General features: G+C 64.0%; 51 protein-coding genes, 1 tRNA gene and 1 pseudogene (1 of these 53 cut by a window edge). 29 read left to right on the top strand and 24 right to left on the bottom strand.

What is annotated here, in order from left to right; genetic code table 11:
- Both IVB29_RS30190 and IVB29_RS30185 read left to right on the top strand, forming a co-directional pair.
- Positions 1-295 carry the 3' portion of a hypothetical protein gene (locus IVB29_RS30190; protein ID WP_247507062.1) on the top strand. Its footprint begins 62 nt before the window's first position, so only the last 295 of its 357 coding nucleotides appear in the window; its start codon lies beyond the left edge, outside the window; it ends in the stop codon at positions 293-295.
- A 323-nt stretch (positions 296-618) separates the two neighbouring features.
- Positions 619-695 (top strand) — tRNA-Met (locus tag IVB29_RS30185).
- Positions 696-811: 116 nt separating this feature from the next.
- Here the strand turns inward: IVB29_RS30185 and IVB29_RS30180 are convergent.
- The gene (locus IVB29_RS30180; protein ID WP_247507061.1) at positions 812-1,186 is read right to left on the bottom strand and encodes a helix-turn-helix transcriptional regulator; all 375 of its coding nucleotides are present in this window, start codon (positions 1,184-1,186) and stop codon (positions 812-814) included.
- Positions 1,187-1,500: 314 nt separating this feature from the next.
- Entirely contained in the window at positions 1,501-2,502 is a 1,002-nt protein-coding gene (locus IVB29_RS30175; RefSeq protein ID WP_247507060.1) for a hypothetical protein, read from the bottom strand.
- 172 nt (positions 2,503-2,674) lie between these two features.
- On the opposite strand from IVB29_RS30175, the gene IVB29_RS30170 reads away from it, so the two are divergent.
- Positions 2,675-2,890: a hypothetical protein gene (locus IVB29_RS30170; protein ID WP_247507059.1), complete on the top strand. Its 216-nt coding sequence runs from the start codon at positions 2,675-2,677 to the stop codon at positions 2,888-2,890.
- Positions 2,891-3,003: 113 nt separating this feature from the next.
- Here IVB29_RS30170 and IVB29_RS30165 read toward each other — a convergent pair whose 3' ends face one another.
- From IVB29_RS30165 to IVB29_RS30145, 5 genes are all read right to left on the bottom strand, one after another.
- A complete protein-coding gene (locus tag IVB29_RS30165) occupies positions 3,004-3,237 on the bottom strand; it encodes a hypothetical protein (protein ID WP_247507058.1) in 234 nt (77 codons plus the stop codon).
- Positions 3,238-3,269: 32 nt separating this feature from the next.
- Positions 3,270-3,455 (bottom strand): hypothetical protein, encoded by a 186-nt coding sequence (locus IVB29_RS30160; protein WP_247507057.1) that lies wholly within the window; start codon positions 3,453-3,455, stop codon positions 3,270-3,272.
- A gap of 337 nt (positions 3,456-3,792) precedes the next feature.
- Positions 3,793-4,182 carry a hypothetical protein gene (locus tag IVB29_RS30155; protein WP_247507056.1) on the bottom strand — a complete coding sequence of 130 codons (390 nt, stop codon included), beginning with the start codon at positions 4,180-4,182 and terminating at the stop codon, positions 3,793-3,795.
- Between the two features lie 906 nt (positions 4,183-5,088).
- Positions 5,089-5,469, bottom strand: coding sequence for a hypothetical protein (locus tag IVB29_RS30150; RefSeq protein WP_247507055.1), 381 nt, complete (start codon positions 5,467-5,469; stop codon positions 5,089-5,091).
- Positions 5,470-5,720: 251 nt separating this feature from the next.
- Entirely contained in the window at positions 5,721-5,969 is a 249-nt protein-coding gene (locus tag IVB29_RS30145) for a hypothetical protein (RefSeq protein WP_247507054.1), read from the bottom strand.
- 196 nt (positions 5,970-6,165) lie between these two features.
- Between IVB29_RS30145 and IVB29_RS30140 the strand changes: the two genes are divergently transcribed.
- The 6 genes from IVB29_RS30140 to IVB29_RS30115 all read left to right on the top strand — a co-directional run bounded on the left by IVB29_RS30140 (position 6,166) and on the right by IVB29_RS30115 (position 14,085).
- Complete coding sequence (locus tag IVB29_RS30140) at positions 6,166-6,384, top strand: hypothetical protein (protein ID WP_247507053.1); 219 nt, start codon at positions 6,166-6,168, stop codon at positions 6,382-6,384.
- Positions 6,385-6,455: 71 nt separating this feature from the next.
- Complete coding sequence (locus tag IVB29_RS30135) at positions 6,456-7,136, top strand: response regulator transcription factor (RefSeq protein ID WP_247507052.1); 681 nt, start codon at positions 6,456-6,458, stop codon at positions 7,134-7,136.
- 9 nt (positions 7,137-7,145) lie between these two features.
- Complete coding sequence (locus IVB29_RS30130; protein ID WP_247507051.1) at positions 7,146-8,570, top strand: HAMP domain-containing histidine kinase; 1,425 nt, start codon at positions 7,146-7,148, stop codon at positions 8,568-8,570.
- Between the two features lie 61 nt (positions 8,571-8,631).
- The gene (gene rpoH / locus IVB29_RS30125) at positions 8,632-9,555 is read left to right on the top strand and encodes an RNA polymerase sigma factor RpoH (protein ID WP_247507050.1); all 924 of its coding nucleotides are present in this window, start codon (positions 8,632-8,634) and stop codon (positions 9,553-9,555) included.
- A 79-nt stretch (positions 9,556-9,634) separates the two neighbouring features.
- Positions 9,635-12,817, top strand: a complete 3,183-nt coding sequence (locus IVB29_RS30120) for an efflux RND transporter permease subunit (protein WP_247507049.1) — start codon at positions 9,635-9,637, stop codon at positions 12,815-12,817.
- Positions 12,814-14,085 carry an efflux RND transporter periplasmic adaptor subunit gene (locus IVB29_RS30115; RefSeq protein ID WP_247507048.1) on the top strand — a complete coding sequence of 424 codons (1,272 nt, stop codon included), beginning with the start codon at positions 12,814-12,816 and terminating at the stop codon, positions 14,083-14,085. The genes IVB29_RS30120 and IVB29_RS30115 overlap by 4 nt, the downstream gene beginning before the upstream one ends.
- 67 nt (positions 14,086-14,152) lie before the next feature.
- Here IVB29_RS30115 and IVB29_RS30110 read toward each other — a convergent pair whose 3' ends face one another.
- The 5 genes from IVB29_RS30110 to IVB29_RS30090 form a co-directional block, all read right to left on the bottom strand.
- Positions 14,153-14,641, bottom strand: coding sequence for a hypothetical protein (locus tag IVB29_RS30110; protein WP_247507047.1), 489 nt, complete (start codon positions 14,639-14,641; stop codon positions 14,153-14,155).
- Positions 14,642-14,815: 174 nt separating this feature from the next.
- Positions 14,816-17,713, bottom strand: coding sequence for a winged helix-turn-helix domain-containing protein (locus tag IVB29_RS30105; protein WP_247507046.1), 2,898 nt, complete (start codon positions 17,711-17,713; stop codon positions 14,816-14,818).
- A 402-nt stretch (positions 17,714-18,115) separates the two neighbouring features.
- Positions 18,116-18,349 carry a hypothetical protein gene (locus IVB29_RS30100; RefSeq protein WP_247507045.1) on the bottom strand — a complete coding sequence of 78 codons (234 nt, stop codon included), beginning with the start codon at positions 18,347-18,349 and terminating at the stop codon, positions 18,116-18,118.
- A 173-nt stretch (positions 18,350-18,522) separates the two neighbouring features.
- Positions 18,523-19,740 carry an ABC transporter substrate-binding protein gene (locus tag IVB29_RS30095; RefSeq protein ID WP_247507044.1) on the bottom strand — a complete coding sequence of 406 codons (1,218 nt, stop codon included), beginning with the start codon at positions 19,738-19,740 and terminating at the stop codon, positions 18,523-18,525.
- Between the two features lie 364 nt (positions 19,741-20,104).
- Positions 20,105-20,347: a hypothetical protein gene (locus IVB29_RS30090; protein WP_247507043.1), complete on the bottom strand. Its 243-nt coding sequence runs from the start codon at positions 20,345-20,347 to the stop codon at positions 20,105-20,107.
- Positions 20,348-20,600: 253 nt separating this feature from the next.
- Between IVB29_RS30090 and IVB29_RS30085 the strand changes: the two genes are divergently transcribed.
- Both IVB29_RS30085 and IVB29_RS30080 read left to right on the top strand, forming a co-directional pair.
- Positions 20,601-20,882, top strand: coding sequence for a hypothetical protein (locus IVB29_RS30085; RefSeq protein ID WP_247507042.1), 282 nt, complete (start codon positions 20,601-20,603; stop codon positions 20,880-20,882).
- Positions 20,883-20,996: 114 nt separating this feature from the next.
- Positions 20,997-23,849 (top strand): winged helix-turn-helix domain-containing protein, encoded by a 2,853-nt coding sequence (locus tag IVB29_RS30080; RefSeq protein ID WP_247507041.1) that lies wholly within the window; start codon positions 20,997-20,999, stop codon positions 23,847-23,849.
- Positions 23,850-23,868: 19 nt separating this feature from the next.
- On the opposite strand, the gene IVB29_RS30075 is transcribed toward IVB29_RS30080, so the two are convergent.
- Both IVB29_RS30075 and IVB29_RS30070 read right to left on the bottom strand, forming a co-directional pair.
- On the bottom strand, positions 23,869-26,742 hold the full coding sequence (locus IVB29_RS30075; RefSeq protein WP_247507040.1) for a winged helix-turn-helix domain-containing protein: 2,874 nt from the start codon (positions 26,740-26,742) through the stop codon (positions 23,869-23,871).
- 182 nt (positions 26,743-26,924) lie between these two features.
- On the bottom strand, positions 26,925-27,806 hold the full coding sequence (locus IVB29_RS30070; protein WP_247507039.1) for an SDR family NAD(P)-dependent oxidoreductase: 882 nt from the start codon (positions 27,804-27,806) through the stop codon (positions 26,925-26,927).
- A gap of 359 nt (positions 27,807-28,165) precedes the next feature.
- Between IVB29_RS30070 and IVB29_RS30065 the strand changes: the two genes are divergently transcribed.
- The 5 genes from IVB29_RS30065 to IVB29_RS30045 all read left to right on the top strand — a co-directional run bounded on the left by IVB29_RS30065 (position 28,166) and on the right by IVB29_RS30045 (position 31,885).
- Positions 28,166-29,221 carry a catalase family peroxidase gene (locus tag IVB29_RS30065; protein ID WP_247507676.1) on the top strand — a complete coding sequence of 352 codons (1,056 nt, stop codon included), beginning with the start codon at positions 28,166-28,168 and terminating at the stop codon, positions 29,219-29,221.
- The gene (locus IVB29_RS30060) at positions 29,218-29,778 is read left to right on the top strand and encodes a cytochrome b (RefSeq protein WP_247507038.1); all 561 of its coding nucleotides are present in this window, start codon (positions 29,218-29,220) and stop codon (positions 29,776-29,778) included. Before IVB29_RS30065 ends, IVB29_RS30060 begins: the two co-directional genes overlap by 4 nt.
- Before the next feature lie 65 nt (positions 29,779-29,843).
- Positions 29,844-30,344, top strand: a complete 501-nt coding sequence (locus IVB29_RS30055) for a DNA starvation/stationary phase protection protein (protein ID WP_247507037.1) — start codon at positions 29,844-29,846, stop codon at positions 30,342-30,344.
- A gap of 18 nt (positions 30,345-30,362) precedes the next feature.
- Positions 30,363-31,199: a formate dehydrogenase accessory sulfurtransferase FdhD gene (gene fdhD / locus IVB29_RS30050; RefSeq protein ID WP_247507675.1), complete on the top strand. Its 837-nt coding sequence runs from the start codon at positions 30,363-30,365 to the stop codon at positions 31,197-31,199.
- A gap of 17 nt (positions 31,200-31,216) precedes the next feature.
- Positions 31,217-31,885: a YoaK family protein gene (locus tag IVB29_RS30045; protein ID WP_247507036.1), complete on the top strand. Its 669-nt coding sequence runs from the start codon at positions 31,217-31,219 to the stop codon at positions 31,883-31,885.
- Between the two features lie 206 nt (positions 31,886-32,091).
- Here the strand turns inward: IVB29_RS30045 and IVB29_RS30040 are convergent, their stop codons facing one another.
- A complete protein-coding gene (locus tag IVB29_RS30040) occupies positions 32,092-33,339 on the bottom strand; it encodes an oxalate decarboxylase family bicupin (RefSeq protein ID WP_247507035.1) in 1,248 nt (415 codons plus the stop codon).
- 139 nt (positions 33,340-33,478) lie between these two features.
- Between IVB29_RS30040 and IVB29_RS30035 the strand changes: the two are divergent.
- Positions 33,479-34,168 (top strand): annotated as a pseudogene (locus IVB29_RS30035) (molybdopterin dinucleotide binding domain-containing protein); the annotation flags it as partial.
- A gap of 23 nt (positions 34,169-34,191) precedes the next feature.
- Here the strand turns inward: IVB29_RS30035 and IVB29_RS30030 are convergent.
- The 5 genes from IVB29_RS30030 to IVB29_RS30010 all read right to left on the bottom strand — a co-directional run bounded on the left by IVB29_RS30030 (position 34,192) and on the right by IVB29_RS30010 (position 41,176).
- On the bottom strand, positions 34,192-35,568 hold the full coding sequence (locus IVB29_RS30030; protein ID WP_247507034.1) for an ATP-binding protein: 1,377 nt from the start codon (positions 35,566-35,568) through the stop codon (positions 34,192-34,194).
- 304 nt (positions 35,569-35,872) lie between these two features.
- A complete protein-coding gene (locus IVB29_RS30025; RefSeq protein WP_247507033.1) occupies positions 35,873-39,016 on the bottom strand; it encodes an efflux RND transporter permease subunit in 3,144 nt (1,047 codons plus the stop codon).
- The gene (locus IVB29_RS30020; RefSeq protein ID WP_247507032.1) at positions 39,013-40,185 is read right to left on the bottom strand and encodes an efflux RND transporter periplasmic adaptor subunit; all 1,173 of its coding nucleotides are present in this window, start codon (positions 40,183-40,185) and stop codon (positions 39,013-39,015) included. Before IVB29_RS30020 ends, IVB29_RS30025 begins: the two co-directional genes overlap by 4 nt.
- Positions 40,186-40,205: 20 nt before the next feature.
- On the bottom strand, positions 40,206-40,697 hold the full coding sequence (locus IVB29_RS30015; RefSeq protein ID WP_247507031.1) for a hypothetical protein: 492 nt from the start codon (positions 40,695-40,697) through the stop codon (positions 40,206-40,208).
- 137 nt (positions 40,698-40,834) lie between these two features.
- Positions 40,835-41,176: a hypothetical protein gene (locus IVB29_RS30010; protein WP_247507030.1), complete on the bottom strand. Its 342-nt coding sequence runs from the start codon at positions 41,174-41,176 to the stop codon at positions 40,835-40,837.
- A 319-nt stretch (positions 41,177-41,495) separates the two neighbouring features.
- Here IVB29_RS30010 and IVB29_RS30005 point away from each other — a divergent pair, with 319 nt between their 5' ends.
- The 9 genes from IVB29_RS30005 (at position 41,496) to IVB29_RS29965 (ending at position 49,482) form a co-directional block, all read left to right on the top strand.
- Positions 41,496-42,281, top strand: a complete 786-nt coding sequence (locus tag IVB29_RS30005; RefSeq protein WP_247507029.1) for an alpha/beta hydrolase — start codon at positions 41,496-41,498, stop codon at positions 42,279-42,281.
- 155 nt (positions 42,282-42,436) lie between these two features.
- Positions 42,437-44,083: a malonate decarboxylase subunit alpha gene (gene mdcA, locus IVB29_RS30000; protein ID WP_247507028.1), complete on the top strand. Its 1,647-nt coding sequence runs from the start codon at positions 42,437-42,439 to the stop codon at positions 44,081-44,083.
- A gap of 9 nt (positions 44,084-44,092) precedes the next feature.
- A complete protein-coding gene (mdcC, locus tag IVB29_RS29995) occupies positions 44,093-44,410 on the top strand; it encodes a malonate decarboxylase acyl carrier protein (RefSeq protein ID WP_247507027.1) in 318 nt (105 codons plus the stop codon).
- Positions 44,407-45,345 (top strand): biotin-independent malonate decarboxylase subunit beta, encoded by a 939-nt coding sequence (locus IVB29_RS29990; protein WP_247507026.1) that lies wholly within the window; start codon positions 44,407-44,409, stop codon positions 45,343-45,345. Before mdcC ends, IVB29_RS29990 begins: the two co-directional genes overlap by 4 nt.
- The gene (gene mdcE, locus IVB29_RS29985; protein ID WP_247507025.1) at positions 45,332-46,054 is read left to right on the top strand and encodes a biotin-independent malonate decarboxylase subunit gamma; all 723 of its coding nucleotides are present in this window, start codon (positions 45,332-45,334) and stop codon (positions 46,052-46,054) included. The genes IVB29_RS29990 and mdcE overlap by 14 nt, the downstream gene beginning before the upstream one ends.
- Positions 46,029-46,709, top strand: coding sequence for a malonate decarboxylase holo-[acyl-carrier-protein] synthase (mdcG, locus tag IVB29_RS29980; protein ID WP_247507024.1), 681 nt, complete (start codon positions 46,029-46,031; stop codon positions 46,707-46,709). Before mdcE ends, mdcG begins: the two co-directional genes overlap by 26 nt.
- Positions 46,706-47,587, top strand: a complete 882-nt coding sequence (mdcB, locus tag IVB29_RS29975; protein ID WP_247507023.1) for a triphosphoribosyl-dephospho-CoA synthase MdcB — start codon at positions 46,706-46,708, stop codon at positions 47,585-47,587. Before mdcG ends, mdcB begins: the two co-directional genes overlap by 4 nt.
- Positions 47,584-48,534 (top strand): AEC family transporter, encoded by a 951-nt coding sequence (locus IVB29_RS29970; protein WP_247507022.1) that lies wholly within the window; start codon positions 47,584-47,586, stop codon positions 48,532-48,534. Before mdcB ends, IVB29_RS29970 begins: the two co-directional genes overlap by 4 nt.
- 9 nt (positions 48,535-48,543) lie before the next feature.
- Positions 48,544-49,482, top strand: coding sequence for an acyltransferase domain-containing protein (locus IVB29_RS29965; protein WP_247507021.1), 939 nt, complete (start codon positions 48,544-48,546; stop codon positions 49,480-49,482).
- Between the two features lie 221 nt (positions 49,483-49,703).
- Here the strand turns inward: IVB29_RS29965 and IVB29_RS29960 are convergent, their stop codons facing one another.
- The 4 genes from IVB29_RS29960 to IVB29_RS29945 all read right to left on the bottom strand — a co-directional run bounded on the left by IVB29_RS29960 (position 49,704) and on the right by IVB29_RS29945 (position 53,895).
- A complete protein-coding gene (locus tag IVB29_RS29960) occupies positions 49,704-50,720 on the bottom strand; it encodes an AraC family transcriptional regulator (RefSeq protein WP_247507674.1) in 1,017 nt (338 codons plus the stop codon).
- Positions 50,721-51,145: 425 nt separating this feature from the next.
- The gene (locus IVB29_RS29955; RefSeq protein WP_247507020.1) at positions 51,146-51,523 is read right to left on the bottom strand and encodes a response regulator; all 378 of its coding nucleotides are present in this window, start codon (positions 51,521-51,523) and stop codon (positions 51,146-51,148) included.
- A gap of 102 nt (positions 51,524-51,625) precedes the next feature.
- Positions 51,626-52,297, bottom strand: coding sequence for a response regulator transcription factor (locus IVB29_RS29950; RefSeq protein WP_247507019.1), 672 nt, complete (start codon positions 52,295-52,297; stop codon positions 51,626-51,628).
- Complete coding sequence (locus tag IVB29_RS29945; protein WP_247507018.1) at positions 52,294-53,895, bottom strand: ATP-binding protein; 1,602 nt, start codon at positions 53,893-53,895, stop codon at positions 52,294-52,296. Before IVB29_RS29945 ends, IVB29_RS29950 begins: the two co-directional genes overlap by 4 nt.
- Positions 53,896-54,630: 735 nt before the next feature.
- Here IVB29_RS29945 and IVB29_RS29940 point away from each other — a divergent pair.
- From IVB29_RS29940 to IVB29_RS29930, 3 genes are all read left to right on the top strand, one after another.
- Positions 54,631-55,485, top strand: a complete 855-nt coding sequence (locus IVB29_RS29940) for an AraC family transcriptional regulator (RefSeq protein WP_247507017.1) — start codon at positions 54,631-54,633, stop codon at positions 55,483-55,485.
- Positions 55,482-55,691: a hypothetical protein gene (locus tag IVB29_RS29935; RefSeq protein ID WP_247507016.1), complete on the top strand. Its 210-nt coding sequence runs from the start codon at positions 55,482-55,484 to the stop codon at positions 55,689-55,691. The genes IVB29_RS29940 and IVB29_RS29935 overlap by 4 nt, the downstream gene beginning before the upstream one ends.
- Before the next feature lie 243 nt (positions 55,692-55,934).
- Entirely contained in the window at positions 55,935-56,687 is a 753-nt protein-coding gene (locus tag IVB29_RS29930; RefSeq protein ID WP_247507015.1) for an outer membrane beta-barrel protein, read from the top strand.
- Positions 56,688-56,911 lie beyond the last annotated feature (224 nt).

Raw genomic sequence — 56,911 nt, 5'->3', positions numbered from 1 at the left:
CGCGCAGGCCCCGCCCGCCCCCGCGACGCCGCCGCAAGCGACCGCGCCGCCTCAGACTCAGCGTGCCACCGGCTGCGCGCCCTCGGACCGGCTGACAACCACCCCCGGCGGCACCACCACCGGCCAGTCCCGGGAACCGCTCGGCGACAAGCTCGCCAAAACGGACGGCGTGCTCTGCCCGCCCTCCGGCGTCGACCCCGACATGCACGCCCCGGCCCCCGAATCCGGCGCCAATACCCCGGTCATCCCGCCCCCCGGCAGCCCCGGCGGCGACCCGACCGTCCGGCCGAAATAGCCTGTCGCGCCGACTTGTCCGCCGAAGCTTTAGCGAAGGCGGAAGCCTTGCGTAGACGGAGCCCGGTTCTTCCTTCGCCTCTCCCGCCTGCGGGGAGAGGCCGGAGCGCATCGAAGATGCGATCCGGGTGAGGGGGACTCGCCACGAGTCTGGTGCCGAAAATCCCAGGAATCCGGCCAAAATCATCGTTTCAAGCCGACTTGTCCCGCCGAAGCCTTGGCACAGGCGGAAGCTTTTCGCGAAGGCGGATTGACAGCCCGCCGCCCCCTTCCTTATATGCCGCGCGTTCGCGAGATCGGCCCTTCCGCCGTTCGCGACCCTGTGGCGGGGTAGCTCAGCTGGTTAGAGCACGGGAATCATAATCCTGGGGTCGGGGGTTCGAGTCCCTCTCCCGCTACCAAACATTCTCCCGCGCCGTCCCTGAAATCATGGCAGATTCATCGATTCCGGTCCGCAAGGCTGGGCGAGGCATTGTCCGGTTGAGAGCCTGGAAATTCGCCTCAATAGTTCATGACGTCAGATCAGGTCGTCGACCGTGAGCTTCAGCACCGCGGCGAGCTTTTTGAGCGTGGCTGCTGTGCCCGGCTTGTTCCCGGCCTCGATCTCGGAAATGAAGCCCTGCGCGACGCCGCTCGCCTTGGACAAGGCGCCCTGCGTCAAGCCGCGCTTCTTCCTCCAGAAAGCAAGCGGGCTTCTGGCGGCCAACAACTGCTTCGCCTCGGCGGAGGTCAAGGTCTCGATCTCGCCGCGCTCGATGGCCTTCCGGGAGCGCTCGGCAATTTCGCTGTCCCTTTGATCCTCGGCCGCCTCCACCAAGCGCTCATAATCTGCGGCCGACAGCACAACCATGTCCTCGCCGCTGGGACTCTTGATGCGCTGTACCTTGTTCATGGTGCCTTCCTTCAATCGTAAATCCCGCCGCGTGGTCCGACATCGTGAATGGTGATGGTACTTTTCGTTTCCGAAGATCACCCGGAAGTCGCCGACCCGCAACCGGTAGTCCGGACGGCCCTCTGAAGTTGCGCGGTCAACAAGCTGAGGCCGGGCGCCAACGCGAGACCTCGTAGGATCGGTAGAGCACTTGCGAAACCCATCATGCTCGCCATCGGACAGAATCTAGATGGGTTTCGCTGCGCTCTACCCATCCTTACGTACTTGGGCGGTCCTGGCTGCAAATGCTTTGCAGCATTAAAGTTTTCCAGCGGTTAGAAGCCAGGCGGCATTTTCCGGTCGCCGGACTCCTGCCACTCTTCGGGCGCCCAGCCGCACTTCATGCAAAGGCCCTTAAATCCTTCGAGCGCGCTTTGCCATTCGCACTTGCAATCCTTCACGGGGCATGGGCCCGCACGTTGCATCGGATATTCCTTATCGCAAATGACGCATCGCACTCTGTCATCTGCGACCGCGTACGCGGTCGGCACGTCGCTCGCGTAAGGATCGGTATCGCCCAACCCCGCATCGTGGCCGCATTCGTGGCAAATGAAGCGCTCTTCATGGCGGTCATGGCCCATCAGCCACTTGAATTGGCTTTCCGTCAACTGAGGGATCAGGTGCCAGAGTTCGGTGTAAAGACCAGTCCGCTCGTTGAAGTCGCTGTCGAATGAAAAGCCCGCCCATTTTCCTAGAGCAGCGAAGTGAAGGCGATCCTCCATCCAGCGGCGCCCCGGGTAGAGCTCGCTGTAATTCAGTTGAAGGATATCGATGATCGCAAGCGGCTCGATGTTCTGCCGATAGATGCCAAGATGAGATATCTTGTTGCGGCCACGACGGATCTCCTCGTACTTGGTTTGGAAATCCTTCGACAATGTCGTCGAACAGAACATGTTGTGCACCCGGACGAGTTCTGACGCATCGAGCGTCGGAAAGTCCGTGAAATCCCAAACGCCATTTTCGCCGTCGCTCGGTTTGATATCCGTCCGTTTCAAGAGAAGATAAGGGCTGATATCGCAGATGCGGGCCTTCAGTCCGATTTCCTGGCTCTGTTGGATGAGCGCAAATATACTTTGCAGATCGCTCTGCGCGGCGGCGATGTATTTCTGCCATCCCGCCTGAACGTCGACAGCTTCGTCTTCTTCCTGCGCTTCCGAAGCCCACTGGCCGTACTCAGCCCATTCGGTGATGATGCCTGCCAGGTCACCCCATGCTTTGAAATAGAGGCGGAGGCTTACCAGAAGAAGTTCGTCGGCCGTTGGAATGTTTTTGATCACAGGGGGACCATCGTCTGAAGGAACGCGTCGAAAGTGCGTAGGATGGGTAGAGTAGTTGCGAAACCCATCGTTCTGATCATCGGGCGAAGCTTGATAGGTTTCGCTGCGCTCTACCCAACCGTACTACCTGACTTGCAACGTCAGGTGGTCAAGCTAGGATGGAGAGGCTGAATTGGATAATCTCATTCACAATGAAAAGCAGAAGCTTCATGCCACTTATCTTAACAACTTAGGAGTGGCTGCCTTAGTAGGTGGAGTTATTGCTCCCGTGTTCGGCGCCCACCAGTCGAGCGTTTTGACTGTGGCTGGTTCGTTCTTGTTCGGTGGCATCATGAGCGCGATATTTCATGCTGGGGCTATCTGGTGCCTCTCTGCCTTAAAACAGTAAGGTAAAATTCCTATAGGGATTGGTAGGCGCCTCGTGGGGTATTACGGTGACAGTGCACTTAACTCAGAGTCCCCTGCTGCAAGCTCAAGACGAACAGCAGCTGTTCGTGCGGGTCACTTGCTCTTGCTCTTCGCCTTGGATTGCTTCTTTGGCACCGGGTCCGCGGCGGCTTCCCGCGCCAGGCGCTCTGCCTTCAGCCGCTCTCGATTCTGAGCGAAGGCCTTCTCGGCGACCGCGTGTTCGGACATTGCCTTCACAGCATCGACTTCGCGGAAGGCCTTGCGTGCTTCGCGCTCCGCTTTGCTGATCTGCTTCGGCGGCTGGTAGTCACCACTTGGTTTCGTCATTGTTCTCGATCCAAACGCTTCTCGAAAGTCGGTCAATTTTTGCTGGTAGGTCCGGCATCCCGCGCCAGGCGCTCCGCCCTGAGACGCTGATGGTTTTCCTGAAACTCCGGATCGGCGTGGCTGTCCGCTATCGTTTGCCGCGCCCCGATTGAATTTTTTGCCTTTCGCTCCGCTTCATCCGCGACCTGTTGCTCGGCGGAGCGTTTCTGTTTGATCATTGCTCGATCCCTGCACCTGCGGGTTGTTCCGGAACCATCCAAATGAGTCCCGGGAACCACAATAGCCGCTTGTCGCGCCGGCGGCGACCCTCAAAAGTATGGGGCGTCCAGCCCAACGGTCGCAGCGCTCCGGCGAAGCTGCCACCCGAACGCTTGCCGTAGGGAGATTGCAAACGACGATAGAGTCGTCCCGAACCCGAGGACGTGGACACGGCGCGGACCGCGCAGCGCTGTTTCTGCCGTCATGAGTCCGGGCCGGAGGGGCAATGGTTACATTGCGTCACGGCATGCTCTACGCTAGAGAGCAGCCGGAGATGACTTGAGAGGTAAGCCCATGTCATATGCCTACAAGCTGCATGAAGACGTTCGCCACCAGCCCCAAGGCCCACAAGGACGTGAGGCAATTGATCCAGCCATGATTTACACCATCGTTCAATGTATGCCCATCGAGGCGGATGGACGTCTTCGATATCGCATCAAGAGCAAGTCGGGGAACGTCGAGCGAGTCGTGACGGAAGAGCAACTGTCGTACCTTCAGTGAAGTCGCGCTTGTTGGCCGGGGAGTTTCGTCGTGCCGAACGATCGGGAAAAAACTCCTGATTGCGCTTCGAGAGAAGCCGCTCAAAGTCCAGAGATCATGAAACGCGCCAATGTCGCGAACGAGGAAGCTTGCCAGTCCCTCCTGTTGAAAATGCGAGACGAGGGCTCGGTGAAGTTCGATATCCATAAAGGGCGATGGCTCATCGGATGAGCCGTGAAATGCGGCGACGGTCCATGCATGTCTTCCGTATGGGCTGCCTCATGGCTTCGCCAAGCGGCCAAGCCATGAGAAGCGCGTCAGCCGCTCGCCCGTCGGGCAAAACACCGCCCTGTGTCGCCCCCGTCAACCCCTCCCCACAAAAATATTCCACTTTACCGAAATTCGGAAATGGCGTATGTGTCGGTGATCCCGGCTCATCCTTGAGGGGCGATCTCGTTGTCGTCTTGATTGCGAGCCGGGCTTGCGGTGGACGCGGCAGCGTCGGCACGAAACGGTGCGGGTAGGGCGGGTAGTCCCTGTGAGCTCGAAACCACGTGCGGACGAGCGGCGCTGTTAGGCTTCGTCTCGTCTGTAGTTTCCGGCTTTGTCGACAGGGCTGGGAAAACTGCGGCGACATGGCGGGCCGTGCGTACGGCAAAACCGTGTGGTCCTGGCCGTCGTTGCTACGGTCAAGCTTTCGCGGAGGTGTGTGCGAGCCCAACCGGGCGGACAGCATCGTCAATTCGCGGGGCGAGGGAGGCCAGAAGGAAAGTTCGGCTCCCGGGAGAGCACGGCATAAGCCGTCCAACCATCGCGCAGGGAAGGCCGAGTGATTGGCGCCACCTGTATGCTGCTGTGCGGTTCTTTTGCGCTACATCTTCGCGCAGCGGACCGCGGGTGCGAGGTCAGCACCCGGCCTTCCCTGCGCCCTCTTGGATTTGAGGGGGCAAAGACCAGGCAAAGCTCGGGCGAATGCGCCGCGAGAACGCGAAGGCGTGGTCGTTCGATCGTAGGATGGGTAGAGCACTCGCGAGACCCATCGTGCTTCCGCGTTGGTGAGCGATGATGGGTTTCGCTTCGCTCTCCCCATCCTACGAGTGCTTGCGTGCGGAGCTAGCTGCAGCTCAGCGGCAATTGCCGGCCGGGATGCAGCTCGTACCAATCATAGCAATCCGGATAGGCGCCGTAGAATCCATAGCCGGGCCGGAAGCGGCCATAGCTGTGAAACGCGTGCTGGCGAAAACCGCCGGCATGACCACTGAGGCCGACGTGCTCGCCGCCGAACCGGGCGCCGCCGCCAAAACCGCCCTCATGGCCCATGCCGCCGAAATGCGCGCCGCCGCCAAAGCCCGCATGTCCACCGCCGAAGCCGCCACCGCCAAAGCCGCCGCCGTGACCGCCGCCACCACCACCGCCGCCGTGCGCGTTGGCCGCGCCGACGGCGAGCGTCGAGGCGAGTGCTGCTGTCGCCAGAATCATGATTGCTCGCTTCATGGAAAACTCCTCTCGTGTCGAGCTGCCCGGCCATCCCTGATGACCGGGCCTGTGATGAAGGAGAGGTAGGCGCGGTGCGCGGCAATCCAACTGAATTCGGCGTCAGATATCAGGCGTGCCGCTCGCGAAGGTGATCGCGCCGCGCGTGGCGGCGACGCACGCGAGAGAGCGGGCTGAATGAAGCAGCCCGCTCCCTGTCAATTCGATATGCAACGGCCGGTGAAGTCACACGGCCGGCCGCGCTGGCGCGATCAGTAACTGCCGGTGCCCGGCTCGCACGGCACGTTGTTGCCGGTCCACGGCGCGGTCGCGAAGGCGCCGACGCGCGGCGCCGGAATGCAGGCGCGTTCGCCCGGATAATAGAACGGCGTGTTCGTTGCGACCGTATCGGCCTCCATCGCGGGCTGCCGCACGACGCGATGGTGCTCGCGCGCCATGACGGGGCCGCCCAGCATGGCGGCTGCGATCAATCCCATCGACAACAATTTGAACGTGGTCATTCGCTCTCTCCATTGATGACATCAGGCCGAACCAAGCCGGCTCGCCATCAAGGTGTGAGCGATCGCGTCCAATTCAAATGCACGATTCGCTCACCGCATTTCAACCGCCCGTGAGCCGATCCGGCGTCGCAACCACGATCGTGCGAATGCATAACATCCGTGGCCCCTGAAACTACAGCGCGTGCGTTGAGGGCTTATGTTCGACGCTGCACCATTCGGAGCCAGCGAGATGATCATTTCATTTGTAACACGCATCGCCCTTGCACTGGCGCTGCTCGCGAAGCGCGCCGTCCGCAACATGAACTGCAATTTAATGGCAGCGCTCGCGCCGCGAGCCTATCTCGTGCCGCAGCGGGTGGCCGTCATCAGGCGGCGTCAGGGCCGCGGGTTCGACGCGCGCGGACGCCGAACATGACAGCGCGCGCCGCTGAACCCACGCTTCCTCACCGCGCGCCAAAACGCCGCGCGGAACGTGGAGCGAAGATCATGAACCGGATTCTCCTGATCGAGGACGATGCCGAGACGGCCGAGGCGATCGTCGCCGAGCTCGCCGATCGCGGCTTTGAGGTGCAATGGGCAGGCGACGGTGTCGACGGTCTCGACCGGGCGCGCGCGTCGAACCCGGATGCGATGATCGTCGATCGCATGCTGCCGGGCATGGACGGGCTCACCGTCATCGAGGCGCTGCGCAACGATCAGGTCAGGACACCCGTCCTGGTCCTGAGCGCGCTTGGCGCGGTGGACGACCGGGTGCGCGGATTGCGCATCGGCGGCGATGACTATCTGACAAAACCGTTCGCGCTCGTCGAGCTGGTCGCGCGGATCGAGGCGCTGCTGCGCCGTCCGGTCGACAGCTGCGAGACCATTTTGCGTGTCGGGCCGCTCGAGATCGACCTGATCCAGCGCACCGCGCGCCGCGGCGAACGCGAGCTCGACCTGCTGCCGCGCGAGTTCCGCCTGCTCGAATACATGATGCGCAGGAACGATCAGCTGCTGACACGCGCGATGTTGCTCGAAGAGGTCTGGAACTACAAATTCGTTCCGGCGACGACGAATTTGATCGATGTGCATATGGGCCGGCTTCGTCACAAGGTCGACGGCCCCGGAGAGATGCAGCTGATCCGCAACGTCCGCGGCTCCGGCTTCGTCCTGCGCTCGCGGCAATAGGGGCGGGCGATGCATCGGGCTCAGCTGATCCGCTCCGGCACGTTCCTCTGGGCCCTGGCCGTCGCGGCCGCCTTCGCGCTGTTCGTGGTCGCGTTGTTCGCGTTCATCTACTGGAAGCTCGACGACTATCTGGTCGCGCGGTCCGATCGCATGATCGCCACGCAGATCCATTTCATCGCAGACCTGCCGCCGGCGCGTCGCATCAGCGCCATCGCCGATCATCTCGATCAGGATTCCAGGGGCGTGCAATACGCAGGACTGTTCGATGCCGCCGGCACCAGGTTGGCCGGCAACATCGACCACCTGCCGCGCGCATTCGGGCTCGACGGCGCGGTGCAGGGCGTGCGGCTGCATCTGTTCGAGAAACCGACGATTCACAGTCCCGTCGTCAGGGCGGTCGGCCGGCGTCTCGACGGCGGCGATGTCCTGGTGATGGGACGCAACGTCGACGAGACGCACGAGATATCGAGCGTGGTGGGGGAGGCGCTGGCCCTGGGCCTGCTGCCGGCCTTCAGCCTCTGCCTGCTGGCGGGTATCTGCCTGAGCGCGCGTGCGCAGAAGCGTGTGGAGGAAGTCAATCAGCGGGTCCAGCGCATCGTCGCCGGCGAGCTGCGCGAGCGGCTCCCGGAGGGCAAGGCGGACGATTCCTTCGCGCGGCTGGCCAAAATCGTCAACGGCATGCTCGACGAGATGGAGACGATGATCAATGCGCTTGCCGGCGTCGGCAACGACATCGCTCATGATCTCAGGACGCCGTTGACGCGCGTCCGGCTGGCGCTGGAGCGCGGGCGAACGCATGCGGCAACGCTGGAGGAGCTTCAGGACATCGCGGACAAGGCGATCGCCGGCATCGACCAGTCGCTTGCGATCGTCACCGCCCTGCTGCGGCTGACCGAGATCGAGAACAACCGCCGCATGTCAGGCTTCGGCGACGTCGCGCTCGACGAGATCCTGCGGGAGGTCTGCGACGTCTATGAGCCGATCGCCGAGGACAAGTGCATCGCGCTCGGTGTGGTCATCGATCGCAATGTGCGGGTGTGGGGCGACCGCGACCTGCTGTTCGAGGCGATCGCCAATCTCGTCGACAACGCCGTCAAGTTCACGCCATCAGGCGGACGGGTCGAGCTCGCGCTGAAAGCGGAGGACGACACGGCACTCGTGTGCGTGCGCGACACCGGACCCGGCATCAGCGAGCAGGAACGCGAGGCGGTGCTGCGGCGGTTCTATCGCTCCGACAAGATGCGCCATACGCCGGGTGTCGGCCTCGGACTGAGCCTGGTCGCCGCCATCGTCAAGCTGCACGGCTTTCGGCTGATCATCGGACCCGCACCCGGTGGGCGGATCGAGATCCTGGCCTGGACCGGAAGAACGGGCAACGCCGCTAGCCGCCGTTTCAAGACATTGCAGCACGCAGACGCCGACCAGATGGGATGAGCCAAAATGACGCGCCATGCTTTCGAGATCGATCAGCCGGCCTGGAATGTGGGAGTGACAGATGTTGACTAGCCACGACATTGCGAGGACCGAACCGCCTGCTGCGCCGGGTGCATCGCTGCCGGCGCCGTTCCTCAGTGCGTATTCCGCGGCCATCAGGCGCTACGAATTTCTCGAGCCGGATCAGGAGCAGCAGCTCGCCCATCGCTGGCAGCAGACGCGGGACCGGAGCGCGGCCGACGCACTCGTCACCAGCCATCTCCGGCTCGCCGCCAAGCTGGCGCGCGGCTACAAGGGATATGGCCTGCCGCTGGTCGATCTGATCGCCGAAGCGAATCTCGGCCTCGTGATTGCAGCGTCACGCTTCGAGCCCGGCCGCGGCGCGCGCTTCTCGACCTATGCGGTCTGGTGGATCAAGGCCTCCATTCGCGACTACATCCTGCGGTCCTGGTCTCTGGTCAGGATCGGGACGACAGCGGCGCAGAAGAAGCTGTTTTTCAAGCTCCGCAGCGAGATCAGGCGAGCCACCGGCGGGGTGATGGTCGCGCTCACGCCCGACGTCGCGGAGGCGATCGCCGGCAAGCTCGAGGTCACCGCGCGTGACGTGATCGAGATGGACGTGCGGCTGAATGGCGACATGTCGCTGAACGCGCGCGTCGGCGACGAGGAAGGCGGAACCGAGCTGGAGGCCCTGCTGGTCAATGGCGCCGTCGACGCCGAGACGGTGCTCGTCGATCACGACCAGATGGAGCGGCGCACGAAGGCGTTGCGTGTCGCGCTGGGCGGGCTCGCGGCGCGGGAACGTCGTGTCTTCGAGGCGCGGCGGCTGGCGGAATGCCCGGTGACGCTCGATCAGTTGGCCCGCGAATTGTCGATCTCCAGCGAGCGTGTCAGGCAGATCGAGATGCGCGCCTTTGCCAAGGTCAAGCGGGCCGTGATGTGCGCTGCGCAGGATGCGGCACGCGGCACGGCATGGAGTGCCTGAATTCGTTTTCATTTGAACAGAGGTCCGACCGTCCTCATCTCTCCGGCGATCCCGCGTCACTTGCTGCAGGCAGACCCCCATGGGAATTGTTCGCTTCGCACTACGGCTTCCGCACACATTCTATGTGCTGGCCGCGCTGATCCTGTTCCTCGGCGGCATCGCGATCCGCTCGATGCCGACCGACATCTTCCCGGAAATCCGGATCCCCGTCGTCACGGTGATCTGGAGCTACACTGGACTGTCGACGCCCGAGATGGAGCAGCGGGTCAGCACCTATAGCCAATATTCGATCAGCGCCAATGTCAGCGGCATCAAGAACATCGAAGCGCAGACCCTCAACGGACTGTCGATTCAGAAGGTCTACTTCCAGCCGGACGTCAATCTCGACCTCGCGATCTCGCAGATCGTCTCCGCGACCAATGCCATCCGCGCCCTGATGCCGCCGGGCATCCAGCCGCCGATCATCGTGCAGTTCAATGCCTCGAGCGTCCCGGTGCTCCAGCTCAGCCTCGAGTCGAACAGCCTGAACGAGCAGCAGCTCTACGATTTCGGCATCTACCGGGTCCGCCAGCAACTGGCTCCCGTTCCGGGTGTAACCTTGCCCACGCCTGCCGGCGGCAAATACCGCCAGATCATGGTCGATATCGATCCGAACAAGCTGCTGTCGCGCGGATTGACGCCGCTCGACATCGTCAATGCGGTGAACACGCAGAACTTGACGCTGCCGACCGGCACGACCAAGATCGGCGACACCCAATACACCGTTCGCACCAACGCGACGCCGGCCACGATCCAGGATCTCAACATGATCCCGGTCAAGTTCGCGAACGGGGCCACGATCTTCCTGAAGGACGTCGCCCAGGTCCGCGATGGCGCCCAGGTGCAGCAGAACATCGTGCGCGAGGACGGCCATCGCGCCGTCCTGCTCAGCATCATCAAGAACGGCAACGCCTCCACGCTCGCCGTCGTCAACGGCGTGAAGGCGGCGTTGACGTCGATCCGCGCGGCGGCGCCGGCGGGGCTGAAGATCGACGAGCTGTTCGACCAGTCGATCTTCGTCACCCATTCGGTCAATGGCGTGCTGCGCGAAGGCGCCATCGCGGCCGGCCTGACGGCGCTGATGATCCTGGTGTTCCTGGGATCGTGGCGATCGACGCTGGTCGTCCTGATCTCGATCCCGCTGGCGATGCTGTCCTCGCTGATCGTGCTGTATTTCCTTGGCGAGACCCTCAACACGATGACGCTGGGCGGGCTTGCCCTCGCGGTCGGTATCCTCGTCGACGATTCGACGGTGACGATCGAGAACACGCACCGGCTCTGGACCGATGAAGGCATGCCGCTGCCGGAGGCCACCCTGCATGGCGCCGCTGAAATTGCCATCCCGACGCTGGTCTCGACGCTCGCAATCAGCTGCGTGTTCACCTCGGTCGTGTTCCTGGAGGGACCGGCCAAGTACCTGTTCACGCCGCTTGGCCTCGCCGTGGTGTTCGCGATGCTGGCGTCTTACGGGCTGTCGCGGACGCTCACGCCGATCACCATCGGTTTGCTCTTGAAGAGCGAGCATCGTCATGGCGAGGGCGAGCGCCCGACGGGCATATTCGGGCGCGCCTCCGCTGCGTTCGAGCGCGGGTTCGAGCGCCTGCGCGACGGGTATTCCAATCTCTTGCTGAAATTACTGCGACGTCGCGTAATCGTGCCCGTCGTCGCCGTGCTGGTGCTGGCGCTCGGAGCCACCATGTTCGCCTATGTCGGCAGAGATTTCTATCCCGTCATCGACGGCGGCCAGATCCAGCTTCACGTTCGCGCGCCCGCGGGCACGCGGATCGAGCGTACGGAAGCGATTTTCCAGGCGGTCGAGGATAAGATCCGCGACGTCATTCCGGAGCGTGATCGGGCGCTGATCGTCGACAATATCGGCCTGCCGGCGCGCGCCTACAATCTCGCATTCACAGACGGCTCGACGATCGGGGTGAACGACGGCACCATTCTCGTATCGCTGAAGGACGGGCACGAGCCGACCGCGGATTACATCAGGAAGCTGCGGCAGGTGCTGCCGTCGGCATTCCCGGAGGACACCTTCTATTTCCAGGCGGCCGATATCGTCACGCAGATCCTGAACTTCGGTCTTCCCGCGCAGATCGATGTCCGCACGGTCGGTTACGGCAGCAACAATCTGGCCGTCGCCAAGGAGCTGCAGAAGAGTCTCGCGGCGATCCCCGGCGTGGTCGACGCGCATCTGCAGCAGGAAGTCGATGCTCCCGCGTTCTACGCCGATATCGACCGCACCCGCGCAGCGCAGCTCGGTCTCAATGCGAGCACGGTGGCGACCAACATCAATGTCAGCCTCAGCTCGTCCGCGCAGGTCTCGCCGAATTTCTGGACGGATCCGACGTCGGGAATCCCCTACTACCTGGCGGTGCAGACGCCCGAATACCGGGCCAATTCGCTGAACGCCCTGGGCAACACACCGGTGTCGGCCTCGCTTGCCGCAAGCGGACAGACGGTGCCGGGCCTGCTCAGCAATGTCGCGACCTTCAAGCGAGGCACCGTTCCCACCAATGCGAACCAGGCCAATGTCCAGCCGCTGTACGACGTCTATGCGAGCGTCCAGGGCCGCGATCTCGGCAGCATTGCGGCCGACATCGACAAGGTGACGTCCACCCTGCAAAAGCAGCTCCAGCCGGGCAATTCGATTCAGGTTCTGGGACAGATCCAGAGCATGCATCAGTCGTTCCGCGATCTCGGAATCGGGCTGCTGTTCGCGGCTATCCTGGTCTACCTGCTGATGGTCGTGAACTACCAGAATTTTGGCGATCCCTTCGTCGTCATCATGGCGCTGCCGGCGACATTCTGCGGCATCGTGACGATGCTGTTCATCACGGGTACGACGCTGAACGTGCCCTCGCTGATGGGAGCCATCATGGCGGTCGGCGTTGCCTCCGCAAATTCCATCCTGCTCGTGACCTTCGCGCGTGACGAGCAATTGAAGGGACACTCCGCGTTCCAGGCTGCGCTGAGCGCGGGCCGGACCAGGATCCGGCCCGTGCTGATGACCGCGGCAGCGATGATCGTGGGCATGATCCCGATGGCGATCGGCGGGCCGGGCGAGGAGCAGAATGCAGCGCTCGCGCGGGCGGTCATCGGCGGGCTGCTGTTCGCAACCCCGACCACCTTGCTGGTCGTGCCTTATCTCTTTGCCATGCTGCGCAAGGGCAATGACGGCAAGCCGCGCCACGGCGTATTCGAGGAGCAACCCGAATGAGTGACGTTCGCATACGGCTCAATGACGACGAGGCGGGTGACCGCCCCGGGGCGGAAAGTTTGCGGATCGTGGAGCTGCCGGGCAAGGGCGCGCGATCCGGACGCCGTTATGGTGGTGCGCTGCTCGGGGGAGGCGTGCTGCTGCTGCTTGCGGGCGGTCTCGGCATTGGCGGCTGGCGTCACTATGAGGCCGGGCGTGAGGTTGCCGCGGTGGCCGGGCAGGCTCGGACCAACGTCCCGGAGGTTCGCGTGGCGGCAGTCAAGCCCAGCGGCGACATCATGAAGGTGAGCTTGCCGGCGACGACGACTGCGTTCGAGGCGGCCAACATCTTCGCGCGGACCAGCGGTTACATCGAGAAGCGCTACGTCGATATCGGCGATCGGGTCAAGAAGGGCGATCTCCTCGTGGAAATCACCGCGCCCGAGCTGGATCAGCAGATCGCACAGGCGCAGGCGACGCTCGCCCAGAACCAGGCCGCGCTTCAGCAGGCGCAGGCGAGCCGGGAGCTGGCCGACGTCACCAACTCGCGTGACAGCAATCTCGTCAAGCAAGGCTGGTTGACGGCGCAGCAGGGCGACAATGACCGCCTCACCCTGCGCGCGCAGCAGGGGGCGGTGGGTGTCGCGCAGTCGAACATCACGGCGCAGGAGGCGCAGATTCGTGTCCTCCAGCAGGAGAAGTCCTACCAGCGCGTGGTTGCGCCGTTCGACGGTGTGGTCACGCAGCGCAACGTTGACAATGGCAGCCTGGTGTCAGCCGGGTCGACCTTCATGTTCACGCTGATGCATTCCAACGTGATCCGAACCCAGGTCTTCGTGCCGCAGGACGAGGCGTTCGGAGTTGGCCCGGGCGTCGATGCTGATATCCGCGTCCCCGAGATTCCGGGGCGGACGTTTGCCGGCAAGGTCACGCGGATCGCAACCGCATTGCAGCCGGGGAGCCGGACGCTGTTGACCGAGATCGACGTGCCCAATCCCGATGGTTTGCTCAGTCCGGGCATCTATTGCACGGTCGAATTATCGATCCCGCGCAAGACGCCTTCGATGACGATCCCGTCCGACGCACTCGTGTTCGACCAGAATGGTCTGCATGTCGTGGTCGTGCGAAACGGCACGGTTCATTTTCAGCAGGTCTCGATTGCCAGGGATTTCGGCACCAGTGTGGAAGTGCGCGACGGCGTGCAGCCCGGTGATCAGGTCGTGCTCAATCCGGCGGTCAATCTGGCGGATGGCAGCAAGGTCAGCATTCGCAAGACCGAAGTGAGTTAGGGATACGAAAGATGATGCGGATCGCATTCGCTGGGGTGATGGCTCTTCTGCTCGGTGGCTCTCCCGTTCAGGCACAGGTCGCAACGACCGGCAGCACGGCAATGGATCTGCCGACGGTGCCGGGCGCGATCGTGATCTCGCCGCTCAACAGTCCGGGGCCGTTTTCAGCAACGACCGTGTCGGGCGCGCCGGATACGACGCTGGCGCCCGTGCCGCTCGCGTCGGATCCGACCACGCCGGGGACGGTGGTCGTCTGCGCGCCACCGTCGTCGTCGCCGTCGCCGGTGCCGGCGACCCCGACCGTATCGCCCACAGGCCTTTCGCCATCGGGCATCGCGGCCCCTGTCCTGCCGGTCACAGGGCAGAACGGCAGCGCCATCGGGACAATCTCCGCGGCTGCGCCGGCGGGAACGGGTACGACGGTCGCATGCAGCTCAACGCCGGGAGGGCAGCTGACGAGTGCTGCGTCTCTGCCGCTTTCGATTTCGCAAGTGGCTGCAAGCCCAGCGCCCGGCACGATCCTGGCGGACACCAGCGGCGCCGGCGGCACGGGCATAGACCCGAATGCTGTCGTGCCCAGCCCCAACAGCTCGGCCTGCGCGGAAGGGGTCTCGATGAATCTAGCGGAGCCTGCGACAGTGTTGCCGGCCAACGCCTCAGGCGCGGCGCCGACGCCCGGTGTGTCGCCGGTGCTGCCGCCGGGATGCTGAGGTGAGCGGCGGATCGCTACCTAGTGGCAGGTGCAGGACGCGGGCCGATCGCCGTCGCATGTCGAGAGCGAGATGCCCGGTATTTCAGCCAGAGCGCGGGCAAAGGCGAGTGCGGGAAGATCGATTTCCTGATCGAACAGGGCGCTGACCGGGCCGACGAGATCAAGTGCGGTCTGCTGACGGTTCGATCCCGCCATGATACCTGCCCACGCTGCCGCGACCTTCAGCTCGTAGAAGCGGCATTGCTGGTCTCTGGCCACGGACAGCCCCTCGGCGAACAGCAATTCGGATCGCGAGGGATCGGATCGGTCATTGGCCAGGAGAATCTCAGCCTTGATCCTCAAGAGGTCCGCAAGGCACCACAATTGCCGGCCCTGCCGCGACATGGACAAGGCCTCCTCCACCGTGGCCAGCGCCTGCGCAGGATCGCCGCTGGCGAGCAAGCCCTCGGCGAGCGACCCGAGAAACTCGGGATTGCGCATCAACCATCCGTTCTCGGTGCGCGCCTTCAGGCCGCTGCGCAACAGCGCAATTCCGTCGTCATGCTTGCCTTGCAGAACCAGCAATTGCCCCTTCAGGCAGGACGTCCAGCTGGTCCAGAAAGCGATCCCCTCGCGTGTGACGAGCTCGAGAAGAGAGGATATCGCCTGATCGGCGGCGGCGAGGTCATGCGTCATCAGCGCGATCGGGCAGACCGCGTTCCGCAGCGCGTAGGCGATCGCAAGCTTGTCCTTCTCACGCTGAGCCTCCTGAAGGCACTCGGCGGCTAGGGATCTGCTCTGCGCGATCTTTCCCTGCAGCAGCAGGACACGCGCCAACATCGCCTTGGCCAGAACGCTCTGGTTCAGCAAAAACCACATCTGGTTCCCGCCGCCGTCCAAACCGTGAGCCGAATGATCAAGCGACAAGGTCAGTTCGCGTCGCGCATCCTCCTGCGCACCGAAGAAATGGCTGGCGGCGCCGATCAGGCGACGGCCGACCGCCTCGTTGGCGGCGCTTCCGGTGCGCAGTGCGATCTCGAGGTAGCGCTCGCCGACCTCCCTGGCCTCGGCGTATTGGCCCGAGTTGAGGTTATAGCTCCACAACGTCCAGACCGCCTTGAGCTGAAGCTCGAGATCGGACAATTCCTCGGCGAGCACAAGACCGATGCTCAGCGCCGCCTTCATGCGATCCGCCGACCCCGTCGTGTTGAGAAGCGCAAAGCCCAGGGCGACGTAGAGCTGCGCCTTGAGCTTCGGAACGCAGGTGAATTCGGGACTGAAATGCGCAAGAGCGTGCTCGATCCGCGTCGAGCATTCCACGAAGGACAGCAACTGCATCCATACCGGAACGAAGCCGGCCGTCAGCTCGATGCCAAGCGCGGTATCTCCATTGGACGAGAACGCCCAGTCGAGCGCCGCATGCACGTTGCCGATCTCCTGGGCGAACCGGGAGATGTCGTCGGGAGCGTGAGAGCTATCGCCGAGCGGCGCGATGATCTGTCTGAGAAAGTTGGCATGGCGTCTGGCAGCCTGTTCGACGAAGCCCGCGTCCGCCAGCTTCTCCAGCGCATAGGCACGGGTGCTCTCCAGGAGGCGCCATCGTCCCTCGAAGGAGGGGTCCAGCGACACAAGCGATTTCCCGACCAGATTGAACAGGGTTTCGATGACGTCCGACCGCGACAAGGTGTCGTCCATCATCGCGATGGCCGCATCGAGCGTGAAGCCGGCCGGAAACACCGCGAGCCGACAAAGCAGGCTCTGCTCTGCCGGCGGCAACAGATCGTAGCTCCAGTCCAGTGTCGCTCGCAGGGTCTGGTGGCGCGGCAACTGGTCGCGGCGGCCGCCGTTCAGCAGCTCGAAACGCTTGTCCAGCCGAAGCAATACGGTGTCCACCCCGAGATTGGCGGCCCGTGCCGCGGCAAATTCCAATGCAAGCGGAATGCCGTCGAGGCGGCGGCAGATGGCGGCGACCTTCTGAAGTTCCTCCGCGCCCGCAACGAAGCTCGCACGCAGCGCCCGCGTGCGCGTGACGAAGAGCTGCACGGCGCTTTCCCGGAGCAGCAGATCGGGATCGTGCGTATCGGGATCAGGGACCGACAGTGCTGGAATGGCCGCAACGTATTCGCCATCGATGCGGAGGCCTTCGCGGCTGGTCGCAAGAACAGTGACGTTCGGACAATAGCGAAGCACGGCGCTGGCAATCTGCGCGGCGGCTTCGATCACATGCTCGCAATTGTCCAGGACAAGAAGCAGATGACGCGTCCCGATGGCCTGGGCAATGCTTGCGGGAGAGACTTCCTTGTCATTCGAGGCGAGCTTGAGGGCACGGGCGGTCGCAGATGCCGCGAGTGCCGCATCCTGGAGGGTCGCGAGTTCGACCAGCGCCACGGAATCGTTGAACGAGGGCGCGACGCTGCGTGCGAGCTCGATCGCCAGCTTGGTCTTTCCGATGCCGCCGGGGCCGACGAGAGTCACGGCCCGATATGCGGACAGCACATCGGCCAATTGACCGAGACAATCCTCGCGACCGATCAGAGGTGCGCGGACGCTCGGCAGATTGCTGGAAAAGGGTGCATCGGCCGGAATCGTCCCCGGTGCAGTCAAAGAGTGATCCGGATGCCCGCTTCGCCAGGCTCCGGCGAGCGTGTATCCACGGCCCGACACCGTCTTGAGGAGCTTGCGATCCTCGCCGAGCGCCTTCCGGACGGCCGAGATATGAACCTGGAGCGTATTGTCTTCGACGGTCAGGCCCGACCAGACGCTTCCGATCAAATCGTCCTTGGTGACGAGGAGACCAGCGGAGCCGACCAGCTTCTCGAGAATTTCGAACGCGCGGCTGCCGATCGGTACCGTGACGTTGTCATGCCTCAGCTCTCTGCGTTGGCAATCGACGAGCCAATGTCCAAAAGAGTAAGTGCGATCAACCGGCGATGACATAGAGGGTCCGTGCATCAATTTCGCTGCCGTGATCCGGGGGGAATCACGAGCCGCCCTTGAGATCACCGACCCTTGGCAAGAATTTTAAAAGCTTGAATGCGCTCGGGTCTCCTACAGGGGACGCCGTCGGCGTGTCAAGAACGGCTTCCCAGTGATCCGCGACCCGTCCTTGATGATGCTGGCACCCGACGCGCTCATGTTCGATACACGAATTCGTGACAGCGGTCGGAAGTATGTCACAATAGGAGACACGCTCGGAAGAAGCGCGCATCGCGCCGGTCGCAACAACGGCGGCCCCGTCGAGAGCCGCCGTCCTTGCTTTCGTCGTGAGACCCAAAATCCGGAATGCTGAGACGATCAACTTCCGCTTGGCGTCAACCGGACTTGCTCCGGTTCGCGAGCTCAATAGCCAGATGTGGGCTCGCAGGGCGGCCGGCGCCAGGGAGCGCTGGCGTATGCACCGACGTCGGGAGCACGGACGCAGCCGCGCTTGGAGGCGGCCGGAATGCGCTGCGTCGACGCATAGGCCTCGACATTGGTGCGCTTCGCATTGGTGCTGCCTTCGCGGGCCATCACGGGGGAGGCAATCATGGCTGCGACCACGAATCCGGCCGACAAGAGCTTCAGTGTAGTCATCGAACGTCTCCTTGAGAAAGCGATGCCGGGAACGCCTCGGCCCGCTCACGAGACATGCGCATGTGTGTGCCGGATCCGCAGTATTGATCGAACGAACATTTTCGTCTTTGCACGAAGCCGTCGCGTGACGTTGATTCAACAGCGACGGCTCATCCGACAGCGAGCTTCGCGTCCTAGTCGGACGAGGGCGCCGTCTGGTCTGCGCGTCCATCGAGCAGCGGGCCAAACCATTCCCATCTCTCGCCGGTAAAGCGCATCATCTGGAGCTGCTCGATCGGATGAAAGTCCGTTGGCGATGTTTTTATTCTGATGCCGGGAATGTAGCCTTCGATGTCGAGATCGAGATCGGTGGCCACGCGCATGATTCTCTCGTGCGTCAGATCATCGCCGCAGCGCCTGATCACCTCCACGAGCGCACTCGACATGTTGAAGGCCACCAGCGGTCCGCTCTCAGATCGATCCGCTTCCGGATAGTATTTCGCCATGAACGCGCGAAAGTGCTGCATGCCCGGGTGGCTGTCCCATTGCGGATCGGTCACGTCCATCTGATACCCGGCGCTGAGAATTCCCTTGGCGTTGTCCAGCCCCGCGGGCTTCAACACCGCGCCGACCGAGACCGAGATGTTCGTCACGATGTGGACGGGATGCCAGTCCAGCTCGGCGAGCTTGCGGATCGCCTGCGCGGCGAATTTTGGCGTGGCGACGTCGATGAATATGTCGGGTGCGGCGGTCTTGATCGCTACGATTTGTGACTCGATCGTCGGTACGCTGACCTCATATGGCAGGCTGGCGACCACCATTTGCGCGTACTTGTCCTGGAACACGTCCTTCAACCCCAGCAGATAGTCGCGCCCGAAATCGTCGTTCTGGTGGAGGATGCCGATGCTGGCACCTGGATGGTGCTTCAGGATGTAGTCCGCATAGATGCGTGCCTCGGTTCGGTAGCTCGGTTGCCAGCCGATGGTCCACGGAATGTGCTCGGGATCAGCTGAGCGCGACGCTCCGGTGATGGCGAACAATTGCGGCACATGCCGGTTGTTCATGTACTTCTGGATGGCGGCGTTGCTGACCGTGCCGAATGGCGCGAAGATCGCGAGCACCTCGTCGTCCTCGACGAGCCGTCGCGCTTGCTCGACTGCTCTGGATGGATTGTAGGCGTCGTCATATGAGATGAAATTGATTTTCCGGCCGTTGATCCCGCCCTTGTCGTTGATCATGCGGAAATACGCACTCATCGTCTTGCCGATGATGCCGAAAGCCGACGCCGGACCGCTGTAGGGCATGATGTTGCCGATCCGGATCTCCGTGTCGCTTGCGCCGGGATCGTATTGCGGTTCCGCAGACGCGCTGCCGGCTGCAAGCACGGCGCAGGAGATGACGAGCTTTCCCAAGCGCCACGCACGGTGCGAAATCGAGTAGCTAGCTCTGCTCGTGATCAAGCGATGCCTCCATGGCGCTGCCGGTTTTCGCACATGCCAGACCGTGACGACGCGTCACTTGGCCGCGCCTGCTCAGGGCGCGCCGGACCAGCGCATGCGGCAGTCGGCGTCGCGACTATAGCGCGGACGGCGCCGTGGGCTCGGTTACGGATGCTGAAGAACTGTTAAGTTTCGCAGTTGCCAGCCCGGCTAGCGGGATCGATGTGATCGACCTTGCTTCGAATCCCGCAGGGTGCGCCGCATGGCGCGGTCGCACTCCCGGATTGCGGACACCGTCATCTTGGCAGGACGCGTGATGCTCGATTGTGGTGTCTCGTCAGCGATGCCAGTTATGATTGTGAAAATGGCCCATGGGGAATACGGGCGCGGCGCCACCGGGCCGCTCGAGACCCATTCGCCCGGCGGGCGTCAGCGCGCCACCGTTCAGCACGTCGCGATCGGGGTACATCGATGCAAAGGCTGCCGGCTCCTGGTCGGCGAAGGACCAGGCTGCGGATGCGGACGATATCGTTGCCGTTGAGAGTAGCGCCGCAGCGATTAGTATTTTGAATACACTCATAGCGATTCTCCATTGCTCGCTCCGTGCGGAGAAGTCGCTTGGCGATGATCGCTGCTCGGCTGGTGGCGTTTCCGAAAATTGTTCTGATGAAAGGTATGTAGGTCGGCGGAGCGGAAAGTCCCGGCGAATCTGCATCACTCTTGCGGGAAGAGTCTGTCACCGTTGTCAGAATTCTCGCGCGATTGTGGGTGGTCAATCCCGTCCGGTGTCCGTTTCTGGGAGGCGCATAATTTAAACATGAGGAGTGTGAGCAATGAGATCATTTGCTGTTGTTTGCGTCGTCGCCTGCGTTGCGCTCTCGGGTGCTGCGTCTGCCCGTGGCGGCATGGGATCGCATATGTCGATGGCGGGCGGCGGTGCGCTCGGCACGAGTGCCGCCGCGCCGGGAACGAACTCGCTGGGCACCGCGCTTGCGTCTTCGGACGGTGGTGGTCACGCGACGAAGGGGCCGTTGCTCGGCTCGGACCCGACCATCGACAAGGACGACGCCCGGCTCGAGAAGATGCTGAAAGGATCGATCTGCCGCGGCTGCTGAAGCGCGCGCATTGCGACACGGGGGTCGGCGGCTCCGCCGCCCGGCGACCTGTGTCTTTCGAAAAGTTTGGTGGTAAGCTGGGCCGAAAATGATGAACTGCTTGGGGCTGTCCCAATGATGGCCGAGACAGGCCAGCGTCCCGTCTACACTTGCGCGGAATGGGAGATCGATCTTGTCAGACGCGAATTGCGCTCGACGGGAGAGACCGTTCCTTTGGGGGGACGTGCCTTTGAGATTCTCGCGGAATTGGTTCAGGCAGAGGGCCAGCTCGTCACCAAGAACGACCTGACGGAGCGGGTCTGGCGGGGCGTCTTTGTCGAGGAGAGTGCACTTCGCGTGCATATCGCGGCGATCCGAAAGGCGCTTGGTCCTGACCGCGGCATGCTGTCGACCAGTGTTGGCCGAGGCTATCGTTTGCTGGGAGCGTGGCGGATCCGGCATATGGACACGCCGCTACAATCTGCCGCTGCCGAGCTGCTGCCGTCGATCAACATTCCCAGCGCGTCGTTCGATCTCATTGGCCGGACCGCCGCGATTGCACATTTGTGGCGGCTGCTGTCGGCCTATCGCGTCGTGAGCCTGGTCGGGCCCGGCGGGATCGGAAAGACGGCACTGGCACTCGAGGCCGCCAGAACGCCACCGCCCGGCTTCGCTGCGGATCGATTACTGGTCGAACTGGCCTCGCTGTCCGATCCCAAGCTGGTCTGCTCGGTGATCGCCAGCGTGCTTGGCACCAAGCTCGAGGGCGAGGAGATGTCGCCTGATTCCATCGCACGCGCGATCGGCCCTCGACCATTGTTGCTCATTCTCGACAATTGCGAACATGTCATCGATGCCGTGGCGCAGGTGGCCGAGCTGGTTGTCAGCCGCTGTTCCGGGACGATCATTGTTGCGACAAGCCGGGAAGCGCTACGCATCGAGGGGGAGCATGTCTACCGCGTGCCTCCTCTGGGCGTGCCACCTGAAGCATGGCACGAGCCCGCCGGCGCGTCTGCGTACAGCGCCGTGGAATTGTTCACGCGCAGAGCGAGGGCGCTGGGTTCGAGCTTTGCGCCCGACGAGGAAAACATCGGTGCCATCGCAGCGATCTGTCGCCGCCTCGACGGCATTCCGCTGGCGATCGAGTTTGCGGCAGCGCGCGCGGTCATGCTCAGCCCACCGAAGATCGCGGCACTTCTCGATGACAGGTTCAAATTTCTGACGACCGGCCGGCGCACGGCGCTGCCGAGGCAGCAAACGCTGCGTGCAACGCTCGATTGGAGCTACGACCTGTTGCCGGACGACGAGGCCTGGCTGCTCCGGCAGCTCGGCATATTCGCCGGCGAATTCCGGCTCGACGCCGTGATCGCGGTGGCCTGCGATGGCATCGGCGACGTCACCGGCCAGCTTGCCAGGCTGGTGGCAAAGTCGCTCGTTCTCGCGGATATTCGCGGCGAGAGCCCTCACTATCGCCTGCTGGATACCACGCATGCCTATGCGTCGGAGAAGCTGCATACCAGCGCAGAATATCCCGGCGCTGCCCGCCGCGAGGCGACGTACTACATCGGATTCTTCGCCAACGCCGAGGCCGATAGCGAAGTGAGGCCGCAGGCGGAGTGGCTCACCATCTATGGTCGGCACATCGACAACGTGCGAACCAGCCTTGATTGGGCCTTCTCGTCCGGCGGCGACTCGCAAGTCGGTGCGGCCTTGACGGCGGCTGCGGTCCCACTATGGGTGCAATTATCGCTCCTCGGCGAATGCCGCGAGCGGACCGAACTCGCATTGGCGCGGCTCGATCCGACGGCCGCGGACGCCCCGCGGCTTCGCATGCAGCTGTCGGCCGCACGCGGCTGGTCGCTGATGTACGGTGTTGGCAGGGCTCGCGAGGCCGGCCCCGCCTGGGCTGCAACCCTGCAGTTAGCCGAGCAGCTCGAGGACAGAGATTATCTGTTGCGCGCGCTCTGGGGACTCTGCATCGATCAATTCAACAATGGCGAATTCCGCAGGGCCCTCGAATTAGCGCATCGGTTCGCGGAGGTCGTGGCCGATTCCGGCAATTCCGTCGACCGGATGATGGCCGACCGGCTCCTTGCAACCGCGCTGCACTATTTCGGTGATCAGCGGCAGGCGCATCATCATATCGGGCGAACCCTGTCTCGCCTGTCGGATCTGGCGGCGAAGCCGCAGGTCATCCGTTTCCGGTTCGACTTGCGGGCCTCTGCGCGCTACTTCCAGGCGCGGATCCTGTGGCTGCTCGGCCTCGCGGACCAGGCATTGAGCGTGGTCGAACACAACGTCGAGGAGGGGCGGACGAGTGGCCACGCTCTCACATTCTGCAGCGTCCTCGGCCAGGGAGCCTGCCCGATTGCCTTTCTGGCCGGCGATCTCGACGCGGCCGGGCGCTATTGCACGATGCTGATCGAGCACACCGAACGTCACCCGATCCGTTTGTGGAATCTGTGGGCGCGCGCCTTCAGGGGCCTGCTGATCGCGCGCCGCGGCGACCTCGCGACCGGATTGCCACTGCTGCGCAAGGCGCTCGAGCTTGCGGGCGAGGCGCGCTTCCTGCCGCGCTTCCTGCTTCCGCTCGGCGAACTTGCTGCATGTCTCGGCGAGGCCGGCGAGGTGTCGCAAGGGCTTGCGATCGCCGACGAGGCGCTCGCACGATGCGAGGCACGGGACGAAGGGTGGTATGTCGCCGAGCTCTGGCGCATCAAGGGCGAATTGCTGCTGCTTCCCGGCGAGTGCCGCTCGACGATCTCTGCCGAGCAGGCGTTCGACCGGGCGTTCGAAGTGGCGCGGAGCCAGGGCGCGTTGTTCTGGGAGCTAAGGACGGCGATCAGCTTGGCACGATTGAGGATGAGCGAGGGGCATCTGGCCGATGCACGCCATGTTCTCGCGTCCGTGTACGGCAAGTTCACCGAAGGTTTCGAGACGGAGGACCTTCGCGAGGCGCGTACAATGATGGCGAGGCTGGGATCGTAGGCAAGGGATGCGGCGCCGGTCATTTGGCCGCGAGCGAGCACGAGTGTTGAGGGGTTAGCTCCGCAAGCAATCGCCCTGCCGTCTTGAGGCTGCGTGTCTGGAATCCCTCGGTAAATTGCTGATAGACGGGCGCCAGCACATCGTACGCCTCCTGGCTGCGTCGGCCTCGCTGCCGCAGTCTTGCGAGCGCGATGGCCGCGCGAAGCTCATAACCCAGCGCCCCCTGATGGCGGGCGACGTCGAGCGCCTGCAAGAGGCTCAGCTCCGCTTGCGACAGATCCGGATTGCGCTTGTGCATCAGCGCTTCCGCCCTCGCGCGTAACATGTCGGGCATGTCCATCATGAAGTTGCGATGCCGGGCCTGGGCAATCGCCTGGTCAATGGTGTCCAGGGCTTCGTCGCCGTGACCCGTCGCCGCCAGGGCTTCGGCGAGGGGCATGCGAAGTCCTGCCACCGCACCGAAGCTCTGGCTCTGCAGCTTCTCGATCGCGCCTCTCAGCATGGCGAGCCCGAGACCGGTCTCGCTCCGGGCCAGCAGCGTAATCCCCTTCATGGCTTCGCCGACCATCTGGAGCACGGCGAGATTGTGCCTTCGGGCTTCCACGACGAACCTGTCGATATGCTCTTCGCAAGCCTCCATGTCGCCATTCCAGAAGAAGACACCGAATGCCCATGGCAGCGCCCGGCAGAACATGACCGGATGGTTCGCCGCGATGACATCCGAGATGGCCCGGCGCACCACTTGCATCGCCTGATCGGGATATCCCTGAAGCCAGAGGACGCGCGCGAGGGTGATTTGAGCGCGTTTGGGATATTCGAGGGTGAGGCGGCTATGGACCTCCCCCTCCAGGCCCGGGTGCAGCAGCGCCGCTTCGATGTATGAGCGCGAGGCAACGAACTGGCCGAGATATTGGCAGGAGATGCCGAGCAATAAGCGCATGCGCGCCAGCGCCACGGAATCGTTGCCCGCGAGGGCAATGGCTTCGCCGCGTTTGGCGATGCCGAACGCGTCATCATACTTGCCGCCGAACAATTTCAGCAGATGCAACTGGTCGATCAAACGGATCTGCCCAGGTATGTCGCCGATCTTTTCCGTCAGTTCGAGCGCCCGGTTGAGGTGACTTGCGCCCAATTCATCCAGCCGTCCCGTGAGCGTGCGGGCGGCCCCCAGCGCAGTGTGAAGAGCGAGACCGTGCCGGATGCTTCCATTGGTTTCATCGCGTGCTTCGATGGCGCGCGTGACCCAGAGCTCGCATTCCGCCAGGAGCGAGAGCTTGAAAAACAGCGGTATCGCTGCTGCAGCGAGGGCCACGCCGGCTCTGCGGTCTCCCTGATCCGAGAAGCACCATGTCAATGCTGCGCGTATGTTGCCGAGCTCGTCGGCGGCCGCCGAAAGGTCCCGGTCCGATTCGCCGCCGATCTTTTCAAGGAGATCGAGAAAGTAGCAGGCATGACGTCGCGAGACCGCGCCGGCGTTTCCGCTGGCGGCAAGTTTCTCCTGCGCGTAGGCCCGGGTCGAGTCGGCGAGGCGGTAGCGGGTCGGTTGCGAGCCGGTGTTCAGTGCAAGCATCGACTTGGCGACGAGGCCATCGATGATCGCCAGGATCGTGTCGTCGTCCTCCGTGGCCGCGGCAATCGACCGGGCAGCATCCAGGGTCATGCTGCCGACGAACACTGACAGCCGGCCGAGAATCATGCGTTCCGGTTCGGATAGAAGATTGTAGCTCCATTCGATGGTTGCACGCAGCGTCCGGTGTCGGGGCAGCGCGGTGCGTCGCCCTTCCCATAGCAGATTGAGATGCTGGTCGAGGAGTTGCACCATCGCTCTCGCACCGTATGCGCCCACATGGCCGGCGGTAAGCTCGATGGCCAGCGGGATGCCGTCGAGCCGACGGCAGAGGTTGCCGACATCAGAGGCGTTCGCATCCGTCAGCGCGAACTCGCCGCCTCCCGCAGTCGCACGCTCCACGAAGAGTTTCACCGAGGGGTAGGCGATGGCAGTCGCGGCCTTCAGAGCGGCATTCTCCGGCGGGCTCGGCAGGGGCTGGAGCCGGTATATGAACTCGCCCTCGACGCGCAGCAACTCCCGGCTCGTGGCGACGATGTGCAGCCCCGGTGCTGCCTGATAGAGCCGTTCGGCAAGCGCCGCCGCAGCTTCGATGACATGCTCGCAGCAGTCCAGAATCAGCAGCATGCGCTTGTCGCTCAGGAAGGTCGCGAGGCCGCCGGTCGGATCGTTCGATCGAGCCAGAAACCCGAGTGAAGATGCGACGATTGCCGGTACCAGTGCGGCGTTGTCTGTCTCGCCGAGACCGACAAAGTGGACATACCCGGCGAATTCCGCGAGCAGGGCATGGCCCGTGGACACGACAACTGTGGTCTTGCCGATGCCGCCCGGGCCGACGACCGTCACGAAACGTTGCGCTCTCAGTTTGTCCGAGATGTCCTGAATGGTTTGCTCACGCCCCACCATGTATCGGGGATGCGCCGGCAAATTGTGGTCATAGGTCGGATTGATCAGTGCAGATTGCCTGTGGTCCGGGCGCGAGACCGCAGCGACGAAGCAGTAGCCCTGCCCGGAGACGGTGCTCAGATATCTGGCGCCGCCGTTGCCGTCTCCGAGTGCCTTGCGGAGTGCGGCGATATGGACACGCAGGCTGTTGTCCTCGACATCGGCGCCCGGCCACGTCTTGGCAATCAGATCCGTCTTGCTGACGACGTTGCCGGCCTGCCGGACCAGCGCGAGCAGGATGTCGAATGCCCGGCCCGACAGTTGAAGCGGGCTCCCGTCTCTTTCAATCCGCCGCTGCGAGGCGTCGAGGTAAAACGGCCCGAAGAGGAAGATCTCCCGGACGGACTCGTCTTGGTCGGAGCGGCCGGCAGTGGCCATCATGTTGTTGCTTTGCCAGCGGGGGGCCATTTGGGGATATCAACCCCGGCGCACGCTTCGTCACGTTCCATGACTTGGATGCACACCAAGACGTGTGAACGTAGTGGCCTTCAAAGGTAACATCCGGCAGTTTCAGGGTAAAGGATTGCCGCCTATCACTTTCGTCTGGGGCTCCGAAGAGCGTGCTATCCGATAAAGGCGGGCTTGAGGATGTCTTCCAGTCCGATCCGGCGGAGCAGTTCCGCACGGACGCTGTCGGCGATGGCGTCGACGGCTGCGGCTCCGTCGTCGTCCGGACCGAAATGAACGCGCAGCGGACGCTGTCCGAACGGCATATCGACGACATCGGCTATGGCAGCCGCAACGTCCTGCGGCGTTCGATCCTTCGCCGGAAGCTGCGCAAGTGCCGATAGCGCGATTTCGCTGACGTCGGCGGTCGGGCCATCCGCGTATTCCTCGGCCCGAACAGTGTCCAGCGGCCGGCCGGAGCGAATGTAGTGGCCGGGGCCGAGCGCGCTGGGGACGACGATGGTGGTCTCGACGCCCCAGCGCGCGAGCTCGCCGGCATAGCCGAGCGCCAGCGCATCCAGCGCGGCCTTTGACGAAGCGTACGCCCCCAGGAAAGGAACCGAGCCGCCACGCGCACTGCTCGACGAGATCCATATCAGCAGGCCCTGGCCCTGCTTGCGCAACTGCGGCAATGCGGCCCGATTGAGCCGTTGCGCACTCAGCACGTTGATGTCGTAGAGTTCGGCAAGCTGATCCGGCGTGAAGGCCTCCGCCGGTCCGTAGACGACCTGCCGGGCATTGTGCACGATCACGTCGAGGCGATTGTTCTCGGCGACGATGGCATCGATGGCCGAGTTCACGGAGGCTTCCGAGGAGACGTCGAACGCGATGGTTCGGAGTTCCGTGCCGTGCGTCCCGGCCGCCTCGACACCGTGCTCGTCGCGGCCATCGATGTCCCGCATCGAAACGTAGACCGTGTGGCCGGCCTGCGCCAATTTCCTGCAGGTACTTCGTCCGATGCTGTTTGCAGCTCCTGTGACGACGATCACTTTGCTCATTCGATCCCCAATCGCATTCCAGCTTCCGCAAGGACGTCAGCGCCGTCGCGACCCGTTCATCATTCGGCGATCGACCGCTGGCCTTGCGCGAAGAGCATCTGACATAGGCCCCGGCACCAGATGGGTCTTTCGAGCCCGGCGGATGTTTTTCAGATCGCACGGAATATTTCCAGAAAGCCCGAAGCGGGTCCGGACGAACCTCCTCACGGACCGGAGCACGCCGGGCGTGCCTTCACGAAAATGCCGGTGGGATTCAGAAGATCGGGCCCGTGGCTGCCGGCTACAAGGAACCTGAGCCGCTCGACAGGACGGGCCGTGTGACCGGTCGTCGGCGGGTTCGCACGTTGCAAGGAGAAGCGATGAACCAGTCAGGCAACCCGTCGCGCTCCGGATCAGGCTCGCTCGTGTTGATCGCGGCGGTCCTTGGAGGCAGCGCTGCCGCGTTCGCATACACTGCAGGGTGGCTCTCGCCCGGGCGCCTGACGCCGGAACAGATGATTTCGGCGCTGACGCCTCCGAGCGGCGCGCCGTTCGGGCACCGGCGAAATCATGCCAAGGGCATCTGCTTCACCGGCGTCTTCGAGGCGAACGGAAACGGCGCGGAACTTTCCAGCGCGAGGGTCTTCGAGCGAGGCACGTATGCTGCGCTGGGCCGATTCAATCTTGGCACCGCCGATCCGAACGCCGTGGATGCGACCGTGCGCGTGCGGGGCCTGGGATTGCAGATCGCCGCGGCGGACGGCGAGGAGTGGCGGATGGCCCTGATCAATCCGCCGATCTTTGCAGTGTCGACGCCGCAAGCGTTTCACGACCTGCTGATTGCATCGGGCAAGAAGGACCCGGAGGCGATGAAGATGTTCATCCAGGCCAATCCGGAATTCACGGCCTTCGCGACCTGGGCCAAGACGGCGCCGTGGACCACCAGCTATGCGGAGGAGCCTTACCACGGGCTCAACAGCTTCATCTTTACGGATGCAAAGGGCGGCGAGCATGCGGTGCGATGGTCGCTGCTGCCGACGGCGAAGGGCACTGCGGTTTCGCAAGCCGAGCTGCAAAGCCGCGGCCCGGATTTTCTCGAGCAGGAGATCACGGAGCGGGTCCGGATCGCCGGCCCGCAACGCTGGACGATGGTCACGACGGTCGCTGATCCCGGAGATCCAACCGCAGACCCGAGCAAGGCCTGGCCCGAAGGTCGCCGTACGGTGCAGGTCGGAACGCTCGTCGTGCAGCGGATCGAACCGGAGCAGGACGGGCCTTGCCGCGACATCAACTTTGATCCGACCGTCCTGCCGCGGGGCATCCGGCTGTCGGACGATCCTTTCCCCGCCGCGCGCTCCTCGGTCTATCGCAAGTCCTACGATTTGCGCGCGGCCGAAGCCGGCGACTATCCGCGAACCGGGGCGGCCAAGCCATGAGCGCTCCCCGTCGTTTCGCCCCGATCCAGCGGCTTCTGCACTGGCTGATGGCAGCTTGCATCATCGCCATGCTCTTCATCGGCGTCGGCATGGTCTCCACCGTGGCGCCGACATATCTGCCGCTGATCATGATCCACAAGACGCTCGGCGTCACCCTTCTCATCCTCGTCATGATCAGGCTGGCTCTGCGGCGCCATTACGGCGCACCGCCATTGCCGGCTGATCTTCCGCCAACGATCAAGCTGGGAGCGAGATTGTCGCATCTGTTCCTCTATGGCTGCATGATCGTCATGCCGCTATTGGGCCTCGGCATGCTCTGGGCCGCGGCCTATCCGGTCGTCCTGTATGGCGGCATTCAAATTCCGGCGTTGCTGCCGCAGAGCGACCGCGTCCACACGCTGCTGTGGAATGCCCATGTCTATCTGGGCCTCGCGTTCTTTGCCCTCGTGCTGCTGCACGTAGCGGCAGCGCTGTTCCACGCCTTGGTCCGCCGCGACGGGGTGTTCGGGACGATCGCACTCTTTCCACTAAAGAGCAGGACGACGGCGGCGGAATGAGCGCTTCGCGCGCCGGCGAAACGCGTGGCTGAAAAATTTCCAACCCTCCAAGAAGGATGACGACAATGACCAAGGCGGACCTCCAAAGCCCGACCGATCTCGGAGCCAATGCAAACCGGGACGTTCCAGCCGCGCTGAGGGCGCTGCTGGCCGACGTCTTCGCGCTGTACCTGAAGACCAAGAACTTCCACTGGCACGTGTCGGGCCGGCACTTTCGCGACTATCACCTCCTGCTCGACGAGCAGGCCGAGCAGATCTTTGCCATGACCGACGACATTGCCGAGCGGGCGCGCAAGATCGGCGGAACGACGCTGCGCTCGATCGGCCAGATCGCGCGCGAGCAGCGCATCCTCGACAACGACGCCGACTATGTCGATCCGCAGGACATGCTGGCCGAGTTACGCAGCGACAATCAGCAGCTGACGCGGGAAATGCGCCGGGTCCACGAGCTCTGCGACGAATACGGTGATGTCGCGACCGCAAGCCTGCTGGAAAACTGGATCGACGAGACGGAGCGGCGCGTCTGGTTCCTGTACGAGACCGGCCGAAGCGGTCCGATCGTGTAGGAACAAGACGGTGTGACCATGATGACGGGCTCGACATACACGCGGCACCGGGAGATCGCCTGGCGCGGCGGCCGGACGAAATCGACGTCGCGATTGATCGCCGAGGAGAGCGCCGTCGCGCTCACCTACAACGGATCGACCCATGCCGTGATGATGGGGACACCGGCTGATCTGGAGGATTTCGGCATCGGCTTCAGCCTTACCGAGGCCATCATCGACCGCGCAAGCGAGATAGGGAGCATCGAGCTGATCTCGAACGAGCTCGGCATGGAAGTGCGGATGTGGCTCGATGGTGACCGCGCGGCGATACTGGCCGCGCGCCGCCGCGCCATCATCGGTCCGGTCGGGTGCGGGCGATGCGGCATCGAAAGTCTCGAGCAGGCGCGTCGCACGCCGTCGCGGGTCGAGAGCCCCGGCATTGCCTTTCACGCACGGGATCTGCTGAACGCCATGCAGGCGCTGTCTCCCCTGCAGACGTTGAATCAGCACACGCGGTCCGTTCACGCGGCGGCCCTCTGGCGTCCTCGCACCGGCATTGTGCTGGTCAGGGAGGATGTCGGTCGGCACAATGCGCTCGACAAGCTCGCGGGTGCAATCGTCCGCGACGGCATTTCGGCCCGCGATGGCGCCGTGCTGCTGACGAGCCGCGTTTCGATAGAGATGGTGCAGAAGGCGGCGATGATCGGCGTGCCTGTTATCGTCGCCGTTTCTGCGCCGACCGCGCTCGCGATCCAGACCGCGAATGAAGCGGGAATCACGCTTCTCGCCGTCGCCCGCGACGACGGATACGGCGTCTTCACGCATCCGCGCCGCGTTTTGTTGCCTGAAGAGGCCGCGCCGCGCGCCGGCTGCTGACTCGCGGACCGGCGACTATGGCGATGCAAGCCGCATCAACGGAGCCCTTGGCCGAGACAAGCGTCGAGGTCTACGCTCCGGAGCGATCGCTGCTGGTTGCCTCTCTGCTCAGCATGTCCGGAGGTTTCCTCGACGCCTTTACATGGATGTCGCTCGGTGCCTTCGCGAGTTCGCAGACCGGCAATGTCGTCTTCATCGGCGTTTATGCCCTGTCCGGGCAATGGCAGCGCGCGCTTCAACATCTGCTTCCGCTCGCGGCCTTCGTCCTGGGGGCGGTGGTGGCAGTCTACACCCGGGCGGCTCTGCGTTGTCTTGTCGGAGAGATCGTCTGCCTGGCCGCGGCGATGCTGTTGCTCCATCGCATTTCCGATCAGATTACGATCCTCGTCATCTCCTTCGGCGTCGCGTTGCAATCGGCGAGTTTCAGGCAGGTCGGGGGCTGGAAGTATCTCTCGGTCACCGTCACGGGAAATATGTTGCGAGCCATCGACCAGCTTGTTGAGGCATCCGATCTCGATGCGGCGCGTGGCGCCAGAGTCATGCTTATGCTCTGCCTGATGTTTCTGCTCGGGGCCGCTGTCGGTGGTTGCGTGACGAGATGGCTGGGACCCTGGAGCCTCGCTCTGCCGATTGCATCGTCGGCGTGCGTTCTCTGGCTGTGCCGGCATCCAGGCCATCCGCACTGAAGCCACGTCGCAGGCCGAGGCGCCATGCCATTCGGCAAAAGGACGTTCGTTCGCGGAAGCGCGCGCGCGATGGCCTCGCCGATGGAGAGGCGAGGCAGTCTCCGCGGTCGATCACTACTAACCGGCGGCCCGGCCTCGCAAGGTTTGCGGCCCAGCGGACAAAACAAAGGCGCTCCGGCGCCTTTGTCGTTCGGGACCTTGCCCGGTCAGGATTTCGGCATGATGCCTGGACCGGTGTCCGGCCATTTGGCGACCACCTTCTCGTCGATGTTGAAGTGCTGGGCGACCAGTCCGGGCGGGGTGTGTGCCAACCAGTTGGAGAGCGATACCTCCTCATAGCGCGGCGCGCGGAAGACACCGACGAACTGAACCTCGGTGTTGCCGATGTTCTCGACGTAATGTCCGAAATTGCGCGGGACATAGCCGATGTCCCCGGCCGCAAAATCCGTCGTCCGCGCGTTGGGGCCGGTGTCGAACACCGTCATCCGCGCCTTGCCCTTGATGTAATACTGCCACTCATCGGCGTTCGGGTGCCAGTGCATCTCCCTGACTGCGCCCGGAGGCATCGTCACCAGCGCTGCCGCGACAGTGGTTGCCACCTTGAAGTTGCTGCTGTCGGCCACGCGGATACTTCCCGCAGAGCTTTCCTTGAAGGGGGGCGCGCTGCCCAGCGGGTAAATGAACGGGTAGGGCACCGCCTCGGCATGTTTAGCGACGGCCGCTCGATCCGCCGCGAGATCGCCGGGCACCGTGCCCTGGAAGATCCAGAGATTGTGCAGGGGGATCTTGGCGAAGGTTTCGGCCGACACTCCGAAGTTTCTGGCAAGCACATCCGGCGGCGTGTGCGCCAACCAATCCGTCACCAGCAGCGTGTTGAACTCATTCGCGTGGCCATCGTCGAAGCAGAGCACGAACTCGGCGCCATCCGGCCCCAGTCCTTGTAGCGAATGCGGCGCGCCTGCTGGAAAATACCAGAGGTCTCCGGCCTTGAGGTCGCCCACATAGGGGCGGCCCTCGGCGTCGAGCACCGTAACGCGGCAGCTGCCGTAGGTCATGATCGCCCATTCGGCGGCCTGATGCCAATGCAGCTCTCGGATACCGCCGGCGGAGAGCCGCATATTGACGCCGGAGATCTCCTTCGAGATCGCGAAATCCGCGACCGTGACCTGACGGGCCCAGCCGCCGTCCTGGATGCGCCGAGGCGCATTGTTGAACGAGGCCCAGTTCATCGGTAAGCCGCCGACATCGGTCGCCGGCGGACTTGTTGCCGAGGGAAACTGCTTGGCGAGCTCCGGGTTTTGCGGACCGGGATCGGTCAGGCTTCCGGGGCTCTTGGCGTTGATAGCGCCTTGCGGCGGCTCGTCCGGATTGCCGAAGGTTGCGGCCTGCGCACCGGACCCGACCATGGCGGCGCCTGCCGCGGACATGGCCAGCAAATCTCGTCGTGAAAACATTGGGTCGCTCCTGAAAATAGTCGAAAGCCCGCTGCGGCGAAGAGCTCCGGACGCCCACCCTAGTTCGTGGTTGCCGACACAGCTTTCGGGAACAGCCTTCCTTTTTCAGGAACGCACTGACTGCTTCAGCCCGCCGGGCGTGCATGCGTCCGGCGGCCGCAACAAGCCGGCATCGGAGCATCTCCTCAGCGAGATCGCGATCGTCGCCGGCGTCGCCAAGGCGACGCTGGGCGAGCGCACGGTGGTCGATTGGGACGGCTTCGTGACTGATTACGACCGCATCCGCGATGCGATCGAGGCGGTGTTGCCCATTTTCCAGGGCTACAATGCCCGCATCCGCGTCCCAGGTGGCTTTCATCTCACCTCGACGGCACGCGAGCGCATCTGGGCCACGCCGTCGGGCAAGGCAAATTTTTTGGTCTTCCCAGGCTGCGGCGAGGATCCGCCGCAGACCGACCCGGATTCCCTGTGGCTCACCACCATCCGCAGCCACGACCAGTACAACACCACGCTCTACTCGCTGTCCGACCGCTATCGCGGCGTGTTCGGCCAGCGCGACGTGATCTTCCTCAACGAATACGAGTTGAGGAAGCGCGGGCTTGCCGACGGCGACCGCGTCGACCTGATCACCGCCTCGACCGACGGCGCCGAGCGGACCGTGCGCAACTTCCGCGTCGTGGCCTATTCCTTTCCGACCGGCTGCTGTGCGGCGTACTATCCGGAGACCAATCCGTTGGTCCCGCTCTATGCCCGCGACCCCCTCAGCTTCACGCCATCATACAAGGGCGTCCCGATCCGCCTTGTGCGTTCGGCAGCTACCGGGGAATAGCAGCCGCGCCGGAGACGTCGCGATCACGTATCGGCCTGGAGGTCGCAGCGCGGCGAATCCGCCGGCGAAACGGGTATCGGCAGCGTGAACCAGAAGCGGGCGCCGCCATGCGCGCCATTGCCTTCGGCGCCGATCCGGCCTCCATGCGCTTCGACGATCGACCGGCAGATCGGCAGTCCCATGCCCATGCCGCTGTCCTTGGTCGTGAAAAAGCTTTCAAACAGCCGATCGAGATGCTCGGCGGCGATGCCGGGACCGTTGTCCTCCACGGAACAGCACAACGTTGCGGCGTCCTGTGTGACCGTGCTGATGATGATCCTGCAATCGTCATATCCTGCTTGCGTCATCGCCTGCACCGCGTTGATGGCGAGATTGACGATCACCTGCTGCAGCTGGGTGCGGTCACCGAGTACCTGCGGCGCGCTCGGATCGGGCTGGTGCAGGATCGTTACGCTGCGGGATTCCATCTCGTGTCGAAGGAAGAGAAGCGCTTCACGAATGATCTCGTCGAACGACAGGGATGTCTGCTCGGGGGCTTTCCGGGAGGCCATCCCGTGAACGCGCGCCACGATGTTCGCGGCGCGTTGGGTATCGACGACGATGTTCTCGATGGCCTTGCGGATCTCGACGATATCGGGCGTGGGCCTGTTCAACCACCGCAGCCCGGCGGCGCCGTTGGTGGCGATGGCGGCCAGCGGCTGGTTGACCTCGTGGGCGATCGACGCGGTCAATTCGCCGAGCATCGAGACGCGCGCGGCATGCGCGAACTCGGCCTGCACGTGCTGGAGCTTCTGCTGGGCGCGAACACGCTGTGAGATGTCGATGGTGCCGACCAGGCTGACTTCAAGATCGTTGATGGGGCCGACCCGGGCCGTCGTGAAGAGAACGTCGACGACGCGGCCATCCCACGTGACCATCCTGGTCTCTTCCTCGAAGTTCGTCTCGCCGCGATAACGGGACTCCATGGCCCGCCGGAACGTGTCGGGACGTTCCTTCCAGGTCTCGGCCATGGAACGTCCGACATAGTCGTCGACGCCGCCTCCGAACATCTGGATGGCCCGTTCGTTGGCCTCCTGAAACGAGAGCGCGTCCATGCAGGTCCGCAGGAACTCGGGATGGCTGTCGAAATAGGGGCCGAGGTCCTCGACGCCCTCGGCTTTCAATTTTCGGAACAGCACGACCAGCCTGCTGGCGTCGAGCTGCCGGAACGCGATCGGCATGCGGCTGAACAAATGGCGGTAACGCTGCTCGCTCCGCTCCAGCTCGGTATGGGCCTTCTTCAGGGCCGTGATATCCATGATCGCGCCGACGAGCGTCAGCGAAGCGGCCAGAAAAGCGGCGAAAGCGATTGCCGTGAAATTGTCTCCGAGCAGCGAGCAGGCGAAGGACAGCAGGGTCAAAACGAGGCTGCCCCAAGCCCACAGTAGGATGCGATCCCGTATTGTCTGGATAGGCAGCACACGGCGCCACCATCGCTGGGGCTGTACGGGGTTAGAGCCATCCAGGCGATCAAGCATCATGCGGAACGTCTATCGCGACGCCGAAGAACGGTCTTTTGTGTTTTCGCAGGCGCTTTGTCAAAACGCACGAAGCCGCGATCGGGTTGCTTGTTGCCCGCGGCCTGAGCCATCTCTGCGGCGGGTGTCGTCACGCCGCCCGTAATGGTCACCAGCTTCTCCGGCGTGATGCCGGGCGGTGACCTTCTCAAGCGGATTCATGGCTCAGTCCCGTATCTGCCTCGGTCGTGGAAGGGGTGGATGTCCCGGCTGCCCGCGGTTTGCGCCCGGTGAGCCAGTTGCTGAGCCGGTCGAGATAGAGATAGACGACGGGCGTGGTGTAGAGCGTCAGCACCTGCGACAGCATCAGGCCGCCGACGATGGTGTAGCCGAGCGGCTGGCGCAGCTCCGCGCCGGTGCCGCTGCCGATCATCAGCGGCACGCCGCCGAGCAGCGCCGCCATCGTCGTCATCAGGATCGGGCGGAAGCGCAGCGTGCAGGCCTGGTAGATCGCTTCCTCCGGGCTGAGCCCTTGCCGGCGCTCCACTTCGAGGGCGAAATCGACCAGCATGATGCCGTTCTTCTTGACGATGCCGATCAGCAGGATGATGCCGATGATGGCGATGACGCTGAGATCCATGTGAACCGCCAGCAGCAGCAACAGCGCGCCGATGCCGGCCGAGGGCAGCGTCGACAGGATTGTGATGGGGTGGATCAGGCTCTCATAGAGCACGCCGAGGATGATGTAGATCACGATCAGCGCCGCCCCGATCAATAGCGGCGTGCCCGACAGGGAGGACTGGAACGCTTGCGCATTGCCCTGGAAGGAGGCCGTTAGCGAGGGGGGCTTGCCGGTACTCGTCTCGATGTTCCGGATCGCCGTCACAGCATCGCCCAACGCGACGCCGGGCTTCAGGTTGAACGAGATCGTCACCGAGGGAAACAGGCTCTGGTGGTTGATCAGGATCGGTGCGGGCTTGATCACGGTGTGAACCAGCGTGCTCAGGGGCACCTGCTGGCCAGTGGCCGAGTTCAGGTAGATGTCCTTGAGCGCTTCCGGTCCGTACTGGAAGCGCGGATCGACTTCCATCACGACATGGTACTGGTTCAGCGAGGTGAACATCGTGGAGACGATGCGCTGGCCGAATGCGTCGTCGAGCGTATTGTCGATCGTCGTGGGCAGGATGCCGAAGCTCGATGCGACCTCGCGATTGACGGTGACCTCCAGCCGCGGGCCGGCATTGGCCTGGTCGCTCGCGACGTCGGTGATGAGGTCGAGCGCGCGGAGTTTTGCCAGGAAGATCGCCGACCAATTGGTGAGCTCGTTGGAATCGGCGTCCGTCAGCGTGTACTGATATTGCGTCTTCGACAGCCGCGCGCCGATGGTGATGTCCTGCGCCGCCTGCATGTAAAGCCTGATGCCCTGGATATGGGCGAGCGCAGGTCCCAACCGTTCGATGATCTGATCTGCACTGGCTTTGCGCTCAGGCTTCGGCTTCAGGACGATGAAGATGCGTCCCTGGTTGAGCGTCGCGGTCGGGCCGCCCGGACCGATATAGCTCGCGACGGACTGCACCGCCGGATCCTTCGAGAGGATGTCGACGACCGCCTGCTGGCGCTCGGACATCGCGGGGAAGGAGATGTCCTGTGCGGCCTCGGTGATACCGACGATCTGCCCCGTGTCCTGCTGCGGGAAGAAACCTTTCGGAATGATCACGTAGAGATAGCCGGTCAGCGCGACGGTCGAGAGCATCACCAGCAGCGTCGCGAAGCGATGGCGCAGCACGATGCGCAGGCCTTTCGCATAGAGCGCCAGCAGGGCATCGAAACCACGTTCGAAGAAGAGGTAAACGCGGCCATGCTTCCTGCGTGATTCGTCCTTCAGGAGCCGCGCGCACATCATCGGTGTCAGCGTGAGCGAGATGATGAGCGAGAGCAGCAGGGAAGCGGTGATCGTGACGGCGAATTCCTGGAACAGCTTGCCGACGTAACCGCCCATCAGGAACAGCGGGATGAACACCGCGATCAGCGAGAGGGTGATGGAGACGATCGTAAAGCCGATTTCGCTGGAACCCTTGAGCGCGGCCTCCATCGGCGTCATGCCCTGCTCGAGATGGCGCACGATGTTCTCGATGACGACGACGGCATCGTCGACCACGAAGCCGACCGCGATCGACAACGCCATCAGCGAGAGGTTGTCCAGGCTGTAGCCGAGCACGTAGAGGACAGCGAAGGTGCCGACCAGCGACAGGGGAACCGTGATCGCCGGGATGACGGTGGCCCAGAAATTTCGCAGGAACAGGAATATGACCATCACCACCAGTGCGACCGTCAGCATCAGCGTGAATTGAACGTCGGAGACAGCGGCGCGGATGGTGGCGGTCCGGTCGGCGGCGATCGTCACCTTGATCGCCGGCGGAACGGAGGCTTGCAGCTGCGGCAGCAGCTTCTTGATGCGGTCGACGGTTTCGATGACGTTGGCGCCGGGAACGCGCTGCACCGCCAGGATGATGGCGGGCTCCTTGCCGTACCAGCCGGCCAGCAGATCGTTCTCGGGCCCGTCGACCGCTGAGCCGATGTCGCGCATCCGCACCGGCGAGCCGTTGCGATAGGCGATGATGAGGTCCTCATAGGCGGAGGGCTTGAGCAGCTGATCGTTGGTGTTCAGTGTATAGGTGACGCGCGGGCTGTTGAGCGTGCCCTTGGGCAGGTCGACATTGGCGCCGGCGATCACGTTGCGGACGTCTTCGAGGCCGATGCCGCGGGCGGCAAGCGCCTGCGGATTGACGCGAACGCGGATCGCGGGCTTCTGCTGGCCGCCGATTCCGACGAGGCCGACGCCCGGCACCTGCGAGATCTTCGGCAGCAGGATGTTCTCCGCATAGGCATCGACCGTGGTTAGCGGCAGCGAGTCCGACGTCAGCGCGATCAGCATGATCGGCGTCTCCGCCGGATTCACCTTCCTGATCGTCGGGGGGTAGGGAATGTTCGGCGGCAGGAAAGGGCTCGCGGCATTGATCGCGGCCAGCACGTCCACTGCCGCGCTGTCCACCGTGCGCGACAGCTGGAATTGCACCGTGAGCTGGGCGACGCCGAGCGCACTGGAGGAGGTGAGCTGGGTGACGCCGGGGATCTGGCTGAGCTGCTGCTCGAGCGGCGTGGCGAGCGACGATGCGATCGTTCCGGGGTCAGCGCCGGGCAGTTGCGCCGAGATCTGGATGGTCGGGTAATTGACGTTCGGCAGCGCGCCGACCGGCAGCAGCGGATAGGCCGCGAGGCCGCACAGCAGCAGGCCCGCCATCAGCAGGGCGGTTGCGATCGGCCGCAGGATGAAGGGCGCGGAGAGGTTCATGGGATCGCGTCCTGCACGGCGCTCTGCAGGTCGGCTTCGCGCGCGGCCTTGCCGTGCAGTTCGTGAACGCGGCTGCCTTCCGTGAGCCGGTACTGGCCGTCGGTCACGACGATGTCGCCTGATTTCAGCCCTTTGTCGATCAGGGCCTGGCCATCGCTGATCTGGGCGACGTGAACGGGCCGCAAGGCGACCGTCTGGTCTTTGGCCACGACATAGACATAGCTGCCGTTCGGCCCCTGCTGCACGGCCGAGCCGGCGACAGTGAGCGCGTCTTTCTGAATTTCGAGCAGAAGACGCGCGTTCACCAGCTGGCCCGGCCACAGCCGGTGCTCATGATTCGGGAACACGGCCTTGAGCTGCACGGTGCCGGTCGTCCCCGCGATCTCGTTGTTGACCAGCAGCAGCGTGCCTTCGTCGAGCTTCATCTTGTTGTCCTGGCTGCAGGCGATGACCTTCAGCGCACCCTTTGCGGCGTGCTCCTGGATCACGGGCAGATCCGTCTGTGGCAGGGTGAACAGCAGCGAGATCGGTTCGATCTGGGTGACGACGACGAGACCGTTCGCGTCGGTCGGATGAATCACGTTGCCGACATCGATCTGGCGGACGCCGGTGATGCCGGGAATGGCCGACGTCAGGCTGGTATAGCTGAGCTGGACGTTGGCCTCGTCGATCTGCGCCTGGTCCGCCTTCACAGCGGCCTTGAGCTGCGCCACCTGCGCCGTCTGCGTCTCGATCAGTTGCGGGGTCGCATAGCCCTTGTCGCCGAGCTGGTTGTAGCGGGAGAGATTGGCCTCGGCGTTCGCAAGCTGCGCCTGGTCCCTGTCGCGATTGGCCGTCAGTTGTTCGATCTGTGCCTCGTACGGACGCGGATCGATCTGGGCGAGCAGGTCGCCAGCCTTGACGGTCTGTCCCTCGGTGAAGGCGATCTTGATGATCTGTCCCTGAATCTGGCTGCGGACGACGTCGGTGTTGTAAGCGATCACCGTGCCAATGCCGCGCAAATAGATCGGAACGTCCTTGCCCGTGATGGTGGCGGCGACCACTGGTACGGCGGCGGGCACGGGCGCGGCTGCTACCGCCGGCTTCCGGTCGGGGCCGAAGAACCAGAGACCTGAGCCGGTCAGGATCGCGGCGAGTGCAAGCAGCGCAATGGTGAGGTTCCGTTTCACGGCGATGGTCCTTCTTGATTTCAGGGATTGCCGGAGCCGTCGATCGGAGTCGTGCCGATCGTGGAGGTGGGGCCGGGCACGGGCACGGTCGGACTGATTCCAGCGCCGCCGATCTCGGTGGCTCCCAGAGGAATCCCGACGCGCCCGAGCGTCGATGTCGAGGGCAGGGGTGACGCAGCGACGCCGTTGCCGGCGCAATTGGCTGCGGAGCCGCTGGACAGCCCGCCGCCGTCGAACAAGGCTCCAGTCGATGCAGTATTGCTGGATCCGGCGCAGCCCATTGCACCTTGCGCGGGAGTGATCGGAGAGATGCCCTGCGTTGCGATCTCGGTCGATCCCAGCGGAATGCCCACGGGCCGGGTCGATTGCGGATTGAGCGGTGACGTCGCAAGCATGCCGGCCGGAGGCTGCATTCCCGGCACTGTTGTTTGAGCGATGGCGACGCCCGAGACCAGCCACAGGATGGCCGCCGCAAGCATCACACCGTGGTTTGCTAGATGCTGCTTTCGCATGGAACGAGCCTCCGGCTGACTGAGATCGACAATAGGAAGGTGCGCGTGTGCAGGTATTTCCAGAACGCACGTCCTGCTCCCCGGCTGCACGACGGCGAGACACATCGCTTCGCCAACGGTCCTGGAGTCGCCTTTCGCTATCTCAGGACGGCGCGCGCGTGTGCGATTTCCCGGCTGCATGCGGCGACGTCGCCGGTGCGATCGGCGGTGCGGGCGCGATCGAGCGAATCGAGCGCGTCGGTGAAATCGAGGCCGTTATCGCCTTCCGATTCCGCGAGCGAGCGCGGCGTTGGTTGACGGTTGCGCAACGCGTTGAGGCTCTCCGGCTTCCAGCCGTGGGAACCCGCGTCCTTCTCGATGGCAAGATCGAGCTGGGCCTGGGTTTGCGCGATGTCATCCGTGCAGGTTCCAGCATGGGCCGGCATCGTTGCGCAGAGCACGACGAAGAAGGCGACCCGGCACTTCGCGATGGATGTCATTGTTCGATCCTATGCTTGGCTTTCGAGTGGGGTCAGCAAATTTGTCGTGAATGACAGAGCGCGTATCGATCGTCTTTCGTGTCCGAACGCCGGTCGTTCACGGGCGCGAGAGATCCTGTCACGGATGTCAGTTGCATGACGTTCGCCATCGGTTTGAGATGCGTCTCTCAGCTAGGCCGCGTCCGGCGGGTGTGCGAGTGGCGATCGTCGCCAGTCACGCGTGCCGGCGTGCGAAGTCGCAAGGATAGTTGTTTGCGGAAATACGCATGGCAGGCCCCGGACCTAGTGTCGCGTCATTCCAACCCGGAGTGATCCCGACATGAAACACCTCAACGCCGGCCTCGCCTTTGCCGCCGCTCTTTCCCTGCTCTCGACCGTCGCCCCCGCGCGCGCAGAACCCCCGAAGAACATCGTCCTGGTGCACGGCGCCTGGGTCGATGCTTCCGGTTGGAAGCCGGTCTACGAGATCCTGATCAAGGAAGGCTTCCGCGTCACCATGGTGCAGGAGCCCGAGACGTCGTTTGCCGACGACGTCACGGCGGCGAAGCGCATTCTCGATCTCCAGGATGGTCCAACCCTCCTTGTCGGTCACAGCTACGGCGGCTCGATCATCACTGAGGCGGGCGTTCATCCGAACGTCGTCGGTCTCGTCTACGTCGCTGCGCACGCGCCCGACGTCGGCGAGGATGAATCGGCGCTGGGCAAGAAGACGCCGAGCGTGCTCGGCAAGACCGAAGGTGTCATCAAGGTGACGCCGGACAAGTTCACCTATCTCGATCCCGTGCAATTCCCGAAACTGTTCGCGCCTGATCTGCCGCGTGAGCGCGCCGAGTTCGTCGCGCGCTCCCAGGTGCTGGCCGCGACCCAGGTGTTCAGCACGCCGCTGACGGCGGCGGCGTGGAAGACCAAGCCGAGCTGGGGCATCGTCGCCGGCAGCGACCAGATCATCAATCCGGATCTGGAGCGCTGGTACTACGAGCGCGCCAAGAGCCAGACCACCGTGATCCCGGGCGCCAGCCACTCCGTCTACGAGTCGCATCCGAAGGAAGTGGCGGCGATTATCGCCCGCGCCGCGCGCAGTATCCAGCAGCCGGTCACGCGCTGACGAGGCTTTTGCCGGTCCTGACGCACGATCGGCAGAGGAAGGACGGCGGGAGAGTCTGCACTCCCGCCGGCCCGACCGCCCCGAAATTTCACGAACGCAATCGAAGAAGCGCTGACGCCTCGGTGCGGCGCCAGTCTGGCGAAGGAATGACAGTCATGACGAGCTGGCAGAACAACCGCGTCGCGCGTGATGCCCGCATCGTGGCGGGCGCCGGCCTTGCCCGCGGCAAGGTCGTCGAAGCCCACGACGTCACGCGCCTGCTGGAGGCCGTGATCCGGCCGGGCGACCGGGTTTGCTTGGAAGGGGACAACCAGAAGCAGGCGGATCTGCTGAGTCATGCGCTGCTGGCTGTCGATCTCTCCAAGGTCAACGATCTGCACATGGTGCAGTCGGGCGTCGTCCTGCCCGAACATCTGGACCTGTTCGACCGCGGCGTCGCGAAGCGGCTCGACTATGCCTATTCCGGGCCGCAATCGGCGCGCATCGCGCGCATGCTGTTCGGCGGCAAGATCGAGTTGGGCGCGATCCATACCTATCTCGAACTGTTCGCCCGCTACTTCATCGACCTCACGCCGCACGTCGCGCTGATCGCCGCCGTCAGCGCCGACCGCGAGGGCAATCTCTACACCGGCCCGAACACCGAGGACACCCCGACCGTGGTCGAGGCGACGGCGTTCAAGGACGGCGTCGTGATCGCCCAGGTCAACGAGATCGTCGACACGGTTCCGCGGGTCGACATCCCGGCGGACCGTGTCCACTTCATCGTCAAGGCCGACAAGCCATTCTTCGTCGAGCCGCTGTTCACGCGCGATCCCGCCGCGATCACGGAAGGCCAGATCCTGACCGCGATGCTCGCGATCAAGGGCATCTATGCGCCCTATGGCGTGCAACGGCTCAATCACGGCATCGGGTTCAGCACCGCGGCGATCGAACTCCTGCTGCCGACTTTCGGCGAGAGGCTGGGGCTGAAGGGCAGGATCGCGACCCACTTCGCGCTGAACCCGCATCCCGCGCTCATTCCCGCGATCGAGTCCGGCTGGGTGCGGCAGATCCACTCGTTCGGCTCGGAGGTCGGCATGGACGACTACATCCAGGCCAGATCCGACGTCTATTTCACCGGTCCCGACGGCTCGCTGCGCTCCAACCGCGCCTTCTGTCAGACCGCCGGGCTCTATGCCTGCGACATGTTCATCGGCTCTACGCTGCAGATCGATCTGCAAGGAAATTCGTCAACCATCACCACCTCGCGCATCGCGGGCTTCGGCGGCGCCCCGAACATGGGAGCGGACGCCCGCGGGCGGCGTCATCCGAGCGAGCCCTGGCTGAAGGCCGGCGCGGAGGCCGATCCCGACAGTCCGGCGCCGCTACGCCGTGGCCGTAAGCTGGTGGTGCAGATCGGCGAGACTTTCGGCGACAAGAACGTGCCGCTGTTCGTCGAGAAGCTCGACGCGATCGAGCTCGCGGAGAAGCTGAAGCTCGAGCTCGCGCCGGTCATGATCTATGGCGACGACGTCACCCACATCGTCACCGAGGAAGGCGTGGCGAACCTCCTGCTCTGCCGCACCGCGCAGGAGCGCGAGCAGGCCATCCGCGGCGTTGCCGGCTACACCGATGTCGGCCGCCGACGGGACCGCGGCATGGTCGCGCGCCTGCGCGAGCGCGGCGTGATCCGCCGGCCGGAGGATCTCGGCATCAATCCACTCGATGCCGATCGCAGCCTGCTGGCGGCGCGCTCGATCAAGGATCTCGTGCGCTGGTCGGGCGGCCTGTACGCACCCCCGTCGAAATTCAGGAACTGGTGAGGACGCGCCATGGAAGATCTCAGTTTTCGACATCCGGTTCGTGCCCGGGCGAGTGGTGCCAGACAAAGCGCGATCGTCGGCGTGGTCGCCTCGGGCAATCTGGAAGTGCTGGTGGAGCGTGTGCTGCCGGACGCGGAATGCGCCGTCGACATCAAGACCGCGGCGGTCGGTTTCGGCGAAGTCTGGAGTGCCGTGATCGGCGATTTCGTCGAGCGTTATTCGCCCGGAGGGCTAAGATTTTCGATCAATGACGGCGGCGCGCGTCCCGATACGGTCTCGCTGCGGCTGGCGCAGGCGGTGCGATTGATCGCGGAGAACGGCCAATGACCGCGCCGCTCAAGGACGTCACCCCGGCCGAACGGGCCCGCAGCACCAGCTTCTACGAGGCATCGGCCCGCACGCGGCTGGAGCTGCTGCTCGATGCCGGCAGCCTCATTGAGTTCATCGGGCCGGAGCAGCGCGAGGTCAGTCCTCACTTGAAGATATTCGATCTTCCCGAGCAGTTCGACGACGGCATCGTCGTTGGTCACGGTCGGCTTGACGGTTCGCTTGTGTTCGTCGCCGCGCAGGAAGGACGCTTCATGGGTGGCGCCTTCGGCGAGGTGCACGGTGCCAAGCTGACCGGGCTGCTCCGCGCGGCGCGCGAGATCGGCACGATCCCCGTCCTGATCCTGTTTGATACCGGAGGCGTCCGGTTGCAGGAAGCCAATGCCGGCGAGCTTGCCATCGCCGAGATCATGCGTGCCGTGATGGAAGCGCGCAGCGCTGGCGTGAAGGTCATTGGTCTGATCGGTGGCAGGTCCGGATGCTATGGCGGCGGCGGCTTGATCGCGGGCTGTTGCTCCGCGCTCGCCGTCTCGGAGCCGGGGCGCATCGCGGTGTCGGGCCCCGAAGTCATCGAGACCAATCGCGGCGTCGAGGAATTCGACTCGCGCGATCGTGCCCTGGTCTGGCGCACCATGGGAGGTAAGCATCGCCGCCTGCTCGGCGCCGCCGATGTCTTCGCCGACGACAATGTGCAGGATTTTCGCGAGGCCGCGCTCGAGCTGCTCGGCCTGGTCGGACCGTTCGGTCTCGACAGGCTGAAGGCCGAGCAGGAGCGGCTTGCCGGCCGGCTGCGCAGTTTTGGTGCTTGCGGGGATGCCGTCGACATCTGGACGGCGGAAGGCATCGCGGACTCGCAAGCCGTTCCCGAATTGCCGGCCGACCAGTTCATTGCCCTTGCCAACCGGATCGGGAGGACCAGCCGTGATGCTCGATGAAATCTTCGCCTCGCTCTTTCCCGACGGCCATGAGGTGAGGCGCGATAAGGGCGTCATCCTCGGCTCGGCGACGCTGCGATCCGGCGGCCGGATGCTCGTCCTCGGCGTTGCGGACCGGACTGCGCTGGGTGTGGACGAGGCGATCAGATTGTCCGGCCATGTCCTGGACTCGATCGGCCGGGATTCCGGGCCGATCCTGGTGCTCGTCGACAGCGACAGCCAGCGCATGAGCAAGCGCGACGAGCTGCTTGGGCTGAATGAATTCCTCGCGCATCTGGCGAAAGTGCTGATCCATGCGGACACCAATGGTCGCCCGACCATCGGCCTTCTGTACGGTCACTCGGCCGCGGGCGCGCTGCTTGCGACGGGCCTTGCGACGCGCGTGCTGGTCGGACTGCCTGGCGCCGAACCCGCGGTGATGGACCTGCCCTCGATGGCGAAGGTCACCAAGCTGTCGATGGAGGCGCTCCAGGAGAAGGCGAAGTCGACGCCGGTGTTCGCCCCGGGCCTGTCCAATCTCGCGCAAATGGGCGCCGTTCACATGACATGGAGCAACGCCGCTTCGCTGGCCGATCAGTTGGAGGCGTTGCTGGCCAACATGCCGGCCGCACGGGACCAGCGTGATGCGCTCGGCAAGGAACGTGGCGGCCGGCTGAAGGCCGCCGAGATCGCGGAGCGCGTTCGTGACCTCGCCCTGCAAGCGCGCTGAGCGCTCACCCGGTCGTCACGACCTCGTCTTCGTCAGCCCGGCAGGCTGGTGCGCGATGCTGGAGGCGCGCGGCGATCTCGCAACCGATCCTCTTCTCGCGTGCTGGCCAAAAATGAGATGGCCGACGATCAGGCGGCGCGCCTTGCCGGGCGAGGCAAGCGGCCTTGCTTTGGGCCTGCCTTTGCCGCCCTCGGCGGGCAAGAAACGGATCTCCCTCCTGGTCGATATCAACCATGTCGCTTCCGTCGCGCGGCCGCCATTGCTGCGGCAGGCGCGGGCTTACGCCCCGCGCAGCTGGTGGCCGACGCTCGACCGGCTCGACGCGCTGACGCTTCGCCATGCGGTGGAGGCGCGCGTCTTCGGCAGCCTGGCCTGGCAGTCGCTGACCGGGCTCGACTACGTGACGGACCGTTCGGATCTCGATGTCTTGTTCGAGTTTCAAGGCGAAGCCGACATCGATCGTTTCGTCGCCGATGTCGCCGCGATCGAGACCGGCGCGCCGATGCGGCTTGATGGCGAGCTGATGGGCGCCGACGGCGCCGCGGTGAACTGGCGCGAATTCCACGGCGGGGCCAGCGAGCTTTTGGTCAAGCGCATCGAGAGCGTGGTCCTGATCGGCAGGCATCAATTCGTGTCGGGAGCTATGGGATCATGATCACCACGGCCGCAAGAGGTCTGGAACGGCCGACTCTGCGCCAGCGGCAGATGATGCCCGATGCATCTGTGATCGGTGCCGTCGCCGCCGACTGCCTCGTCAAGGAGCTCGAAACCTGGCCGAAGCCGGGGCTGGTGAGCCATATCGACAACGGCAGTCACGACGACATGGATGCAGGCACGTTTCGTCGCAGCGCTGCGGCCATCAAACCCTATCTGCAACGCCTGGCCGATGCGGGTGCGCTCGGCTGCGGCATGGGGCGGCTGCGGATCATCGGACTGGAGGCGGAGCGCGCCATGCTTGCGGCGACCGCGGGGGTCAACACGCACCGTGGCGCGATCTTCGGGCTCGGCCTGCTGTGCGCTGCGGCCGGCGCGAAAGCCGGCGGCTTGGTCGACGATGAACTCCCGCTTGGCGATGTCGTGGCGCGGCTGTGGGGTGACAACATACTGGATGGTCCAGTGCTGCTGCACAGCCATGGCAGCGTGGCCCGCCGCCGTTTTCGCGCGGGCGGTGCGCGCATCGAGGCCGCGACAGGATTTCCGAGCGTCTACGGGATCGGTTTGCCGGCCTTGCGCACAGCGAGGGCTGTCGCGCCGGAGAATGCGGAAGCTGCCCGGGTCGAGGCTTGCTTTGCACTGATCGCATCCGTTGAAGACACCAACCTCCTGCATCGCGGTGGGCTCGACGGCCTTCGCTTTGCACATGATGCGGCGCGTCGCTTCATCGCTTCAGGCGGTATCTGCGCGCCGGGCTGGCGTGCACGGGCGCAATCGATCCACGAAAGCTTCGTCGCCCGTCGTCTCAGCCCGGGCGGATCGGCCGACCTGCTTGCAATGACACTTTTTGTCGAAGCCCATGAGAGGCTGAGCCGATGACGTCCAATGCAATATTGATGGCGCTGGTGCCGGTCTTCTTCGTTCTGCTGTTGGGATACGCCGCCGGCAAGTTTCATGTCGTCGACAATCTCCACGTCGATGCTCTCAATGCACTCGTGATGGATTTTGCGCTGCCGGCCTCCCTGTTCGCGGCGACCGCCTCGGCGTCGCGCCATGAGATGATCGAGCAGGTCCCGCTCTTCCTGGTGCTCGGCGTGACGATGCTGCTGCTCTATCTCGCCTGGTATCTTGCCGCACGCAGGTTCTCCAAGGTCTCCAAGTCGGAGGCGTCGTTACAGGCGTTGACGATTGGCTTTCCGAATCTCGCCGGCGTCGGCCTTCCGATCATGAACTCGGTCGTGGGGCCTACCGGCACCGTCCCGGTTGCCGTTGCATTGGCAGCGGGCTCGATCCTCATTAGTCCGCTGACCCTGATTATCGCGGAAATGGGCGCCGCCAAGGCGCGCGGCGAGCAAATGGCGGCGCGGCAGGTCCTGACAGCGATCCGGCGTGCGATCACCAAGCCGGTGGTGCTCGCGCCCGCGCTTGGCATCCTGTTCGCGTTGTCGGATGTGAGCCTCGACGCACTGGCCCATGCGAGCCTCGCGCTGATCGGAAGTTCGGCCGCCGGCGTCGCCCTGTTCCTCACCGGAGCCATTCTGTCGGCGCAATCGTTTCGGCCGGATTGGAAGGTCATCGCTGCAACATTGGCCTCGGACATCGTGCGTCCGCTGTTGGCCGTTGCGGTCATTCGCGTCATACCCATCCCGCAGGATGCGGCGAAAACGGCCATCCTGCTCGCCGCAATACCCTCGGGCTTTTTCGGAATCTTGTTCGCGGTCAACTATCGGCTGGATTCGGCAACGGCAGGGTCCATGGTCATCGCCAGCACCGGATTCAGCGCCGTCACCTTGGCGATTGCGATCGCAATACTCTTTCCCCATTAGGCCGCGACCATGACGCTCGCGATCCTTTGCTCGGGACAAGGCAGGCAGCACCGGGAGATGTTCGCTCTCACGGGCGATGCGCCGGAAGCCGCGTACCTGTTCGCGCACGCGGCGACATTGCTTGGCGGCAGGGATCCGCGCGATTTCGTGCGCGGCGAAGCCGATGAGGCCCTGCATCGCAATCGTGCCGGCCAGATTCTGTGCACCTTGCAGCCGCTCGCCGCGGCCTGCGCGCTTGGAGATGCGGTTCCACCTGGAGCCATCATTGCAGGCTATAGCGTCGGCGAGGTCGCGGCCTGGGGCGCCGGCGGCTTGTTCGATGCGCTCGCCACGCTCGATCTCGTGGCGCGCCGCGCGGAAGCAATGGATGCGGCCACGAGCGCCGGCGACGGACTGATCTTCGTCCGCGGTCTTTCGCGAGACGAGGTCGGTCGCCTTTGCGAGCGTCACGGCGCAGCCATTGCCATCGTCAATCCCGGCGATGCTTTTGTCATCGGCGGCGGCCGTGAGGCGCTGAGCAGGATTGCCGCAGACGCGCGCGCGATGCACGCGGCAAGGATCGTCGCGTTGCCGGTTGAGGTTGCCTCCCACACCAAACGGCTCGCCGGAGCGTCTGCCGCATTTCGTGAGACCTTGCGCCTGGCGCCGGCGGTGTTCCCGCCGAGAACCGGTGCGCGTATTCTGAGCGGAATAGATGCCGCTCCGGTTGTCTCGCTCGAGACCGGCCTCGACAAGCTTGCCGCGCAGATCTCGCACACCGTGCAATGGGCCGATTGCCTGCAAGCCTGTGTCGAGGCGGGCGCGTCGGGCTTTCTCGAGCTCGGTCCGGGGCACGCGTTGAGCGGGATGGCCGCGGAAATTGCGCCAGAACTTCCGGCGCGTTCGCTGGATGATTTCAGGAGTCTTCAGGGCGTCCGCGCCTGGGTTGCACGTCACCCGAGCGGTTAGCGCCGGCAAGTTTCCGAACGGACGACGCCGTTGATCGTGCTGCGCTGTCGAAAAAAGGGGGCCGTCCTTGGGGGAGGACGGCCCCAAAATGCTCGTAGGCCCAGGGAGGAGAGAGGCTCGAGCGGTGACTTGAGGGGTCTTAGTCACCTAACACGCACAGCATGGCCGATCCCGTAACAGAAGTATTTCACGAACCCCGGCCGTTTCTCATTTCGCATGATTCACAAGAAGTCCGCGAGCAGCACGCAAGGCATGGTCTTGGATGTCGAAATCGGATCGACGCCCGCGAGCCTGGACGAAGCCAATGCGTTCCGGCTGGCGCATCGCCAGCGCGCCGGCGTGTCACCCGTGATCCGTTTGAAGACGGTCGAGAAATGCGCCTGCGTGCAGAAGCCGACGGTCAGCGCCACCTCGGCCAGGGCCGTCTCGGAATTCGACAGCAGCGATTTCGCGCGCTCGATGCGCTGATGCAGCAGGTACTCCCGAGGCCGGTATCCCGTCGCGACGCGAAACTGGGCCGCGAAGTGCATCCGGGACAGTCCCGCGACCTTGGCAAGCTCCGACAGGCTGATGCAGTGGTCGAAATGCGTCGCGACATATTCCTCGACCCGCCGCAGCCGCCATTTCGGCAAGGCATTGACTTTCGCGTGCGGCAGTTCGCGCCGCGCAAGATGCATGGCGAGCGTCTGGCCGATGCAGCGCGCGAATTCCCGGTCGGCCGAATGGCCGCGCTCGGTCAGCGCTTTTGCAAGCTGCCCGGCGAAGGGGTCGCGGAGCAGGACGAGGTCGTTGAGGCTCTCTGCCGAGGCAGGTCCTGCTCCAGGGCGAAGAGCCGGAAAATAACTGTCGGCAGAGACGTGGAAGTGCAGGAAATCGCACGACGCGTAGAACTGCGCACTGAGCTGCTGCGACGGCGCGCCGATATAGAGCGTGCCCGCGGGCATGACACCGTCGAAGATGGTGTGACGGCCTCTGGTCAGTTTGACGCGGGTCGTCTTCAAGGCGATGGCGAAGAAGTATCGGTCGGCAGGCGTCGTCGCCTCTTCATGCCTTATGCCTGCTTGCGCACAGATCCAGCGCGAGATCGTGATGTCCTCGGGCGCGCTCCCGGCACGTTGGTGGGATTGGCGCCACCTTCGTTCGAGGGGAAATGCGCGGGTCTCCCGCGGGGCATCAGGTTCGCGACGGCTGGATTGATACGTCAACCCGGCGCCGGCCGCTTGCATATCATTGAGCATCGTGCGTCCCCGTATCCTGGATTCCGCTGCCGCCGTGACGGCTGCCGAATGCAACTGGTCGATGCTCAAACGATAGGTGCGATTTCACCGCCGGGCTCGTTAAGGATGCTTAAGCGGTATTAGATTTTGCAAATGCGAGGGGTGCGACCGCGTGTCGCAAAAAGCCAAATTAAATCAAATGGATCAAGCGCCTCTGCTGTGAGGTGTGATGTAAGAGCGACGAGAGGCGCACGCCTGATTCAGGGCAGGCGTGGTGACGCATCGATGCCGGGTGTGAGGCCGGGCGCGATCATCTGTGCCGGGGGGAACCGCGGGTTCGCGCGAATACGGAATCGCTTCCACCTCGGGGCACTGTTGGGATGTTGGCCTGGAGGCAGTTCGGACGCGGCGGGCGTCCTGCGCCGAACAGATCGACGAAGGACGGACTATTGCGCGTGACCTGCGAGCGCCTCTTCGAGGCAGCGGATGATCTCGTCACCGCTGGACGGCTTGCCGAGATAGCAATGCGCGCCAGCGGACATCACGCGTTGGCGCACATTTTCGCTCGGAAACGCCGTCATGAAGATGATCGGGAAATGGCGGCCGGCGGCGATCAGCCGGGCCTGCAACTCGTCACCGGTGATGACAGGCATCTGGACGTCGGCGATCATGCATGCCGGATCGTCTCCGGGCGCCTGTCGCAGGAAATCCATGCCGGATTCGTAGGCCTGGGCCTCGTAGCCGATCGAACGCACGAGGCTCGCGAGCGACGCACGAACGCCTTCGTCGTCGTCCACGATCGCAATCACCGGGGTTTTGGCCATTAGTGCACAATCCTGACCGCGGTGTTCCGCAAGGAGGTTATCTCCCTTTGCACGGCCGATGACGCCTTATATGCACCCGGAGCCGTCCCGCCGGAATTATACTCAGGTTTGGTCCGTAGTCCTGCGGGTCTGGGAAACCCCGAGCGCTTCTGCCTGGCGGACGAGGTCGGCAAGGGACCGGACCCCCATCTTGCGCATGACGTTGCCGCGGTGGATCTTGACCGTGATCTCGCTGAGGCCGATCAGGGCGGCGACCTGCTTGTTCATCAGGCCGGCGGTGACATGGCCCATCACCTCGCGCTCGCGCGCCGTCAGGGTCTCGTATTGGGCGCGGATATCGTCCCTGGTTGCGGCTTCGGCGCGGTGCTGGGCATCGCGCTCGAGCGCCGTCGTCACGGCATCGAGCATATCCTGGTCGCGAAACGGCTTTGCGAGGAAATCGACCGCGCCCGCCTTCATGGCACGCACGGACATCGGAATGTCGCCATGGCCGGTCATGAAGATGATGGGATGCCTGATGCCCTGCCGAACGAGCTGACTTTGCAGATCGAGCCCGCTCACGCCGGGAAGGCGGACGTCCAGCACGATGCAGCCTGGGCGGTCCGCCAGCGAGCCGCCGAGCAGTTCGGCGGGCGAGGCGAACAGGCGCGTCTCCAGGCCGACGGATCGGAACAGGCTGTCCAGCGAGGCGCGGATTCCGGCGTCGTCATCAACGATGATGACAACCGAGTTGAGGGATTGGGCAGGCGACTGCACTTGGTCTGGTCGTGTCATGGTCTGGGGTGTTCTTCGCTGTATGGCAGTGTTAGGCGGAATGTCGCCCCCGCGCCCGGCGTGCTCTGGACGGACAACTGGCCGCCGTGAGCTTCCACCGTCGTTCGGCAGATCGCAAGTCCCATGCCCATGCCGCCGTGCTTCGTCGTGAAGAACGGATCGAACAGGTGCGGCAGGTCGTCGGCCCGGATGCCGGGACCGCTGTCCTGCACCGTGATGGCGAGGTTTTCACCGTCGACGGCGCTGGCGCGCAGCATGATGGTGCGGGATCCGGGCTGGTCTGACATGGCCTGGCCGGCATTGACCAGCAGATTGACGAGCACCTGCTGCAGCTGGATCCGGTCGCCGCGGATTGGCTTCAGGCCATGTTCAACCTCGAAGGTGAGGACGACGTCGTCATTGGCAAGCTCCCGCGCGACGAGGAGCGCTGCGTCCTCGATAATCTCGCTGATCTCAAGCAGGTCCCGCTGGGCCGGAGCCTTCTTCAGGAAGGCACGGACGCGGGTGACGATCTCGCTGGCCCGGCGGCCTTGAGCGACGACATGGCCGATCGTCGTTGCAACCTCTTTCAGATCGGGCACGTCGCGCCGTAGCCATCGCAAGCCGGCCTCGCCGCTGGTGACGATCGCCGCCAGCGGTTGATTCACCTCGTGGGCAATGGAGGCGCTGAGCTCGCCAAGGGTGGCGAGGCGCGCGGCATGGGCGAGCTCCGCTTGCGCCGCGAGCAACGCATCTTGCGCCTGCTTGCGTTCGGTGATGTCGACCACGAAGGCGAGCACGTTGCGATCGCCGTCGGGCCCGGAAGGAAAGGTGATCGTGAACAGCACGGGAACCTTGCGTCCGCCGAGCCTGACAAGCTCGGTCTCGCCTTCGTAGAACGGCTCCCCTTCCGCGAACGCGATCAATGCGCCGAGGAAACTCCGGTCGTCCGCGCCGAGAAGCCGCTCCACGTTCTCGATGAAGGCCGAGGCACCGCCGGCACCTGCCATCTTTTGCAAGGCCGGATTGACGTCGGTGATCTTGGCAAGCTGCCGGGCATGCCGGACGAAATCGGGATGTTGCACCAGATGGTCGCGCAGCCCGGCTCCTGCGGTGCCCAGCGATTGCAGCGCGATTCGGACCTCTCTCCAGTCCTCTTCGACCACGCCGATCCGGCTTGCGTCGAACATCCGGCGGTATCGCTGCTCGCTCTGCACCAGCGCGCTGTGTGCGGCCACGCGATCGGTGACGTCGGTGTGCGTTTCAAGAACCCCGACGGGCTTGCCGAGACGGTCGTGCTGCAAGGCCCATCGGGCATCGACGGTGAGCGCGGCGCCGTCTTTCGTTCGCTGCTGCACGCGGCCCTCCCATCGACCGGTGTCGAGCAGACCGGCCTCGATGATTTCGCGCCGGTCGGGATATTGGGTTTGCAGAAGCGTGTCGGCGAGCTGTCCGAGCGCGTCCTCGGCCGACCAGCCATAGACTTGCTCAGCGGTTTTGTTCCAGAAGGTGATCACGCCGCCGCGATCCCTGACGAAGATCATGTCATGCGATAGGTTGAGCAGGCGCGCCTGCGCCGCGAGGCGCTTCGTTGCCGCGTGATTTTGCAGGGCAAGCATCGTCGTGATCCCGATTGCGGCGAGGCTCACCAGCACGCGAAGGGCGGGCGAGGCGATGGTCTCCAGACCGTGCGACAGCAGATAGGCTGATATCGTCAGGATGACGCAGCCAGCCGCGGCCATGATGGTGTCGTCGCGCCGGTTGGTCTTTGCCGCGAGCAGGATCGCCACGACATAGAGAACCGCGACCGCGCCCTCGAGCGGCGTCAGCACGTCAACCAGGAAGACCGCGACGGCGAGGACGGCGGCCCCGAATCGCAAGCCGGCGCGGCTCATGGATGAACCCGTGGTTCGATCATGAATCGTCATCGTCGCTGGCAGTCGTTTGTCTCATACCAGCAGGGTTGATGCCGCGATTTGATCGCGTCCACAACATCCCGCGGCGTGATTTTCGTGCTCTCGTGGAAGACCTGCGCGCCACGCAAAGTGCGAGCAGGTGGCATTGCCCGGAAAAACCGGCCAGCTCGCGTGGTTCCACCGGTGAATCTGCGCAAAGAACGCGTCAACTTACCGCAGGCACCGCACGCCGCGATGCCGGTGAGGCGCAGCACCGGCGCGCTCGCCCGGCGAACATGCCGCGATCATACCTAGGTATGACACGGTTAACCCGAGAACCTATCGATGCACCCGCGCGTAGAATGGATCGCGCGGACCGCCGAACTACTCTGCTCCCATGACATTCGGACAAGCCGGTCAGGCGATGCCGGATCGAAAACGGGACAAGGAGATTCGACGATGTCGCTGCAGATGTCACGCTCACAGACAATCAAGGATCATGACGTTCGCGCGATCGATATCTCGGCGACCGACCGCCATCGGCTCGGGCTCTCGAAACTCCCCGACCGGTTCGGCGAAGACGGAACGATGCTGTCCTTCGTCCACTTGGACGTGGCCCTGGCGGTCGAGACACATGCGGCCGACGTCGAACGAGCTGCCGTTCGCGGGCCTGGCTTCCGGCTCTCTGCAAAATTCCTGGCGGGGCAGCCTGCCGAGAGCGAGCAGGCGTTTGCAGCGGAAGAAGCCACCGATCCGGTCATGCGGCGCCTGTCCGATGCGCTCGCGGCAACCGAAGCCACGCACGACGCCCATTCGGCGATCATGGCCGACGCCCTGCGGCTTGCGATCCTCACCCGTACCTTCAGCCGGCAAGCCTGCGGCGCACGGGCCGAGCTCGACCCGGCCGCTGGTGTTCTCGAAGAGGAGGCCGGCCGGACCGTACGGTCGCTGCAGAACTGGCGCCTCAAGCGTGTTGTGGAATATGTCGACAAGAATCTGGCCGCCAAGATCACGCTTCAGGACATGGCCTCGGTCGCCGGTCTGAGCAGGATGCATTTCGCCGCACAGTTCCGCGCAGCCGTCGGCGCCCGGCCTCACGAATATCTGCTGAGGTGTCGTATCGAGCGCGCCCAGGAACTGCTCAAGCAGGCCGAAATCGCGCTCGTCGATATCGCCTTGACCGTAGGATTCCAGACCCAGGCGCACTTCACCACGGTGTTCAAGCGCTTTGTCGGCGATACGCCGTATCAATGGCGGAGCGCCTATCTCGCGCAATTCATGCCGCTGCCGCGCGCGAAGGCTGGGTCGTCATGAGCAATCTCGGCATTCACACCCTGTTGCTGTCGCTGCTCGGCATTCACTCGGCGCAGATGCACGATGAATTCATGGGAATGGTCGAGATTGTCCGCGCTCTCGGCAATTCGTATCGCCTGGCTGCGCTGGATCCAGGGAGCGGCTTTCTCTACGGACGCTTCGCCTTCAATTTCTGCCGGGTCGTTGTGTCCTGTGTCGCGCGGTAGGCGGCACTTCGGAATCACCGACGGATATCAAGCAAGCTATCAAACGTGCGGGCGAGATTGGAACTCGGTGCATGTCGTCGCGCCGATCAAGTGGAACAAGTGTTTAACCTACATCAATTTTTTCCGGCCAGCCGCGGCAGTGTTGCGGACGCGCTACAGCAGGGATCGAGGGACAAGGATTAGCTAGGCACGGCAGGTGGGCGAACGTCTTGTTTTCAATCCTTTCCTTGGGGAGACACGCGGATGAAAAAACTTCTCGTTACTGTGACCGGGGCACTGGCTCTTGGCCTGTCGGCTCCCGCCGGCGCGGCGGATATGGCGGCCCGGCCTTACACCAAGGCGCCGCCGGCGGCCGTCGCCGCTGTCTACGACTGGAGCGGTTTCTACATCGGCGCCAACGGCGGTTGGGGTTCGAGCCGAAACAGCTGGGATTCCACCGCACCTTTCCTGGTGGGCCCCGAAGGTTCGCACGATGCGACAGGCGGCGTTGCCGGTGGTCAGGTTGGTTATCGCTGGCAGACCGGCACCTGGGTGTTCGGCCTCGAAGCCCAGGGCGATTGGGCCGACCTGCGCGGCAGCAATCTCAGCACCCTGTTCGGACCGGCCTTCCGTAACGATTCACGGATCAACGCATTCGGTCTGTTCACCGGTCAGCTCGGCTGGGCCACCAACAACGTCCTGTTCTACGTCAAGGGCGGTGCGGCCGTGACCGACAATCGCAACCGGATCTACTCGACCGCAACCGGCGCCGTGCTGGCGAGCACCGGCGACGACACCCGTTGGGGCGGCACGGTCGGTGTGGGCCTGGAATACGGCTTCGCACCCGGCTGGTCGGCCGGTGTCGAATACGATCATTTGTTCATGCAGGATCGGACCCTCACCTTCACGGCACCCGGTGGTCTGGCCTTCGGTGCGGATCGCATTCGTCAGGACGTCGACCTCGTCACGGTTCGCGTCAACTACAAGTTCGGCGGCCCGACCGTGGGACGCTACTGACGTCTTCCAGCATTCCGTTCCAGTGAACTTGCCCGGCCGCACCACGGCCGGGCTTTTTCTGGGCTCGTTGGCCGAATGCATACACAGGCGCCTTGGTGCGAGTCCGCGCAAGCAAGGCACGTGCACGTGACGTTCGATTTGCCGCGCGTCCTGTTTCGCCCCCCCGTCAACCCCTCCCCGCAAAAATATTCCACTTTACCGAAATTCGGAAATGGCGTATGTGT

It is taken from the genome of Bradyrhizobium sp. 1, from assembly GCF_023073315.1.
Classification (GTDB): Bacteria; Pseudomonadota; Alphaproteobacteria; order Rhizobiales; family Xanthobacteraceae; genus Bradyrhizobium.
The sequence above is the reverse complement of the archived record's forward strand: the minus strand, read 5'-3'. Positions and strand labels throughout refer to the sequence as shown.

What these genes read in the sequence shown, in the direction of transcription:
- IVB29_RS30180 (WP_247507061.1), bottom strand. Translation starts at nt 1,186, where the DNA reads ATGAACAAGGTACAGCGCATCAAGAGTCCCAGCGGCGAGGACATGGTT.
- IVB29_RS30105 (WP_247507046.1), bottom strand. Translation starts at nt 17,713, where the DNA reads ATGTCATCGCCGGTTGATCGCACTTACTCTTTTGGACATTGGCTCGTC.
- IVB29_RS29950 (WP_247507019.1), bottom strand. Translation starts at nt 52,297, where the DNA reads ATGACACGACCAGACCAAGTGCAGTCGCCTGCCCAATCCCTCAACTCG.
- IVB29_RS30005 (WP_247507029.1), top strand. Translation starts at nt 41,496, where the DNA reads ATGAAACACCTCAACGCCGGCCTCGCCTTTGCCGCCGCTCTTTCCCTG.
- IVB29_RS30085 (WP_247507042.1), top strand. Translation starts at nt 20,601, where the DNA reads ATGAGATCATTTGCTGTTGTTTGCGTCGTCGCCTGCGTTGCGCTCTCG.
- IVB29_RS30150 (WP_247507055.1), bottom strand. Translation starts at nt 5,469, where the DNA reads ATGAAGCGAGCAATCATGATTCTGGCGACAGCAGCACTCGCCTCGACG.
- IVB29_RS30015 (WP_247507031.1), bottom strand. Translation starts at nt 40,697, where the DNA reads ATGCGAAAGCAGCATCTAGCAAACCACGGTGTGATGCTTGCGGCGGCC.
- IVB29_RS30080 (WP_247507041.1), top strand. Translation starts at nt 20,997, where the DNA reads ATGATGGCCGAGACAGGCCAGCGTCCCGTCTACACTTGCGCGGAATGG.
- IVB29_RS30160 (WP_247507057.1), bottom strand. Translation starts at nt 3,455, where the DNA reads ATGATCAAACAGAAACGCTCCGCCGAGCAACAGGTCGCGGATGAAGCG.
- IVB29_RS30040 (WP_247507035.1), bottom strand. Translation starts at nt 33,339, where the DNA reads ATGTTTTCACGACGAGATTTGCTGGCCATGTCCGCGGCAGGCGCCGCC.
- mdcB (WP_247507023.1), top strand. Translation starts at nt 46,706, where the DNA reads ATGATCACCACGGCCGCAAGAGGTCTGGAACGGCCGACTCTGCGCCAG.
- IVB29_RS29990 (WP_247507026.1), top strand. Translation starts at nt 44,407, where the DNA reads ATGACCGCGCCGCTCAAGGACGTCACCCCGGCCGAACGGGCCCGCAGC.
- IVB29_RS30145 (WP_247507054.1), bottom strand. Translation starts at nt 5,969, where the DNA reads ATGACCACGTTCAAATTGTTGTCGATGGGATTGATCGCAGCCGCCATG.
- IVB29_RS29935 (WP_247507016.1), top strand. Translation starts at nt 55,482, where the DNA reads ATGAGCAATCTCGGCATTCACACCCTGTTGCTGTCGCTGCTCGGCATT.
- IVB29_RS30075 (WP_247507040.1), bottom strand. Translation starts at nt 26,742, where the DNA reads ATGATGGCCACTGCCGGCCGCTCCGACCAAGACGAGTCCGTCCGGGAG.
- IVB29_RS30140 (WP_247507053.1), top strand. Translation starts at nt 6,166, where the DNA reads ATGTTCGACGCTGCACCATTCGGAGCCAGCGAGATGATCATTTCATTT.
- IVB29_RS30100 (WP_247507045.1), bottom strand. Translation starts at nt 18,349, where the DNA reads ATGACTACACTGAAGCTCTTGTCGGCCGGATTCGTGGTCGCAGCCATG.
- IVB29_RS30165 (WP_247507058.1), bottom strand. Translation starts at nt 3,237, where the DNA reads ATGACGAAACCAAGTGGTGACTACCAGCCGCCGAAGCAGATCAGCAAA.
- IVB29_RS30115 (WP_247507048.1), top strand. Translation starts at nt 12,814, where the DNA reads ATGAGTGACGTTCGCATACGGCTCAATGACGACGAGGCGGGTGACCGC.
- rpoH (WP_247507050.1), top strand. Translation starts at nt 8,632, where the DNA reads ATGTTGACTAGCCACGACATTGCGAGGACCGAACCGCCTGCTGCGCCG.
- IVB29_RS30055 (WP_247507037.1), top strand. Translation starts at nt 29,844, where the DNA reads ATGACCAAGGCGGACCTCCAAAGCCCGACCGATCTCGGAGCCAATGCA.
- mdcC (WP_247507027.1), top strand. Translation starts at nt 44,093, where the DNA reads ATGGAAGATCTCAGTTTTCGACATCCGGTTCGTGCCCGGGCGAGTGGT.
- mdcA (WP_247507028.1), top strand. Translation starts at nt 42,437, where the DNA reads ATGACGAGCTGGCAGAACAACCGCGTCGCGCGTGATGCCCGCATCGTG.
- IVB29_RS30155 (WP_247507056.1), bottom strand. Translation starts at nt 4,182, where the DNA reads ATGGATATCGAACTTCACCGAGCCCTCGTCTCGCATTTTCAACAGGAG.
- IVB29_RS30010 (WP_247507030.1), bottom strand. Translation starts at nt 41,176, where the DNA reads ATGACATCCATCGCGAAGTGCCGGGTCGCCTTCTTCGTCGTGCTCTGC.
- IVB29_RS30110 (WP_247507047.1), bottom strand. Translation starts at nt 14,641, where the DNA reads ATGCCCGTGCCGCCGGCGCCGCTGGTGTCCGCCAGGATCGTGCCGGGC.
- IVB29_RS29960 (WP_247507674.1), bottom strand. Translation starts at nt 50,720, where the DNA reads ATGCTCAATGATATGCAAGCGGCCGGCGCCGGGTTGACGTATCAATCC.
- IVB29_RS30025 (WP_247507033.1), bottom strand. Translation starts at nt 39,016, where the DNA reads ATGAACCTCTCCGCGCCCTTCATCCTGCGGCCGATCGCAACCGCCCTG.
- IVB29_RS29970 (WP_247507022.1), top strand. Translation starts at nt 47,584, where the DNA reads ATGACGTCCAATGCAATATTGATGGCGCTGGTGCCGGTCTTCTTCGTT.
- IVB29_RS29955 (WP_247507020.1), bottom strand. Translation starts at nt 51,523, where the DNA reads ATGGCCAAAACCCCGGTGATTGCGATCGTGGACGACGACGAAGGCGTT.
- IVB29_RS29945 (WP_247507018.1), bottom strand. Translation starts at nt 53,895, where the DNA reads ATGCTTGCCCTGCAAAATCACGCGGCAACGAAGCGCCTCGCGGCGCAG.
- IVB29_RS30135 (WP_247507052.1), top strand. Translation starts at nt 6,456, where the DNA reads ATGAACCGGATTCTCCTGATCGAGGACGATGCCGAGACGGCCGAGGCG.
- IVB29_RS30045 (WP_247507036.1), top strand. Translation starts at nt 31,217, where the DNA reads ATGGCGATGCAAGCCGCATCAACGGAGCCCTTGGCCGAGACAAGCGTC.
- IVB29_RS30120 (WP_247507049.1), top strand. Translation starts at nt 9,635, where the DNA reads ATGGGAATTGTTCGCTTCGCACTACGGCTTCCGCACACATTCTATGTG.
- IVB29_RS30060 (WP_247507038.1), top strand. Translation starts at nt 29,218, where the DNA reads ATGAGCGCTCCCCGTCGTTTCGCCCCGATCCAGCGGCTTCTGCACTGG.
- IVB29_RS30130 (WP_247507051.1), top strand. Translation starts at nt 7,146, where the DNA reads ATGCATCGGGCTCAGCTGATCCGCTCCGGCACGTTCCTCTGGGCCCTG.
- IVB29_RS29940 (WP_247507017.1), top strand. Translation starts at nt 54,631, where the DNA reads ATGTCGCTGCAGATGTCACGCTCACAGACAATCAAGGATCATGACGTT.
- fdhD (WP_247507675.1), top strand. Translation starts at nt 30,363, where the DNA reads ATGATGACGGGCTCGACATACACGCGGCACCGGGAGATCGCCTGGCGC.
- IVB29_RS30065 (WP_247507676.1), top strand. Translation starts at nt 28,166, where the DNA reads ATGAACCAGTCAGGCAACCCGTCGCGCTCCGGATCAGGCTCGCTCGTG.
- IVB29_RS29965 (WP_247507021.1), top strand. Translation starts at nt 48,544, where the DNA reads ATGACGCTCGCGATCCTTTGCTCGGGACAAGGCAGGCAGCACCGGGAG.
- IVB29_RS30090 (WP_247507043.1), bottom strand. Translation starts at nt 20,347, where the DNA reads ATGAGTGTATTCAAAATACTAATCGCTGCGGCGCTACTCTCAACGGCA.
- IVB29_RS30070 (WP_247507039.1), bottom strand. Translation starts at nt 27,806, where the DNA reads ATGAGCAAAGTGATCGTCGTCACAGGAGCTGCAAACAGCATCGGACGA.
- IVB29_RS29930 (WP_247507015.1), top strand. Translation starts at nt 55,935, where the DNA reads ATGAAAAAACTTCTCGTTACTGTGACCGGGGCACTGGCTCTTGGCCTG.